The following is a 53811-nucleotide window of genomic DNA, read 5'->3' as shown; positions in this document are numbered from 1 at the left end:
TGTGTCCGCGCCCTCGACGGCGACGACACCCTCGTGGTCGGCACCGGCGACAACACCGCGCCGGGCGTCCTCTCGCTGGTCGAGCGCGGCGGGCAAGCGCTCGACTTCTACGACGCCGTGGGCGCCGACCTCGAAACGTTCGGCAACCACGACTTCGACTACGGGCCGAGCCGGACCCGCGAACTCGTCGCAGCGAGCCGACCGACGTGGGTCACGAGCAACGTCCGCGGCGAGGACGGCGGCCGGTTCGCCGCCGCCGAGGGGAGCGTCCCACGGACGACCCGCGAAGTGGACGGGCTAACGCTCGGCTTCTTCGGCGTCACCGACCCCGCGACCGGCACCATCAATCCCGAGGCGACCGACCTCGACTTCTCGGACCCCTACCCGGCCGCGTCGGCCGCGGCCGACGCGCTCAGAGCCGATGGCGCGGACCTCGTCGTCGCGCTCTCGCACCTCGGAAGCGGCGACGACGAACTGGTCGCCCGGTGCGACGTGGACCTCGTCCTCGGCGGCCACGTCCACGCCGAGCGCGACGACGTGGTCGACGGCGTGCCAATCGTCCGCCCCGGCGCGAACGGCCACGTCGTCTGGGAGGTCCGCGTCGCCGCCGACCGAATCGAGACGGTCCGCCACCGGACCGCCGAGTACCGACCCGACGCGGAACTCGTCGCGGCGCTGGAGGGCCGGGTCGACGCCGCCGGCCTCGACGAGGTGCTCTGTCGAATCGACCGCCCGATGGACCGCGCCGAGGAGACCGTCGCGGCCGGCGAGTGCCGCGTCGGCAACGCCATCGCCGACGCCTACCGCTGGGCGACCGGCGCGGACGTGGGGCTCCAGAACAGCGGCGGCATCCGCTCCGGCCCGCCCGTCGGCCCCGACGTGACCCACGCCGACCTCGTGAGCCTCGTCCCCTTCGAGGAGCACCTCGTCGTCGCCGAGGTGACCGGCACGGAGCTACTGGCGGCGTTCGGGGCCGCTCGCGGAGCCGAGATGGGCTTCGGGGAACCGGACTGGTGGCACGCCCACGTCAGCGGCGCGCGCATCGTCTGGGACGACGACCGCGACGAGGTCATCGAGGCGTTCGTCGGCGGCGAACCAATCGACCCGGAGGCGCGCTACACCGTCGCCACGAGCGACTACCTGCTCCACAGCACGCAGGAGTTCCCGGCCATCACGCAGGCTCACCGCGTCGGCGAGTTCGAGATTCAACACGACGCGCTGGCGCGCTACGCCCGCGAGGTCGGGTTCGACGCCGCGGTCGAGGGCCGCATCGAGCGTCGGTCGGCCACCCGCGCCGACGACTGAGCGCGGACAGGGACCGAGACGGGGGGCGGCCGCCGGCGAACTCGTCCGAGAGGGAAAGGTTCACGCACGCCCGGCGAGTGGCTTCGGAGTATGACACGGGTCGTGGTCCCGGTTCGGTACCCCCTCTCGAAGCACTCCCGGGCGACGCTCGAAGAGGCCGTGCGCGTCGCGAGAGAGCGCGACGCCGAGTTGACGGTCCTCCACGTCGACCTCTACCAGTCGAACCGCGGCGTGACGCGGACCGAACTCAAGCGGGCGGTCGAAGCCGAGTTCGGGCCGCTCGTCCGCGCGCGCTACGTCGTCCGCCGGGGCTTCCTCGTCGAGGAGACGATTCTCGAAGAGGTCGCCGCCGAGGAGGCCGACATCGTCGTCATCGGGTCGAAACAGGCGAGCCGCTGGCGGCGGATGCTCCGCCGGTTCCTCGACGACCCCGACATCGACGTGTTCCTCCGCGAAAAGCTCGACTGCACGGTCATCACCGTCCGCGCGGACGACTGAGCCGGCGGCTCTCGGGTTCAGATTCGGATTCGGATTCGATTTCCCGTTTTCCCGGTTTCGATGCGGTTCCCAGTTCCGACTGTGTTCGCCGTTCTCCGGTCAGTCGTCGCCGTCGGCGGCGTCCGTCGAATTCGGGACGTCGGTCGCGTCGGTCGCGTCGCCCGAGTCAGCCGGGGGTTCGGGACCCTCGCCGTCGGAGACCGGGTGGGTGGGCGTTCCCGGGGCCGGCGACACGGTGGCGTGACGCCGGTTCGCGGCCTCGTCGCCGGTGACGTGGAGGCTCCCGCTGGTCTCGTCGAAGACGAGGTGCGTGTGCGGGTAGGCGAACTCGACGGTGGCCTCGGACTCCTCGACGAGGGTCCAGAGCTTCGTCTGAACCTCCGACTGGATGCGGCCGATTTTGTACGGTTTCAGCGCCCAGTAGCGGAGCCGCAGGAGGACGCCGTTGTCGGCGTAGGAGTTGATGTAGGCGGTCGGTTTCGCCGGGTAGCGGGCGCTTCCGATGCGGATGTCCGGCCCGCCTTCGACCACCGCGTCGCAGTCGCGGGCGGCGCGCTCGACGAGGTCGCGGGCGGCGTCGATGTCGGACTCGTAGGTGACGAGCACGTCGAGCGACAGGCGGGTCCGCTCGTCTTCCGCGGAGTAGTTGATGACGTCGCGGTCGCGGATGTTTGAGTTCGACATCACGAGAAAGGTGTTGTCGAGGGTGAATATCTTCGTGTAGCTCAGGGTTATCTCGTCGATGAAGCCCTTCGTGCCGTCGTCGAGTTCGATCATGTCGCCGATTTCGAACGGCTGGTCCGAGAGGACGAACACCCCGTTGATGATGCTCCCGACGATGGGCGCGAGGACGATACCGAGCACCGCCGAGAACACCGTCACCGAGAGGACGATGTCGCCGAGTTCGAGGCCGAGGACGTTCGCCCCGACGCCGACGCCGACGAGGACGATGGCGAGACGAACGATTCGAAGGACGGTCTGGGCGACGCTCTGACGGCGGAACTGCCGGGCGACCGGCCGACCGAGCAGCCGGACAGCGTACTTCGACAGCGCGACCGACAGGGCGACGATGACGAGGGCGACGGCGATGCGCCACCCCGGAAACAGGAGGTACTCCGGCACGAACGCCGGCGGTTCGATCGCCGTCGACTGGAGCGGGGCGACCGCGACGCGGCCCCCTGCACTCACCGCCCCGCCGACCGCGGCCAACGCACCGGAAACCCCCTCGACTCCGTGCATGGAAACCGCAACGGAGAGCGGCGAAAAAAGGGTTGTTACTCCGGGGGGTTCGGTCGCGGTGAACGGCTAAGTGTCGGGCTGTCGCAGTATCTGCATGGTCAACGCGACGAGCGCCCGCCCCGACTTCCGCATCACCCACGAGACGCCGCCCAGCAGAGCGCTCCTCTGCGGCTTTTCATCGTTCGGGCTCGCCGGACTGACGGCCGTCGACTTCATCGTCGACCACCTCGACCTCGAACAGACCGGCCACCTCACCGTCGAGGGGCTTCCGGCGGTGACGCCCTTCGAGAACGGTCGCCCCCGACACCACACTCGCCTGTTCTCCCGCGAGGACCTCGACGTGACCGTGCTCGTCGGTGAACTGTTCGTCCCGGCGGTCCACGGCACCCAGTTCGGCAACGCCATCCTCGAATGGACCGAGCGCAATCAGGTCGAGGAACTCGCCGTCCTCTCGGGGATTCCGATGGCCCACGGCCCGGACGAACACCGCGTGTTCTACATCGCCACCGACGACTACCGCGAGGCGCGACTCGCCGACAGCGACATCCCACCGATGGGGCGGGGCTTCTTCGACGGTACCAACGCGGCGCTCGTCGAGCGCGGCATCGGGTCGCCCCTCGGCGTCGGCGTCTACGTCACGCCCGTCCACGCGCAGGTCCCCGACGTGGAGGCGGCCATCCGCCTCGTCGACGCCGCCAACGACGTGTACGACCTCGGCGTCGACTCCTCGCCGCTGGAGTCGTTCGCGGCCGAGGTCCAGCAGTACTACGCCGAACTCGCCGAGCGCCTCCGCGACAGCGAGGCGGACCTTCCCGAGGACCGAATGTACATGTGAGCGCCGACCCGGCCGCCGTCCCGCGACGTTCGCCGGTCTCCCTGCTACCGTTTGTGCCACTTGTTTTCGGAATCTTGTGCTACTCGGATTTCAGTAAATGATTTAGGTGATGCCGTACACGTCACGACCATGGCTGACGAACTGCGGCTCACCATGGAGCGAGTCGGTGAGCGCTTCAACCTCGGCGAGTACGAGATAGACGCGTATCTGGCCGTCCTCGAACACGGACAGTTGACGGCGAGCGAAATCGCCGACCGAACCAGCATCCCCCAGCCGCGGGTGTACGACACGGTCCGGAGCCTGTCGGACCGCGGCCTCGTCGAACTCCGCGAGTCGCGCCCGATGAAAATCGTCGCGGTCGACCCCGACGACGCCTTCGCGAACGTCAAGACCTCGCTGGAGGAACTCATCGAGGAACTGGAGGCGCGCTATACCGCCCCCGCCCGCGACACCGAGGCCGTCTCGCTCGTCAAGTCGCGGTCGACCATCCTCCGCTACATCGAGGAGATTATCGAGGCCGCGGAGTACGAACTCGTGCTCTCTTTGACGCCCGACCTGCTCCGTCGCTTCCGCGACGACCTCGCGGCGGCCATCGACAGCGGCGTCAGCATCGACCTGCTCGTCACGCCCGCCTCCCGCGCGCCCGACCCGGACGAGTTCAACTACCTCGACGTGGCGACCATCGCCCGCGCCCGCCGCGGCATCACCTCGCCCGTCCTCGCGGTCGCCGACGGCGAGTACTCCATCTACGCGACCCAAGACGCCCTCCGCGACGACCGCGACCGCTACGGCGTCATCTTCAACCGCTCCGCGCTCGGCTTCCTCGTCAGCGGCTTCTTCGGGACCGTCCTCTGGAGCACCGCCGAGACCATCGTCGCCAACGGTAAGCGCCGGCCGTTCCCGCGCCGCTACGCCTCTATCCGCCGGGCCGTCAAGGACATCCGCGAGATAGAAGGCGACTTCTACGCCTCCGTCTCCGGCCGCGACATCGAGACGGGCGACCCCATCGTGGTCGAGGGGCGCGTCATCGAGACGGCCTTCGAGGACACGGAGGAGGTCGCGTCGCTCCACATCGAGACCGAGGAGGGCGTCGTCGAGGTCGGCGGGCTGGTCGCCGCGCTCGAAGACGTCGAAGGACAGGAGATTCTGCTCGGCCGCGACGAGGTTCCGAACCGCGACGAAATCGTCTGAAGCCGCACCGTCAGTTTTCGCTCGCGTCTTTTCCGCCCGGCCAGTCCCCGCCAGCGACGGCTACTCGTCGGGGAACTCGTAGACGACCGCGCCGCAGTCCGCACAGCCGAGCACCTCGTGTTCCGGCGAGTCGTACAGCCCCGCGGTGCCGCCGCAGCAGTTGCGCGTCGTCGTCTCCTCGACCGGGCCGCCGCAGTCCGGACAGACCTCGGTGAACATCCGCATCGGCTCCGTGGCCGCGAGCGCGACCATCGGATCGACCTCGCGCTCGACGACCGTGTAGAGCGTCGCCACGTCCGCGATGGCTTGCGGCCGGGAAATCCACACGGACATCGAGGGACCGTCGAGCGAGATGCCGTCGAACTCGGCGTCGACCGTCGCCTCGAACGGGACCGCGTTGGCGACCGCCTCGGCCAGTTCCTCGTCGGTGGTCTTCCGGAGCGTCGCCATCGTCGACTCCCACTCCTCGCGGGCGTCGTCGGCGAGGAACAGGCCGTCTTCCTCTTCGACGAGGACGCCCGCGTTCAGGAGCGTCGAGAGCATCACGTCGGGGTCGACGTTGGCGTCGAGCGACTCCGAGCGGCGGTCGGGAGCCGAGTCCTCGTCGCCGTGGTCGAAGACGCCGGCGAGGCCGAGGGCGGCGACCAACTGCGGCGCGAACGAGGGCGTGCCGGGGACGACGTAGCCTCGGAAGTACACCGAGAGCGCGCCGCCGACGAGGACGACGAGGCCGGCGAACGGCGAGAGCACGCTGACCGCGAGACCGACGACGACGACGAGTGCGACGTTGACGGCGGTACACGGCAGACAGCGGTTCTCGCCGGTGTGTTCCGGGCGCTTGAGTGAGTCGATGACGGACATGGTGTGAAAAGTGGGGCTGTGGGGTGTTTGCGTTCGCGGTGGTCAGTTCGCCGGGGGCGTCTCGACCGTGTCGAGGCGGACCGCCTTCCCCGTCTCCGACGAGCGGTAGATGGCGTCGATGACGCGCTGGACGGCGAGGCCCTGTTCGACCGTGTTGCGGCCGGGGTGTTCACCCTCGGCGACGGCCGCGAGGAACGCCTCCTGTTCGGTCTTGTGGGTGTCGTTGTCCTGCGTCTCAACGTCCGCGGTCGAGAGGTGGTTGCCGCCGCCGACGCCGTCCTCGTAGAACTGGAGGTCGTGGCTCGCGCGGTCGAAGCGCACGCCGCCCTCCGTGCCGCGGAGGAAGAACTCGTCGTTGGTCGGGCGGTTCGTCGCCCACGCGACTTCGAGGGAGATGGTCGTTCCCTCCTCGGTGCGGATGAAGGCGCTCGCGGAGTCGTCCACGTCGAAGGCCTCCGGGCCCACGTCCTCGCCCCACATCTCGACGAAGGTGTAGTCGTCGCGGTCGCCGAACTCCGAGCGGGTGACGCCGGAGACCTCGACGACCTCGGGGAAGTCGAGGAAGTAGAGCGCGAGGTCGATGGCGTGGACGCCGATGTCGATGAGCGACCCGCCGCCCGCGACCTTCTTCGAGGTGAACCACGACCCGCGACCGGGGATGCCGCGGCGGCGGACGTAGTTCGCCTCGACGTGGGTGATGTCGCCGAAGCGGCCCTCCTCGTAGTGGTGGCGGACGACCTCGACGGGGTTGGCAAAGCGGTTGTTGAAGCCGACCATACAGAAGCCGTCGGCCTCCTCGGCCGCCTCGGCGATTCGCTCGGCCGATTCGAGCGAGTGCGCGAGCGGCTTTTCGAGCAGGACGTCGAGGCCGGCGTCGAGCGCGGCGACGGCGTACTCCTCGTGGAAGCGGTTCGGCGTGGTGATGACGACCGCGTCGACCTCCGCGAACAGTTCCGACTTCTCTTCGTAGGTGTTCACGTCGTACTTCTCGGCGAAGCGGCGACGGGCGTCCGCCTGGATGTCGAGGCCGCCGACGAGGGTCGCACCGAGGTCGACGAGGCGGTCTGCGTGGTGGTGTCCGATGTTTCCGAGTCCGACGATGCCGACTCGGACCGATGACGCTGTACTCATGATTCGATGATTAACTACAGGTGGTGTTAAGTTTCACGTTCTTTGGCCTGAATTGCCAGAATCGACCGCGAGCGCCCGGTTAGCCAGCGTTCTCTCCGGTGGAGGAACGCGCGACCGAACCGAGACGAGGCGACGGGCACGGGTCGAGACGGGTTCAGTAGAGCTGTTCTTCGCGCTCCTTGCGCTCTTCCTCGCGCCGCTTTTCTTCCTTCAGCCGGCGTCGCCCGCGGAGGTACTGCTTGCCCTTCGGGATGAACTTGTTCTTCAGGTCGAGCAGGAACGAGACGATGCCGTAGGCCCAGAAGAAAAACAGGACGGTCATCCCGCCGAGGTAGAACAGGCCGAGTTCGTTGACCATAGGTGTGTGATGTCGTGTGGGTTCGATAAGCGTTGTGCGGGCTGTGCGAGTCGCAAGCGGGCGAGCGAGGACGAACCGACGCGGGCCGTGTTACGGCCGCGTCAGTCGTCGCTTTCGGCTTCCGTGCCGGGCGCACCGCTCGTCTGGACTGCCGTCTCGATGCCGTGGCTGATTGCCTCGCCCGTCGCCGTGTCGAAGAGGTGAACGCGAGAGCGGTCGAGGACGACCGTCACGTCCTCGTCCTCCTCGATGTCGGTGTCGGGGGCGACGCTCATCAGCAGTTGGTCGTTGGCGACGCCGCTCGTGTCTTCGAGGTCCGTCTCGGCCGACTCCGAGAGCTTCAGGTAGACGAATATCTCGTCGCCCATCGGTTCGAGCACGTCGGTCACGGCGTCGATGCGGCGGCTGGGGTTCGACACGAGCGCCTCGTCGTCGACGAGGTACACGTCTTCGGGGCGGATACCCATCGTGACGTCCGTACCGGCCTCGATGCCGAGGTCCGCGGGGTCGAACTCCACGTCGATGTTGGTCGACGAGAAGCCGTCGGCCGTGACCTCGCCGTCGAGGAAGTTCATCGACGGCGAGCCGATGAAGCCCGCGACGAACAGGTTCGCCGGCTCGTTGTAACAGACGAGCGGCGGGTCGATCTGCTGGAGCTGACCGGAGTCGATGACCGCGATGCGGTCGGACATCGTCATCGCCTCCGCCTGGTCGTGGGTGACGTAGATGATGGTCGTGTCCAGTTCCTTGTGCAGGCGCTGGAGTTCGGTCCGCATGTGGACCCGGAGCTTCGCGTCGAGGTTCGCGAGCGGCTCGTCCATCAGGAAGACGCCGGGGTTGCGGACGATGGCGCGGGCGATGGCGACGCGCTGTCGCTGCCCGCCGGACATCTCGTCGGGCATGCGTTCGAGCATCCCCTGCAACTGGACGATTTCGGCGGCGCGTTCGACGCGGCGCTCGATTTCCTCCTTGTCGTAGTTGCGGAGGCGGAGCCCGAAGGAGATGTTGTCGTAGACGTCCATGTGGGGGAACAGCGCGATGTTCTGGAACACCATCGCCACCCCGCGGTCCTTCGGCGGGAGGTTCGTCACCTCGCGGTCGCCGATGAACACCTTCCCCTCCGAGGGGATGGTGAGGCCCGCTATCATCTCCATGGTCGTCGACTTACCGCACCCCGACGGACCGACGAGGCAGATGAATTCGCCGTCCTCGATGTCGAGGTTCATGTCGTCGACCGCCGTTACGTCGTCGTAGTGCTTGCTTACGTGTTCGAGTGTTACGTCTCCCATGGTTACTCCTTCAGCGCTCCTGCAGTCAGTCCACTCACGATGCGTTCCTGTGCGATGATGACAAGGATGGCCACGGGTAAGACTCCCACGATGGAAGCGGCGGCCATCAGGTTGTACGGGGTGTCGAACTGCCCCTGATACTTCAGGATACCCGCGACGATGGGTGCCCACGAGTCGGCCTCGCCGTTGTTCATCAGGAACGAGAAGAAGAACTCGTTGTAGACGCTGATGAACGTGAGGACGCCCGCAGTCGCCACGCCGGGTGCCGAAAGCGGCACGATGACGCGGAACAGCGCGCCCAGTCGGGTCGTTCCCTCCACCCGCGCCGCGTCCTCCAACCCGTCGGGAATCTGCCCGTAGAAGGTCGTGAGGATGAATATCGACAGCGGCAGGAACAGCGCGCTGAACGGGAACACCATCGGTGCCGGCGTGTTGAACAGGTCCGGCGTCGATATCGTCACCATCCCGATGCTAATCGCCGTGTTCCCGGTGAACAGCTCGAAAAGCGGGATGAGGAACGCCGCCGGCGGGAAGTAGCTGATGGCGAGGATGCCGAGCATCAGCACGCCCTTCCCGGGGAAGCGGAGGCGACCGAAGACGTACCCCGCGAGGCTGGCGATGAGCAACACGAGCACGGTGGTCGTGATGCCCAGCACGAAACTGTTGAACATGTACAGGTGGAACGGCACCCGCTCGAACATGGCGATGAACACCTCGGGGTTGAACCCCTTCGGCACCAGCCCCATGTTGGCGATGAGGTTGTTCGGCGTCAGCGCCAGCACGAGCAGCCAGTAGAACGGGAACAGCGTCGTGACCAGGAAGAACAGCATCGCGACGTAGAACATCGCGCGGTACACCCGGTCGGGGTTCTTGATGGCCGAGTCGACCCAGCGGCCGAGCGGCCCCTGTTCCGTGTCGGGGTCGTCGGAGCCGATACCGGCTCCGGGAGTTTCGCTTGCCATCTCAGATTCCCTCGCTGGCGAAGTTCACGATGTACACCGAGACCACGACGGCGATGATGCCCGCGGTGACGAACGCCACGGTCGCCGAGGTCCCGTACAGCGGCGTGTTGAACGTCGTGACGACGAGACACGACAGCGACGGGACCGTCTGACAGCCGGCCATGGTCTGGATGATGCCGTAGACGCGCATCGCGTCGATGGTGCGGAACAGCATCGCCACGAGCACCGTCGGCAGGATGAGCGGGAAGGTGATGAGCTTGAACTGCTGCCAGCGCGACGCGCCGGCGACCTTCGCCACGTCGTACAGCGACCGGTCGATACTCTGCATCCCCGCGAGGATGAGAAGCGCCATGAACGCCGAGGTCTTCCACACGTCGGCCACGATGATGAGGAACAGCGCGTCCGCGGTGTTCCGAAGCGGCGTCGTGCCGATGAGCCCGAGTTGGTTCAACAGCGCCGGGTTCTCGCTCGTGCCGACGAGAAAGCCGATGTTCGGCTGGAACATCAGGTACCAGATCATCCCCTGGATGACGATGGGCACGGCCCACGGGATGATGATGGCGACGCGGACCCACCGCCGACCGCGGAAGTCCTGGTCGAGGATGAGCGCCTGACCGAAGCCGATGAGCGTTTCGAACAGCACGCTGAACACGGTGAAGATGAGCGTCACCGCGAGCGCGCTGGAGTAGATGTTCGTGACGAAGGGGAACTCCGAGGTGAACGTCGGGAGGAACTGCGACGGGAGCGCGTAGTTGCGCGCGCCGGTGAACAGGTCCACGTAGTTCTGCAGTCCGACGAACTCGCCGAGTCGCGCGGTCCCCGTCAGTCGGTCGGCGAACAGCGACATGCTGAACGTCGAGACCAGCGGGTAGACGGCGATTACCCCCAAGAGGACGAGCGCGGGCGTCAGGAGCAGGTACGCGAACTGCGTCTCGGAAAGCGACTCCATCCAGTTGACGGCCGAGGCGTACGGGCCGCTCCGCTGGGTGTCGGAAAATGTCTCCCCTGATTGTTGTTCGGTAGCCATGTCAAATGATAACGTGTGTGTTTGTTACGTCTCGGTAAAGACGTTGCTCTACGCGTTCTGCTCGATCTGTTCGAGCTGTGATGCGAGGTCGGACATCGCCTGTTCGGGGGATTTCTCCTGGGCGAACGCGGCGTTGACCTCCTGGGAGATGCGGCCCGACTGCTGCGGCCAGACGACGGTGACCGGGCGCGGAATCGCGTTCTCGCCGGCGACCTTCAGGGCGTCGAGGTAGCGCCCGATGATGGGCACCTCGGCGGCCTGGTCGGATTCGAGCAGCGACGGGCGCGGCGGAATCCAGCCGATGATGCGGAACATGTCGAGCTGGAACTGCTCGCTCTGCATCGTCCGAAGCACCTGCACCGCGGCCTGCTTCTGTGCGTCCGAGGAGTTCGGGTTCATCGTCATGTGCCAGCCACCGAGGGCGGCGACGGGGCCGCCCGTACCCTCGTACATGGCCTCGTCTTCGGTGACGCCGTACGGAATCGGCATGACGCCGAGGTCCTCACCGAAGCCGGTCTGGTCGTTCTCCTCCGACGGCTCCGCGCCGTTGATGACGATGGAGTACGGCCAGTTGCGGTGCATGACCGCGTTGCCCGTCGTGAAGGGCTGTCGGGACGGGTCCTCGGTCCACTGGAGGACCGCCTCGGGCGAGATGCCGCCCGTGATGCCGTCGAGGGCGTACTCGTCGTCCTCGCCGTGGATGAGCGTCCGAACCATCCGAATCGCGTTGATGACCGGCTCCTCTTCGACCGTGATGGGGCGGTCGCCGATGGGGCCGAACAGGTTCTCGCGGCCGCCGAAGTACGCGCCGCCGTACGAGGTCATGAACTCGTTGAAGTCACAGCACGACAGGCCCTCGTAGACGTTCGCCTGGAACGTGAACCCGTTCTCGATGTCGGGGTTGGCGTCGAGCGCCTCCTTCGTGACGCGCGAGAAGTCCTCCCACGACATGGACTCGGTCGCCCACGTCGAGAAGTCCTCGTCGGTGTAGCCCGCGTTTCGGAGCAGGTCCTTTCGGTACTGGACCGTCGGGAAGTCGGGGAACAGCGGCTGGCCGTAGAGGTCGCCGTTCGACCCTTTCGCCGTCGAGACGCTGGCCTCGAAGTACTCCTCTTCGATGGTGGACGTGAGTTCCTCGGGGAGCGACTGCGAGAGGTTCTGCAGTTGATTCCGCGCGATGAACGGAATCGTCCACCCGCTGTCCATCATGAGCAGCGTCGGCTCCGAGCGACCGCCGGAGAGCCACTGCTGGTACTGCGCCTGCCGGTTGTCAGTCACCTGCGACCCGGCGAGGATGTCGATGTCGATGTTCTCCGGGAGGCCGGCGTCACGGAGCGCCTGCACGACGTCCTCTTCGGCGTCGGCGACGCGGGTGTCCGCGGCCCACTGGAGCGTGATTTCCTCGGTCGATTCTTCGGTGTTAATCGGCGTGTCGGTGTCGGTGTCGGTGTCGCCGTTCCCGCCGCCGTTGTCGTCTCCGCCGCCTGTGCTAATGCAGCCTGCCAGCCCGACGGCGACGCCCGATGCGCCGGCCGCCTTCACAAAACTGCGTCGAGAGACGCCAGTACGCTTGCCCTTGCGTGAGTCAGCATCAACCATTACAGTCTGTATTCTACAATTAGTGATTATTTATAGTTTTGGTGCTGGCCACTACCGGTGTTGTAGTAAATTACTTGTCAATAGTCTCGGCAGTCCGAAATTCAATCAGTCGAGAATCTGTAACTATTGTTCGTAAGGATTAGGACCGTCGCCGTTTAGTCTTTACCCGGCGCGGGCCATCTCGGCGTCTTCGGGGCCTCGATTCGCTCGATGTCGTCGTCGCTCAGGTCCACGTCGAGCGCGCCGACGTTCTCTTCGAGATGGTCGAGTCGTCGCGGACCGATGATGGGTGCGTCCACGACGGGCTTGTGGAGGAGCCACGCGAGCGACACCTGCGCGGGAGTGGCGTCTTTCTCCTCGGCGAGCGACCGAATCGCGTCGAGGACGGCCCAGTTCTCGTCGGTGAAGCGGTTCGACGTGTACTCGTCCGAGTTCGCGCGCGTGTCCGCGGGCACCTCGGCGTCGCGCTCGTACTTACCCGTGAGGAACCCGCCCGCGAGCGGCGACCACGGGATGACGCCGACGCCCTCCCCCTCGCAGACCGGGAGCAGGTTCGCCTCCTCGTGGCGGTCGACCGCGTTGTACTCCGGTTGCATGGCGGCGAAGCGTTCGAGGTTCTCCACGTCGGCGGTGTACAGCGCCTTCGTGAACTGGTACGAGGACATCGTGCTCGCGCCGACGTAGCGGACGAGTCCCTCCTCGACGAGGTAGTCGAGCGCCGAGAGCGTCTCCTCGATGGGGACGCCGTCGTCCCAGCGGTGAATCTGATAGAGGTCGATGTAGTCGGTGCCGAGGCGGTCGAGGCTCGCGTGCGCCTGGTCGATGATGTGCTTGCGCGAGAGTCCGGATTTGTTCGGCCCGTCGCCCATCGGGAAGTAGACCTTCGTCGCGATGGCGAGTTCTTCTCGGTCGCGCTCGGCGATGGCCTCGCCGACGATTTCCTCCGACTCCCCGCGGGAGTAGGCGTTCGCCGTGTCGAGGAAGTTGATGCCGGCGTCGAGCGCGCTGTCGAGGAGGTCGAGGCTCGCCTGCCTGTCGTTTATCATCCACTCCGCGCTGGAACCGAAGTTCATACAGCCCAAACAGAGCCGCGAGACTTCGAGGCCGGTGTCGCCCAGGTAGGTGTATTCCATGTCGGTCACACCGGTTCATACACGAACGACAATGATAAGCATGCGCACACTACGGTAGTGAGAGAAACGACCACGGACGCGCGGAGACGTAATCGCTTTACCCACGCCTCCGGAACCCGAGGTGTATGGACGGGCGCACTCGCGAGTACCTCGAAGGTCGCTTCGGCGATTACTACCGGAGCACCGACGTTCCGCTCCCGCCCGCCCCGGGCGAACGTGAGTGGGGCGTCATCCCGTGGTCGGCCGGCGGCACGCGGATGCACCGCCACCAGTCGCTTCTCGACCTCGGCGACCTCTCGGACTACCTCGCCCGGAGCGCGCCCCGGCACGTCTACTTCTCGTCGGCCCGGTTTGCCGACCCCGGCGCGGCCTCGATGGACGACAAGGACTGGCGCGAGGCCGACCTCGTCTTCGACATCGACGCGGACCACCTCCCCGGTATCGACCCCGAGACGACGGGCTACGCCGACATGCTCGACGCCGGGAAGGAGGCCCTGTTGGACCTCCTCGACCTCCTCGAAGACGACTTCGACTTCGAGGAGATGCAGGCGGTGTTCTCCGGCGGCCGCGGCTACCACGTCCACGTGCGCGACGAGTCGGTCCGCGGCCTCGACAGCGAGGCCCGCCGCGAGATAGTCGACTACATCCGCGCCATCGACCTCGACTTCGACGCGCTCATCGAGACGCGACAGCACGGGACGACGACCCAGCGCGTCCTCCGGACCGAAGGCGGGTGGGGCCGACGGACTCACCGACGACTCCTCGAATTCGTGGACGCGCTGTTGGAGATGGAAGAAGACGCCGCGCTCTCGCGGCTGAAGGAACTCGACGGCATCGGCGACGGGCGCGCGAAGACGATTCTCGGCGCGTTCCGCAACAACCCCGACGCCGTCCGCGAGGGCAACGTCGAGGCCGGCGGCCCGGGCGTCCGGACGCTGGTCGAGGCGCTCGCCCACGAGACCGTCGAAGACGAGACTTCGCCGATAGACGAACCGGTGACGACCGACACGAAGCGGCTGATTCGGCTCCCCAAGAGCCTCCACGGCGGGTCAGGGCTCGTCGTCGAACCGCTCGACCGCGACGAAATCGACGACTTCGACCCCCTTTCAGACGCGGTCCCGGACCGCTTCCGCGGCCGCGACATCGCCGTGAAAGTGACCGACCCCGGCGAGGTCGAGTTCGACGGCGATAGCTTTACACTCGACTCCGGCGTGCAGTCAGTAGACGAGAGCCTCGGCGTGTTTCTCATGACTCGCGGTCGAGCCGAGAAGGTGACAGAATGAACGTAGACGACCTCAGGAGCGTGCTTCGGACGGAGCGACAGAAAGACAGCCTACAGCACCTCCGCGAGTCGTTTTACGAGGACGTCGCGGAGTTCATCGCCGAGCAGAAGGCGAAACGCGAGGAGAAGGCCGAACAGCTCGGCACCCACTACTCGCCGGAGATTCGGCGGCTCACGGACGAAATCGAGACCGCGGAGGAGGTCGTCACCTCCATCTACGAGCGCCGCGTCGGCAAGGTCGTCAAGGCCGCGAGCTTCGCGGCCGCGGGGATGTCCTCCGAGACGGACGGGCTGACCCACGAGGAAAAGCGGCTGTTCGACGACCTCGTCGACCGCATCGAGGAGAACCGCGGCACGGTGCTCTCCGCGCTCGAAGACGTGTCGGCCGCCGACTCCCCGAAGGACGGCGTTTCGGCGACCGACGTGACGACCGCGGAACCGGACGCCGGCGTTCCCGGTGTCGAATCGACGCCCGCGACGTCGCCCCCGGACGCAGTTGACGATTCCGGGCCGGCGATTCCGCCGGACGAACCCGACCCGGAGACCGCGCCGACCGGCACCGGAACCGACGACGCGGCCGCGGGCGACGTGCTCGCGGACGCGATGGGCGGCGGAACCGGCGACGGCACCTCGAACGCGCAATCGACGCCCCAACCGGACGCCGACCGACCGGCCACCGAGGCCGACGCGGTCTCCGCGGAGTCCGGCCCTGCGGACTCCGGCCCCGCGATTCCGCCGGACGAACCCGACCCGGCCGCGACCCCGTCAGCGGGCGACACCGACACGGTGGAACCGTCCGACGACGACCCGCTCGCCGGCCTCGCCGACGAGCGCGAGACGGTGCGTATCACCGCCGACGTGGGGACCATCCTCGGCGTCGACGAGCGCGAGTACGACCTCGCCACCGAGGACGTGGTGACGCTCCCGGCGGCCAACGCCGACCCGCTGGTCGAACGCGGCGCGGCCGAGAAACTCGACTGAGAAAGACCCTTCTGCCCGCCGCCTGAACTGGTGGCTATGCTCGAACCCGGCGACGACGCCCCCGACTTCGAACTCCCCGACCAGCACGGCGACCTCGTCTCGCTGTCCGACTTCCGCGGCGAACACGTCGTGGTCTACTTCTACCCGCGCGCCGACACGCCGGGGTGTACCACCGAGGCCTGCGGCTTCCGCGACTCGTGGGACGAGTTCGAAGACCGCGACGCGACGGTTCTCGGCATCAGCGACGACCCCGTCTCGGACCTCGACTCGTTCGCCGAGAAGTACGACCTCCCGTTCACGCTCCTGTCGGACGAAGACGGGAGCGTCTCGTCGGCGTACGACTCCTACGGCGAGAAGAACATGTTCGGCAAGACGTTCGACGGCGTCTTCCGCAACTCGTATCTCGTCGGTCCCGACGGGACCATCGAACGGGTCTACGAGGGCGTCTCGCCCGACGGCCACGCCGACGAAATCCTCGCGGACCTCGACGGCTAAGCAGGCGGACGGTCAGACACCCGCCTCTCCTCGCGCCGAATCGATAACTACCGACCGAGTACATTCTTTACAAACGACGAGAGACACACCGCATTTCCGGTGAAATAAACGTAGAACTCGTTGATTATTTCGTATCCCGAGAACCGCGTACCACTACGTAGCAGATGGGAGTGATATGAACGTGACGGTCGCGCTGTCGCGCCGGACGGGTGGCGGGGAGAACAATCGCCGTCGCTCAGTGGCTGGGACGCGTTCGAAAAACGTCTGAAGGGGCGTTACGAGGCGCTTACTGGAAGGTGCGACCGACTTCCGTCTCGCGGTCGCGTTCGACCTCGCTCTTCTGGAAGCGCTCTTCGATTTCCTCGTAGCGGCGGCGCACGTCGTCGGTGACGCTCGCGCCGATTTCGTCGAGGGCGTTCTCGAAGTGCTCCATCGTCACGCGGACGTTCCCGACGCTCTCGCCGATGTCCTCCTTTTCGACGCTGCGGATGAACTCGCGGGAGGCGTTCATCGACGCCTCGCGGGCGAGCGCTTCGAGGTCGGCACCGACGTAGCCGTCGGTCTTCGACGCGATTTTATCGAGGTTCACGTCGTCCGCGAGCGGCTTTTCGCGGGTGTGCACGTCGAGGATGGCGCGGCGGGCGTCCTCGTCGGGGACGGGCACGTGGACGTGGCGGTCGAGGCGGCCGGGGCGCAGGAGCGCCGAGTCGATGAGGTCCGGCCGGTTGGTCGTCGCGATGACGACCACGTCTTCGAGCGCTTCGAGGCCGTCGAGTTCGGTGAGCAGTTGGGAGACGACGCGCTCGGTGACGCCCGAACTCGACGAGTCGCGCCCGCGCTCGGTCGCGATGGAGTCGATTTCGTCGAAGAACACCACCGTCGGGGCGTTCTCGCGGGCCTTCTTGAACACCTCGCGAACGCCCTTTTCGGACTCGCCGACGAACTTGTTCAGGAGTTCGGGGCCCTTGATGGAGATGAAGTTCGACTCCGCCTCGTTGGCGACGGCCTTCGCCAGCAGGGTCTTCCCCGTGCCCGGCGGGCCGTACATCAAGACGCCTTTGGCGGCGTCCATGTCCATCTGCTGGAACACCTCGGGGTATTCGAGGGGCCACTGGATGGTCTCGCGGAGGCGTTCCTTGGTGGGTTCGAGTCCGCCCACGTCCTCCCAGGTCACGTCGGGGACCTCGACGAACACCTCGCGGAGCGCCGAGGGCTCGATGCTCTTGAGCGCCTGTCTGAAGTCGTCTTCCGTGACTTTGAGCCCTTCGAGCACCTCGGCGTCTATCTCCTCGGCGTCGAGATCGAGCTGCGGCCGGATGCGCCGCAGGGCGTGCATCGCCGACTCCTTCGCCAGCGATTCGAGGTCCGCCCCGACGAAGCCGTGAGTGCTGTCGGCGTAGGCGTCGAGGTCCACGTCGTCGGTCAGCGGCATGTTCCGCGTGTGGACCTGCATGATCTCCTTGCGTCCGTCGCGGTCCGGCACGCCGATTTCGATTTCGCGGTCGAAGCGGCCGCCGCGGCGGAGCGCGTTGTCGATGGCGTCCACGCGGTTGGTCGCGCCGATGACGACGACCTCGCCGCGCTCGTCGAGCCCGTCCATGAGCGACAGTAGTTGGGCGACGACGCGGCGTTCCACGTCACCGCCGGCCTCGCTACGCTTGGGCGCGATGGAGTCTATCTCGTCGATGAAGACGATGGCGGGCGAGTTCTCCGTGGCCTCCTCGAAGATTTCGCGGAGCTGTTCTTCGGACTCCCCGTAGTACTTCGACATGATCTCCGGGCCGGAGATGGTGTGGAACGAGGCGTCGATTTCGTTGGCGACGGCCTTCGCGATGAGAGTCTTCCCCGTGCCCGGCGGGCCGTGCAGGAGGACACCCTTCGGCGGCTCGATGCCGAGGCGCTTGAACAGCTCGGGGTGGCGCATCGGGAGTTCGATCATCTCTCGGACCTGTTCGAGCTCCTTGTCGAGGCCGCCGATGTCCTCGTAAGTGACGGAGGGGCCGCCGTCGTCGCCCGGCGCGGAGTCCGCAATCTGCTCGGCGGGCTTCTGGCTCACCTGGAACTCGGTGTTGTCGGTGACGACGACGGTCCCGTCGGGGTCCGTCGAGGCGATTTTGATGGGTACCGACTGGTTCGACGCGCTCATGAAGCCGAAGCCGAGCGGGAGTTGGACGCTCTGGCCCTTCGACACGGGCTGTCCGGAGAGCTTGTCGCGGATGTAGGTCCCGATGTTGCCGCCGATGCGGAGGTTCTGCGGGAGCGCGATGGTGACGCGCTTCGCGGGTTTCACGTCGGCTTTCTCCACGTCCACGCGGTCGTCGATGCCGACGCCGGCCTGCTGTCGGAGGCGACCGTCGATACGGATGATGCCGGTGCCCTGGTCTTCGGGGTAGCCGGGCCAGACGCGAGCGATGGCGGTCCCGTCGTTCGGACCGTCGATGCGGATGAAATCCCCGCCTTCGAGGTCGAGTTCCGCGGCCGCGGCTCGGTCGATGGCTGCGAGTCCGCGCCCGGCGTCCTTCTGCTTGAGGGGTTTGACGATGAGTTTCATTTACTTGGTGAGGGTGATGGTGAGCACGCCGTTTCGAACCGCCACGTCGGCGTCGCCGCCGGCGGGGAGTTCGAACTCCGTCTCGGTCACGCGGTCGCCGGTGTCGGCCACGACGATGGCCGTCGACCCGACGATGTCCACGTCGACCTCGTCTTCCGAGAGGCCCACGTCGGCCGCGATGACCCAGCTGTCTTCGTATTCGTACCGGCGAATGAACCGCTCGTTCCCGCCGGCGAACTGTTGCATGCTCATGATAAGTCTAACCCAAGGTTAGCGTTTTAAGTATATAAATCTTTCTCCGACGAATCGGGTGACGACACCGATATGCCGCATTTCGGTTGAATTGCGGTTCACAGTCGTCACGCCTCACCGTGCTATTCGCGGCGGAGTAACGTCAAACTAGTGGCCACGGCAGTCGCTCGCACGGTCGGCGCGGCGAACCACGGGCGAAAACTCGGTGCCGGCGTGGGGGTTTATTGGCTCGCGGCGACCAGTTTCGAGGCATGGAGACGGCTTCGGTGGACCACCACGGACGGGAGACAGCCTATCGATACCGCGACGCGGGCGGAGAGGGACCGACGGTCCTCTGTGTCCACGGGAGCGGCGGCGCACACGGCGTCTGGCGCGGCCAGTTCCGCCTCGCGGGAGACTACCCGGTCGCCGCGCTCGACTTGAGCGGCCACGGCGACAGCGACGACGTGGACGCCGACATCGGCTACGAGACGCTATCAGCCTACGTCGACGACGTGGTCGCCGTGGCAGAGGAGACCGACGCGAGCGTCCTCGTCGGCAACTCCCTCGGCGGCGCGGTCGTCCTGACGCTCGCGCTCGAACGTGACCTCGACCTCGACGCCCTGGTCCTCGCGGGCACGGGCGCGAAACTCGCCGTGCTCTCGGACCTGCTGAATTGGCTCGACGACGACTTCGACCGCGCCGTCTCCTTCCTCCACGGCGAGGACAAACTGTTCCACACCGACGACGAGCGACTCGCCGAGGGCTCCAAAGCGGCGATGTACGACGCCGGACAGGCCGTCACCCGCCGCGACTTCCGGTCGTGCCACACCTTCGACGTGCGCGACGAAGTCGGGGAGATCTCGGTTCCGACGCTCGCGCTCGTCGGCGAGTACGACCGCCTCACGCCGCTTTCGTACCACGAGTACCTCGCGGAGACGATGCCCGACTGCGAACTCGGGACAATCGAGGACGCCGCGCACCTCGCGATGCTCGAACGACCGGCGGCGTTCAACGAGGCCGTGAAGTCGTTCCTCGACCGCCGCGTCGCGTGAGCTGAAACCGCGCGGATACGGACGCGAACGTCCTCAGTACAGTTCGTCGAGGTCGTCTTCGACGTGGCTGTGTTCGTCGGCCGGGAACTCGCCGGCCTCGACGGCGTCCCGGTACGCGCCGACCGCCTTCTCCATCTCGGATTTTACGTCTCCGAACTGGGCCGCGAAGGGCGGGGTGCGGTCGCTCATCCCGACCACGTCGTCGACGACGAGCACCTGCCCGTCGCAGTCGGGGCCCGCGCCGATGCCGATAGTCGGGATGTCGATGGCCGCCGTGACCTGTTTTGCGAGGTTCGCCGGGACGTGTTCGAGGACGAGCGAGAACGCGCCCGCGTCGGCGTGGGCCTCCGCGAGGGCGAGAATCTCCTGTGCGTCGTCGCGGTCGGTGCCCTGCCTGCCGTAGCCGACCTCCTTGACGCGCTGGGGGGTCAGACCGAGATGGGCCATCACGGGGATGCCGAGGCGGACGAGGTGTTCGGTCAACTCGACGGTATGAGGGCCGCACTCCAGTTTGACCGCGTCGGCGTCGGCCTCCTTGAGCATCCGGCCGCAGTGTTCGACGCTCGACGCCTCGTCCACGCCGACCGAAAGGAACGGCATGTCGGCGACGACGAGGGCGTCGTCGGTCGCGCGCGCCACCGCGGCGGTCCGACTCGCCACGTCCTCGACGGTCACCGGGAGCGTCGAGTCGTAGCCGAGCGCCGTGTTGCCCATGCTGTCGCCGACGAGGATGACGTCGATGCCCGCCTCGTCGACGACGCTCGCGGTCGGCGCGTCGTACGCCGTGAGCATCGTGATGGGCTCGCTACCAGCCTTCGCCCGAATGGACCGTACCGTGACCATGCGTGCCGTTCGCGCGTCCGGGTTATCAGCCTTATCAGCCAGCCCCCGCGCACCGCCGGAGGGTCGGTCGCCGCGCCCGAGTTCCCCGACCTTCCCCCGAAGTAACACTTTACTCCGGGGAACGCGGCTGTGCGAACGACGCATGCCCGCTTTGTCCCCCTCCGGACGCCGCTCGGCCCGCGGCATCTCGCCGGTCGTCGGCGTCTCGCTCCTCGTCGTCATCGTCGTCCTCCTCGCCGCGATGGTCGGCGTGATGGTGATGGGATTCGAGGACGTGCTCTCCGAGCCCCAACCACAGGTGTCGTTCGACGTGGACTACCACCCGTCCGGGCCTGATAACGGCGCGAACGGCGCGTACATCAACATCACCCACGAGTTCGGGAGCATCGAAGACGGCAGTCGGGTGTTCGTCGTCGACGACGCCAACAACCGCATCGCGTGGGAGGACGTGTGGACCGGCGGCGAGACGGTCGGCCCCGCGGGCGAGTACGCCCACATCGACGGTGCCGGCTCCGACAGCGCGCTGAATCCCATCTGTGAGGCGGGCCAGCGCTACCGGGTCGTCATCGAACACGAGGACGGGTCGTCGAGCATTCTCGTCGACTACGAGATTCCGACCGAACCGACCTCGAAGAGCGACGCCTGCTGAGCGCCCGGGGCCGTGCATCGGGCGCAGGCGGCGCGAACGCGAACCGGCACGCATTAGCCGCCGCCGTGATACTGCTACCCGTGCAACCAGTCGAGCGCTCGAATCCGGACGGCGTCGATTACGGGTGGGTCATGCAGATGACCTTCGTCACGACGATTCTCGTCGGGTCGCCCATCGTCGCGGTCCTCTCCGTCAACGCCGGCCTCCAGACGTGGGGCGCGCGCGCCGAGTTCGCGATTCGCGTCGGCGCAGTCATCTGGTTCGTGACCGCCGTCGCCCTGTTCGTCTACGCCAAGCGGACCAACGCGGGCGACGGCGGAACGCCCCCCGAAGCGGAGCTGGACACCGACATCGACCCGGAGGACTGAGGCCGAAGCGACCGAAGCGACCGAAGCGGCTGAACCAACCGAGGCGACGCCGGGGCGAGGTCACAGTCGCCCCCGCGACGGCGCTCGCTCCCGGAAACTCTTTCACACGATACGGCGACGTTCTCGTATGATAGACGAGACCATCGAGGAGATTCGCGAGATGCAGACGCACAGCTCCTCGGTCGTCGCCGTCAAGGCCACGCGGGCGCTCGCGGAACTGACCGAGCGCGACTACGCGACCGTCGAGGAGTTCGAACGCGACCTCGAACGGAACGTCGGCGCGCTCAAGCGGGCGAACCCGTCGCACGCGTCGTTGTACAACGCCCTGCAGGACGTGCTTCACAGCGTCCAAGGCGAGGTCGACGACCTCGACGAGGCGCGGGAACTCACCCTCGCGACCATCGACCGCGTGGTCGAGACCGTCGAGACGGGCAAGCGCCGCGCGGCCCAGGAGGCGGCCGCGACCATCGAGGACGGCCAGACGTTCCTCACCCACGACTACTCCTCGACGGTCATGGAGGCCGTCGAAATCGCCGTCGCAGACGGCGCGGAACTCACCGCCTACGTGACGGAGGCCCGCCCGCGCTTCCTCGGCCGGAAGTTCGCGCGCGAACTCGCCGCCATCGACGAGGTCGAACCGCACCTGATGGTCGACGGCGCGTCGGGGATGTTCCTCCCGAAGTGCGACCGCGTCATCATCGGCATGGACTGCATCGTCGAGGAGACGCTCTACAACCGCATCGGGACGTTCCCGCTCGTCGCCGCCGCCAACGAGGTCGGCGTGCCGGTCACGGTCGTCGGCTCGGGCGCGAAGGTCGTCGACGGCGGCTTCCGCTTCGAAAACGAGATTCGCTCGCCCAGCGAGGTCATGCTCGAACCCGTCGAGGGCATCGAACTGGAGAACCCCGCCTACGACGCCACGCCGGTGGACCTCATCGACGAGGTCATCACCGACGAGGGCGTCATCGAGTTCTGAGCGGGCGGCGAGTCGCCCGCGGTCCGGTTCAATTTCGTTCCGTTCGACCCGTCAGCCGAGGCTCACCCACTCGCCGGTCTCGTCGGAGCGCTCGATGGCGTCGAGCACCTCTTGGACCTCGTAGGCGTCCTCGAACGAGGGCGAGAAGTCGCCGCCCTCGGCGACCGCCGACAGGAACTCGTAGTTCTCGTGGACGAACGTGTGCTCCCAGCCGAGGACGTGGCCCGGCGGCCACCAGTGGTCGAGGTAGGGGTCGTCCTCGTCGGTGACGAGCACCGTCTCGTAGCCGCGGGCGTCGCCGGTCTTTACCTCCAGTTCGTTGAGGCGTTCGAGCGAGAACTGCAGGCTCCCCTCGGAGCCGTGAATCTCGATGGTGTGGTCGTTCTTGTGGCCGTCGGCGAAGCGCGAGGCCTCGAAGTTCCCGACCGCGCCGTTTCCGAACTCGGCCTGCGCGGTGTAGGCGTCGTCGACGGTCACGGGCTTGTACTCGTCCCCACCGGGGACGGGCCGCTCGTCGACGAACGTCTGGAGGTGGCCGGAGATGCGTTCGATGTCGCCCGCGGCGTCGCAGACGAGGAAGCGCGCGAGGTCGACCGTGTGCGCGCCGAGGTCTCCGAGCGCACCGGAGCCGGCGAGTTCCGCATCGTTCCGCCACGACCACGGCGCTTCGGGGTCGACGAGCCAGTCCTGCAGGTAGCGCCCGCGGACGTGTCGAATCTCGCCGAGTTCACCGTCCTCGATGAGTCCCTTCGCGTACCGGATGGCGGGGACGAAACGGTAGTTGAACGCACAGCCGGCGACGCCGTCGGCCGCGCGGGCGGCGTCGCGCATCGTTTCGGCCTCGTCGAGCGTGGGCGCGAGCGGCTTCTCGCAGAAGACGCTGGCACCGGCTTCGAGCGCGGCGATAGAGGGCTCGGCGTGGAGGTGGTTCGGGCCGAGGTTGTAGAACACGTCCACGTCGTCGACCACGTCGCGCCAGTCGGTGGCGGTCGATTCGAAGCCGAAGCGGTCGGCGGCGTCGGCGAGCGCCTCCTCGTCGCGGCCGACGATGACCGAGCGCTCCACGTCGGGCGCGTCGGGGAAGAACATCGGCAGGCGAGCGAGCGCGTTGGAGTGCGCCTTGCCCATGAAGCGGTAGCCGAGGACGCCGACGGAAAGTTTGTCAGTCATGAATTACTCCGCCCAGTAGGCTTCGCCGGGTTGCGTCTCGAAGACAGCGCGCGAGAGCACGTCGACGGCCTTTTCCAGACCCTCCTTGGACGACGTGAGCGCGTCCTCGTGTTCGATGGAGAGCGCGCCCTCGTAGCCGACCATCCGGAGCGTCGAGACCACGTCCTTCCAGTGGCCCTCGTCGTGGCCGTAGCCGATAGAGCGGAACAGCCACGAGCGGTCGGCGGTGTCCGCGTAGGAGGCCGTGTCGAGGACGCCCTTGATGCGCGACTCGGACTCGTACACCTTCGTGTCCTTCGCGTGGAAGTGGTGGATGGCGTCCTCCTCGCCGAGGAACCGAATCGCGTCGGTGATGGAGATGTCCTGCCAGTAGAGGTGCGAGGGGTCGAAGTTCGCGCCGATGCGCTCGTTGGTCGCCTCGCGGAGCTTCAGCATGCCCGTCGGCTCGTAGACGAGCATGTTCGGGTGCATCTCGATGGCGATGTCCACGCCGTGGTCGTCGGCGAACGCGGCGAGGTCGGACCAGTAGTCGACGGCGACCTCCCACTGGTAGTCGTGGGCGTCGGCGTGCTCGGTCGGCCACGGCGCAGTAATCCAGTTCGGTACCTCGTCGTTCGGGCCGCCGGCGGGGAGCCCAGAGAAACAGGTGACGGTGTTCACGTCGAGGGCGTCCGCGAGTTCGATGGCCTCGCGGAGTTCGGTGTCGGCCTCGGCGGCCGTCTCCTCGACGGGGTGCAGCGGGTTGTTGTGCGTCGCGAGCGCGCTGATTTGCAGGTCTCGGCTCTCGACCGAATCGAGCAGGTCGGCCTGCGCGTCCTCGTCCGCGAGGACGGCGCTTCGGTCGACGTGGTCTTCGCCGGGCCAGCCGCCGACGGCGAGTTCGACGCCGTCGACGCCGACGCCGGACAGATAATCGAGCGCGTCGTCGAGGGGTTCGTCTCCGAGCGGGACAGTGAGCACTCCGATGTACATATCAACCACATATACTAGGAAGTGAATAAAAATTAAGGATACGCGCAACCGGACGGGACGCGGCGCGACGGCTCTCGAATCGGTGTCGCATGCGGTGCAGTCGGTCAGTTACCGGCGGAGGAACTCCGAGAGCTTCTCTCGGAGGCCGGCTTCCTCGCCGAGTCGGAGGTAGAACGCGGCCCCGCCGTCCTCGTAGTAGTTGTCGATGCGGCGGCGGACCTCGAAGCCCATCTTCTCGTAGAAGTCGAGCGCGTTCGTGTTCGTCGTCCGGGCGTGACAGGTCACGACCGGGTGTTCCTTGGCGACCTCGGCGACGAGTCGCTTGCCGTAGCCCTCGCCGCGGGCGTCGGGCGAGACCGCGAGAAAGAGGATGTAGCCGTCGCGCCGCGTGGAGGCGAACGCGACGAGCGCGTCGTTCTCGTAGAGGAGATACGTGTTCGACCGGCGGTAGGCGTCCATGAAGAAGCCCCGTCGCTGTTTCAGGAGCCCCTCATCGACCCGAATCCGCTCTTTCAGGTCCCACGCCTCCTCGGCGTACTCGCGCTGGCCGGGGGCGTCGACCCGCATCTCCACGTTGACGCTCACGTCCCGTCGTAGCCGGAGCGAGAATATAACTCCACCGTCCGTCAGGACGCCAAGTCGAGGCCGCCGCCATTCGATTGGATAGCTCACCGACACGAATAGTGCGAGAACGCGGAGACCCGAGGCGCGCGGCCGACCGAAAGGACGAGGGTCGGCGGCGTCTCTCCCTCCAGTATGGGATTCACGCTCCGCGACCACACCGCCGACGTGGCAGTCGAGGCCGACGGCGAGAGCCTCGGAGCCGTCTTCGCCGCCGTCGCCGACGGACTCACCGCCGCGATGTGCGACGACCCCGCCGAGACGGGCGACCGCTTTTCGTTCGCCGTCCGCGCGGAGGGCCGCGAGGCGCTGTTGTTCGATTACCTCGACCAACTCATCTACGAGCGCGACGTGCGCGGCGTCCTCCCCGCGGCCCACGAGGCGACCGTCAGGCGAGCGGGCGACGAGTGGGTCGTCGAGGCGTCCGCGCGGGGCGTCCCCTTCGCCGACGTGGACGCCCGCGACGTGAAGGCCGTCACCTACTCGGAGATGCGACTGGCGGAAACCGACGCCGGCTGGGAGGCGTACGTCGTCTTCGACGTGTGAGCCGTCGTCACCGACGGTCGCGCGGCGCGCCGCGGACGCTCGCGGCGTGACGGAATCCTATTGAGTCGGCGCGTCGATTGTCCCGGTATGGAAACGCGCGAGTTCGGCGACATCGAACTGCGACGAGTTCGCGAGCACGTCTGGGAGATTCCGCAGGAGGGCGAGATGAACGCCCCCGCGCGGGTGTTGGCCTCCGAGGCGCTGCTCGACCACATCGGCGACGACAAGACGCTCGAACAGCTGCGGAACGCGACGCACCTGCCGGGTATCACCAAACACGCCATCTGCATGCCCGACGGCCACCAGGGCTACGGCTTCCCCGTCGGCGGCGTCGGCGCGACCGACACCACGGACGGCTGTATCTCGCCCGGCGCGGTCGGCTACGACATCAACTGCGGCGTCCGCATGATGACGACGAACCTCACCTACGAGGACCTCCAGGGCCACGAGGAGGAACTCGTCGACGCCCTGTTCGAGGCCGTCCCCTCGGGCCTCGGCGGCGGCGGCGTCGTCAAGGGCGACGCCGAGACCATCGAGGACATCCTCGCCCGCGGGATGCAGTGGGCGGTCGACGCCGGCTACGCCACGGACGACGACCTCGCCCACTGCGAGGACGAGGGCTTCCGCGACGACGCCCGCCCCGAGTTCGTCTCGCAGAAGGCGAAAGACCGCGGCCGCAACCAAATCGGCAGTCTCGGCTCCGGGAACCACTTCCTCGAAGTCCAGCGCGTCACCGACATCTACCGCGAGGACGTGGCCGAGTCGTTCGGTCTCGAAGCCGACCAAATCGTCGTCCTCATCCACTGCGGCTCCCGCGGCCTCGGCCACCAGACCTGCACCGACTACCTCCGGCGCATCGAGAAGGAACACAAGGACCTGCTCGACGGCTTGCCGGACAAGGAACTCGCGGCCGCACCCGCCGGCTCCGAACTCGCCGAGGAGTACTACGGCGCGATGTGCGCTGCCATCAACTTCGCGTGGGTGAACCGACAGCTCATCATGCACCGCACGCGCGAGGTGTTCGCCGACGTGTTCGACCGCGACTGGCGCGACATGGAGATGCGCCTCTTGTACGACGTGGCGCACAACATCGCCAAGAAGGAGGTTCACGAGGTCGGGGTCGACCCGGAGGGGCGACCTGTGCGAGACGGCGACGCCGTCGAGCGCGAGGAGCGCGAACTCTACGTCCACCGGAAGGGCGCGACGCGGGCGTTCCCCGCGGGCCGACCCGAACTGCCGCCCGCCTACGCCGACGTGGGCCAGCCGGTCATCATCCCCGGCAGCATGGGCGCGGGGAGCTACGTCCTCCGCGGCGGCGACCAGTCGCTCGACCTCACCTTCGGCTCGACGGCCCACGGCGCGGGCCGGCTCATGAGCCGAACCAAGGCGAAACAGGAGTACTGGGGCGAGACGGTGCAGGACGAACTCCGCGAGCAGGAGAAGATATACGTGAAGGCCCAGTCGGGCGCGACGGTCGCCGAGGAAGCGCCGGGCGTCTACAAGGACGTCGACGAGGTCGTCCGCGTCTCCGACGAACTGGGCATCGGCGACAAGGTCGCGCGGACGTTCCCCGTCTGCAACATCAAGGGCTGAGTTCCCGACCGCTTTTCGCGGCTCAGGCGGCGGTCGTTCCGACCGCGCGGCGCTTGTAGAAGTAGTACGCGAGCGCCGCGAGACCGACGAACACCGCGGTCACGCCGTCGCCGACCGCGCCGCCGGAGAGGAGCGCCGAGACGACGCTCCCGAGGCCGAGCGCGAGGACGAGCAGGCCGCCGCCGAGAATCCACGCCCGCGAGTCGCGGCTGACCTCGTCGTACTGGCCGCGCTCGATGAGCGCCATCTCCTTTCTGTGTTCGAGATAGACCACCGCGCCGGCGAACGCGAGGACGACGACGAGGATGAAGACGAACGGCACGAAGAACAGCGCGTCGCCGAGGCCGAACGTGGACTGAATGGGAACCATGGTGGATAGTCGCCGCGTGAGCTATTGAATACGTGCTGACGCGTGCTCGCACGACGTGAGCGGTGTCGCCGTCGAACGGCCGGATGATCGAATGACCGGACGGCCGGGCGACCGAACAACCGGGCGACCGAGTGTGCGTGCGAGTCGCGGACGCGGGCTCAGAATCCGCCGGGACCGCGCGGTCCCGCGTCCGGTCCGCCGGGGCCGGTCGGCCCCGAGGGACCTCGACCGCCGATGACGACGTAGTCGCTCTCGGGAACCGCCTCGACCTCGCGGCCGTCCTCGTATCTGACGAACGAGAGGTAGAACTCGCGACCGCACGGCGACGACAGTCCGGGCTGTTCCACGTCGTCGGCGTCGACCACGTCATCGGTCCACGACAGGCCGGGCGCGTCGCTCTCGCCGCAGGAGAACCGGACGCCCTCGGCGTCTTCGAAGCCGTCGGTCGGGTCGGCGTACGACCAGCCTTCGAGCGGGTACGGCGTCACCGACTTGTCGGCCAGATAGCCGTCGCGTTCGAGTTCGACGACCGCGCCGCAGTGCGGACAGTAGTACGAGACGGGGAATCCCATGGGTGAGCGTAGGACTCGGCGGGCTTAACGCCCGCGCCGGGGCGGAGGTTTATCACGCATTCCGCGGCCAGCGCCCCCGTGCGTTGAGCATCGCCGCCGGGCGAGACGCGGGAGCGCGGCACGACGCCCGGCGGAGCGGACGTGCCGCCTGTTCGCCCCTATCCTGTCCCTGCCTCCCCTGGTCCGTCCCTGTTCGTTCGGACTCGCTCAGACCCCGGAGGGACCGCCATCGACGTATCTGAAGGCGACGCCGGCGCGGTCGGCCGTCACCTCGTCGCGGGCCGAGTCGCCGACGAACACGGCCGAGTCGGGGTCGACCGCCATGCGTTCGAGCGTCGTGAGCAACGGCTCCGGGTCGGGCTTCTGCGTCGCCACGGTGTCGCGGCCGACGACGGCGTCGACGTGGGTCGCGAGGTCGTGCACGTCGAGCGCGACCCGGCAGGCGTCCTCGGCGTTGAGCGAGCAGACGCCGGAGGGGACGCCGTCGTCGGCGAGGTGGTCCGCGAGCGGGAGGCGGTCTGAGACCCACGCGCCCTCCCGCTCGTGGGCCGCGAGCTCCCGCTCCAATTCGTCGCGGACGCCGGCCTCGTCGGCCGCGTCGAGCATCTTCCAGAGGTCCAGCGAGTCGGCGTCGACGCCGGCGTCCCGCAGGACGGTCGCGGCGTCGCGAGCGGCGTCGTTCCAGTCGACGCGGAGGTGCACGAGCGTGCCGTCGAGGTCGTAGACGACCGCGTCGAACGCCGAGAGGTCGGGGAGCGTCATTGCCCGCAGTAGGGCACCGCGGGGAAAAGACGCTTCGGGAGAAGGCCTATACCGAAAACCGGCGTCGCCTCCGGTATGGAATTCCCGCTCCGCGAACGTCTCGCCCCCGTCCTCCCGTCGCTCGTCGTCGCGGTCGGCGTCTTCCTCCCGTGGATACAGGTCGACCCGGCCCACGAGGGTCCGGTCATCTCCGTCTACTACGGCGGGATGGGAAACGGGCTGGAACTCGCCCACGGCGTCGTCCTCCTCCCGACGGTGGTCCTGCTCTCCGTGGCCGCGCTCGCCGGACGGCGCTCCCGGCGCGCGGAACTCGTCGTCGGCGTCGTCGGGACCGTCGCAGTCCTGCGGTTCATCCAGTTGTGGGACGAGACGTTCGTCTCTGCGGTCGGCGCGTGGGTGACGCTCGTCGGGTGTCTCCTCCTCGCGGGCGTCGCCGGCGTCGACGTGGTCCGCGAGCGAGGGCTGCCGACGCTCGCCCGGAGTCCGTAAGCGACTCGACTGGCTGAAAAAAGAGGCCGGTTCGCCCGTTCAGTCGAGGAGCGACCGCGCGATAATCTCCTTTTGAATCTCGCTGGTCCCCTCGTAGATGGTCGTAATCTTCGAGTCGCGGTAGTAGCGCTCCACGTCGAAGTCGGTGGTGTAGCCGTAGCCGCCGTGGACCTGCACGGCCTCGTTGGTCACGTCGACCGCGGCCTCGCTGGCGAAGTACTTCGCGATGGACGCCGCGGTCCGCGGGTCGTCGCCGGCGTCGGCGACGCGGGCGGCCTCGCGGACGAGCATCCGCGAGGCGTGGACCTGCGTGCCCATGTCGGCGATTTTGTGGCGAATCGCCTGAATCTTCGAGATGGGCTTGTCGAACTGCTCGCGCTCGTTCGCGTAGTCGATGGCGTCGTCGAGTGCGGCCTGCGCGAGTCCCACGGCCTGCGAGGCGATGCCGATGCGGCCGCCGGTCAGGATTCGGAAGGCCGCTGAGAGGCCCTTACCCTCCTCGGTGAGTCGGTTTTCGGCCGGGATACGCACGTCGTCGAAGATGAGCGCTGTCGTGTCGGACGCGCGGAGGCCGAGTTTCTCCTCTTTCTTCCCGACCTCGTAGCCGGCCTCCTTCGGGACGAGGAACTGCGTGACCGACGACGGGTCGTCCGGGTCGGTCTTGGCGAAGAGGATGCAGACGCCGCCGCGCTGGCCGTTCGTTATCCACTGCTTTTTCCCGTTGATGACGTACTCGTCGCCCTCTCGTCGGGCAACCGTCGACATCTCCGCGGGGTTCGACCCGGCGTCCGGCTCGGAGAGGCCGAACATACCGACCGGCCGGCCGCGGGCCATCTCCGGGAGCCACGTCTCTTTCTGCTCTTCGGTGGCGAACTCGGCGATGCACTCGGTGGCGAGACAGTGCACGGAGAGCGCGGTGGCGACGGCGAGTTGGCCGTAGGCGACCTCCTCGTTGACGACGGCGTAGGTGGCGCGGTCGGCACCGAACCCGCCGTACTCCTCGGGGACGGTCAGCCCGGTCAGGTCGAGTTCGGCGAGGCCGTCCCACACGTCCTCGGGGAACGTCTCCGTCTCGTCGGCCTCGCGCGCGGTCGGGCGAATCTCCTCGACGGCGAACTCGTGGACCACGTCGCGGATGGCCCGTTGCTCGTCGGTCAGACCCGTGGCAGACCCTACGGTTTCCATGGTGATGAGTACGGACCATCATTGAAAAAGATGATTGAACTGCCGGTCGTCCGTCGGGCGTCAGCACGCCACAGTCTCGCCCGCTCTGCGGGACTCCACTCAGTCGCGTAAGTACGCCAGCACCTCGTCGGCCGGTGCGCCGAGGCCGCCGCCCTGCGCGAACGTCGGTCCCCCGCCGCCGCCCCCACCGAACTCGTCTGTCACCTCGGCGACGACGTCGCCGGCGGCCGCGTCGCCGGCGCTGGCGACGACGACGAACGGCGCGTCGGACTCGCCGACGGCGACGAGCACGTCCGCACCGTCGCGGGCCTCCTTGGCCGCGTCGCCGACCTCGTTCGCGTCGAAGCCCGAGACTGCACCGACTTTCCACGTCAGCCCGTCGCGTTCGACCGTCTCGAAGTCCGCGAGTCGGGAGCGCAGTACCTCGGACTTGAGGTCGGCGAGTTCGGACTCCAGTTCTTCGCGCGCGGCCGCGGCGGTGGCGGCTGACTCTCCGAGGCCGTCGAGGTTCGTCCCGAGCGCTCGGGCGGCCTCGTAGGCGGACCCGCGGACTGCGGCGCGGCGGTCGATGGCCGAGGCGCCGACCGCGAACTCGACGCGGGTGAGTCCCTCGCCGGGGTTCGACCGGTCGAGCACCTCGACCGGCCCGATTTCGACGGTGTTCGAAACGTGCGTCCCGCCGCAGGCCGCCCAGTCCCAACCGTCGATTGAGACGACCCGCACCGACTCGGAGTCGGCGAAGACGCCCTCCTCGGTCTTGACGTTGAACGCGATCTCCTCGCGCTCGCGGGCGTCCGCGACGGGTATCTCCTCCCACGACACCTCGCGGCTGTTCCACACCGCTCGATTGACGAGGCGCTCCAGTTCGACGAGCGCGTCGTCGTCGACCTCGGTCGAGGTTTCGAAGTCGACGCGGACCTTCTCCGCGGAGATGTCGAAGCCGCCGTAGCCGAGGTCGTCGAAGATGCGGCGACCCGCGCCGTAGAGAACGTGACTCGCGGTGTGCGCCCGCATGCAGTACGTCCGGAAGTCGTCGTCGACGACGCCGGTCACCTCGTCGCCAGCGGCGAAGTCGGGGTCGGCCGCGAGGTCGTGGACGACCGCGCCGTCGGCGTCCGTGCGGACGTGTTCGACGTCGACGCCGCCGAGAACGCCCCGGTCCGCGGGCTGACCGCCGCCTTCGGGGTAGAAGTACGTCTCGTCGAGAACGACCGACCGACCGTCGACGCGCGTCACCGTCGCGTCGAACGCCCGGACCGTCGGGGACTCGGGTGCGAGTGAGTCGGACATATGCGCGTCGAGACGCCCGACCGAGAAAAATCGTGCTACTCGTCGACGAGGGTCACGTCGAGTCGCTCTTCGAGGGCGCGGATGGCCGAGCCGCCGACGTTCGCCCGGGTGGCGCGGCCCTGCTCGATGGCGAGCAGTTGCTTCTCGTCGAGGTCGAGTTCGTCGGCGAGGTCGGCGAGTTGGAGGCCGGCGTCCTGCCGGGCGGACTCGACGACGCCGCCGTAGCCGGAGACGAGGTAGGGAAGCCGGTCTTTCTCGTAGTTCGTTCCCTTCTCCTCCCAGTGTTTGGAGTCCCCTTTCGCGCTGTCGTACATCTTGGCCGTCCGCTGGGCGGCGCGTTTCTTGCGGTTCCGCTCGGAACCGTCGCGCGAGGCGTCGGTCGACTCGCTCTTTCGGTCCGCGTGGCGGTTCTCGCCGTGCGGCGCGCAGTCCGGGCAGACGAGCAGGTCCGCGCCGGCCACGTTCGCACGCCGGAGCTTCGCGGTGCTGCGACCGCAGAGTTCGCAACTGTCGCCGTCGCCGCCACCACCGCCCCGGTTGGTCGAGTACTTGGCCATGCCCCGTGTTACTCGTTCGACCCTTTTAAACTCGCGGCACGGCGCTGACGCCGGTGCTCGAATCCGGAGTCGGCACGGCCGCTGACCGGTAAATAACGAGGCGCTCAGAGCGGTGAATCGCGAGCGAGACGCATCTCACCGGCAAGCGGGTCAGAGAAATCCAGAGAGGTGTTCCTCTCTGGGGTGTAGTTTCGTGGAAGGATTGTGCGTGGGTGATGTCCGTGTAGGGACGTCACCTGCATCTTGCGATGCGTGGGACCGGATTTGAACCGGCGGACCTCTACAGGACAGCGCCCTCAACGCTGCGCCGTTGGCCTGGCTTGGCTACCCACGCTCGCTGTGTCTTACTGCACTCTCGTTTACCCCGTGGTAATTTAAATGACTTTCCTTTCGACTCGGCAATGTCGGGCGTTTGCAGGCGCCGTACCGCGGGCGGGCGACCGAACGATTTTGGCCTCGCGGCACCGGGGTACGCCTATGGAGTTCCGAGCACGCGACCACGTCCGCGGACTGACCGCTCTCCTCTCGGTGCTGTCGCTCGCGCTCGTCTTCGGCGCGGCGCTCGGCGCGATTCCCCGCGCCGCGATTCCGACCGCGTCGGAGGCCCTGCTGAACGCGATTCCGCACGTGAACGCGGTCATCAGCACCGTCGCCATCGTCACCATCCTCGCCGGCGTCCGGTTCGTCCGCCGCGGCGAACTCGAGCGCCACCGGCGTATGATGCTCACGTCGTTCCTCCTCTTCGCGACGTTCCTCGTCCTCTATCTCTACAAGGTCGTCGTCCAGGGGACCGCCGAGTTCCCCGGCCCCGACGCAGTCTACCAGTTCGTCTACCTCCCGACGCTGGCGATTCACATCCTCCTCGCCGTCGTCTGCGTCCCCGTCGTCTACTACGTCCTGCTGTTGGCGCTGACGCGACCGATAACCGAAGTCTTCGGCACCGAACACGCGCGGTTCGGCCGGGTCGCCGCGTCGCTATGGCTCGTCTCGTTCGTCCTCGGAAACGTCGTCTACGTCCTCCTCTACGTCGTCTACTGAGCCGGGAGTCGGCGAGCGCCGCCGCTCCGGCGTTCAAAGGGAGTACCCGTCCGACGCCCGCGGCGGGGCGCGGCCCGAGGGCCGTTGGTTCGGACGGGCGGTAGTACGTGGTGCGACCGGCAGGTCACAGAGACGGGGCGTGCGGGCCCTCCCGCGGCGTTCCACCGCCCCGTCGATTCGCACTCCGTACTCCGCTCGCAACCCGGTCCTCGGCGAGTCGGAGTACAGTTCGAACCACGGGCGCGAGAGAAAAGAAAGGCCGCGTTGACTATGCTATCGAGGCTCACGGTGACTGTCAGACGAAGCGATAGGTCGGGGGGACGAAACGGGTGAGACTCAGTCGCTCAGCGGCGCTTCGGCACCGACCACGGGACGACTCACGTCGCGGTCGGTCTCCTCGCCGTCGATGTCGTAGGGGTACTCGCCGGTGACGCAACCGAGACAGAGGTCGGCGCGGGACTTTTCGAGCACCTCGGCGACGGCGTCGATAGAGAGGTAGCCGAGGCTGTCGGCGTCGATGGTGTCGCGGACCTCCTCGACGGACTTGTCCGAGGCGATGAGTTCCTCGCGGGTGGCCATGTTGATACCCATGTAGCAGGGCGCGACGATGGGCGGCGCGCCGATGCGCATGTGCACCTCGGTCGCGCCGGCGTCGTACAGCAGTTGCACGAGCTGATTCGAGGTCGTCCCGCGGACGATGCTGTCGTCGATGAGCGTCACGGACTTGCCCTCGACGGTGCTCTTGATGGGGTTGAGCTTCAGGCGGACGGCGCGCTCGCGCTCGTCTTGGGTCGGCATGATGAACGTCCGGCCGACGTAGCGGTTCTTCATCAGCCCCTCGGCGAACTCGACGGTCGCGTCGTCTTCCTGTGCGGCCTCGGCGTAGCCGGAGGCGAACGCGCGGCCCGAGTCGGGGACGGGCATGACAACGTCGGTGTCGACGCCGTTTTCCTCCCAGAGTTTCCGGCCGAGTCCGCGGCGGACCTCGTAGACGAGCGTGTCGTTCATCACGGAGTCCGGGCGGGCGAAGTAGATGTGTTCGAAAAAGCAGTGGGCCGTGTTGTCGCGTTCGACCAGTTGATACGAGTCGAAGCCGCTTCCGTCGGGGTCGAGGACGACGAGTTCGCCCGGTTTCACGTCGCGGACGAGTTCGCCGTCGAGCGTGTCGATGGCGGCCGACTCGGAGGCGAGCACGTAGCCGTCGTCGAGTTTCCCGATGCAGAGCGGACGATTTCCTTCGGGGTCGCGCACGCCGAGGACCGTCTCGTCGTGCATGATGGTGAGCGCGTACGAGCCGTGGATGCGCTCCATGGTCCGCTTGACAGCGCGGACGAGGTCCTCTTCGAGGAGGTTGCGCGCGAGGTCGTGGGCGATGACCTCGGTGTCGCCCGTGGAGGTGAACGCGTGACCGAAGTTCTCCAGTTCGTCGCGGAGTTCGTCGGCGTTGACGAGGTTGCCGTTGTGCGCGAGGCCGAGCGACCCCGACTTGAAGGAGACGGCGAACGGCTGGGCGCACGACTTCGACACGTCGCCCGCGGTGGGGTAGCGGACGTGACCGATGCCGGCCTCGCCCTTCAGGCCGTCGAGGTCGTCGGCGTCGAACGCGTCGCCGACGAGACCCATCTGGACGTGACTGTGCTGTTGGAACCCGTCGTGGGTGACGATGCCTGCGGACTCTTGGCCCCGATGCTGGAGGGCGTACAGCGAGTAGTACAGGGGTCGTGCGGCGTCTCGACCGCCGAGTGCGACGCCGACGACACCGCACTTCTCGGTCGGTCCGCCGATGTGGTGGTGGGAGTCGTCCCGCCCAGTTACCATGGAAGATGGTAGAGAGTCGAGGGGGTAAAAAACCCGTCCTTATGCAGTAACGACGGGTTCCGAAACCGGGAAATATGCACATGAGTGCATAACTCGGTTCGAGTCGGCGACTGCGAGATGGCGCGCGACCAGACGAGAACAGAACCGACTCATCCGTGGCTGGCCTCGTCGCCCGCGAGGACAGCGACGGCTCAGCGGGTAGGAATGGTCAGCGAAACTGGTGACAGAATCTGAACGCGAGTCAAGGGTGCCGAGGCGACGCCGTACTCGGTGCTAGCGAGTGTCACGGGGTCGAAAACGAACCGGGAGTCAGGAACGCGGGTTCGTTCTCGCCGTCTGCGGCGAGAGAGAAGACAGAGACGGTCAGAGACCGTCGAGAGTCGTTAGTTGTCGCCGGACTTCGACTGCCAGGCGTAGCTCCGACGCTTCTTCGACTTACCGAAGCCGCAAGACGAGCAGACCTTCTTCTTCACGTGGTAGGACTTCTCGCCGCAGCGACGGCACTTGACGTGCGTCGTCTTGTTCTTCTTTCCTTGGCTGGGGGTTCCTGCACCCGTCATGCTTTGATGGTGACGACGTTATCGCCGCGTATAATGGTTGTGTCTTGGACTTGCTCGAGTTCGATATCCCCGGGCACGGTGTCTTCGTCCAGCGCTTCTTCAAGTACGACGTTCATGTGCTGGTCGTAACCAGCGAGGACGCCGAAGTACGCGTTTCCGTCCTTGAGGAGAACCGTCACCGGCTCGTCGAGTGACGCTTCGAGGACGTCGAGAGGTCGGCCGCTCATGCATCAAATCCGTCTCGTAGTTGTCTTAAATGTGCCGGACCGACAGTACGCGATGGCCGTCGGCCCCGGTCGTTCCGGGGCAAACTCGTCGCCGAACCGGGTGACACCGCACCTCACGCGAGATGTTCTCTCACGGGCCCGAGCGTGCGGGCGCGGTGAACCCACGTAGTTTTTAGTACCCCCGTGAGTAGAACTCAGTACCAGAAACCCGCGGGTAAGTGCGGGCGCGCCCAAATCGACCGGTTCGGGCCGTCTCGTACGCGGGGTCATTCGACCGACGAGCTGCAAGACGCCGGGGCCGGTGGCCCCCAGACACCCGTCTTTCCGTGAGCACCTTCGCCACATCGTGGCTTTCGATGCTCGGAATATCGAGACACACAAACCATGGAAATCGAAATCGCAACCATAGGCGGATACGAAGAAGTCGGCCGTCAGATGACGGCCGTCCGTGCCGGAGACGACGTCGTCGTCTTCGACATGGGTCTCAACCTGTCGCAGGTCCTCATCCACGACAACGTCGAGACCGAGAAGATGCACAGCCTCGACCTCATCGACATGGGCGCTATCCCGGACGACCGGGTCATGAGCGACCTCGAAGGAGACGTGCAGGCCATCGTCCCCACGCACGGTCACCTCGACCACATCGGTGCCATCTCCAAGCTCGCCCACCGCTACGACGCCCCCGTCGTCGCCACGCCCTTCACCATCGAACTGGTGAAACAGCAGATCGAGGGCGAGAACAAGTTCAACGTCAACAACGACCTCGTCAAGATGGAAGCCGGCGAGACGATGTCCATCGGCGACTCCGGTAACGTGGAACTCGAGTTCGTCCACGTCACTCACTCCATCATCGACGCCATCAACCCGGTCGTCCACACGCCCGAGGGCGCTGTCGTCTACGGTCTCGACAAGCGCATGGACCACTCGCCGGTCCTCGAAGACCCCATCGACATGAAGCGCTTCCGCGAGATCGGTCGCGAGGGCAACGGCGTGCTCGCGTACATCGAAGACTGTACGAACGCCGGCCGGAAGGGCCGCACGCCCTCCGAGTCCGTCGCGCGCCGCCACCTCAAAGACGTGATGACCTCCGTCGAGGACTACGACGGCGGCATCGTGGCGACGACGTTCTCGTCGCACATCTCCCGGGTCTCCTCGCTCGTCGAGTTCGCCAAGGACATCGGCCGCCAGCCGGTCCTCCTCGGCCGCTCGATGGAGAAGTACTCCGGCACCGCCGAGCGCCTCGGCTTCGTCGACCTCCCCGACGACCTCGGGATGTACGGCCACCGCAAGTCCGTCGACCGCACCTTCAAGCGAATCATGAAGGAGGGCAAGGAGAACTACCTGCCCATCGTCACGGGCCACCAGGGCGAGCCGCGCGCGATGCTCACCCGCATGGGCCGCGGCGAGACGCCGTACGAGATTGACGACGGCGACAAGGTCATCTTCTCGGCGCGGGTCATCCCGGAGCCGACGAACGAGGGCCAGCGCTACCAGTCCGAGCGCCTCCTGCGCATGCAGGGCGCGCGCATCTACGACGAGATTCACGTCTCGGGCCACCTCCGCGAGGAGGGGCACTACGAGATGCTGCAGGCGCTCCAGCCCCAGCACGTCATCCCGGCTCACCAGAACCTGAAAGGCTTCGCTCCGTACGTGGACCTCGCGGAGAGTCAGGGCTACGCCCTCGGTCGCGACGTCCACGTCACGCGGAACGGCAACATGATTCAGCTGGTGGAGTGATGACTCCCGACGCGACGGAAAAGCGGGTGCTCGAGGCGATTCGCGAGCGACGCGAACTCGTCAACGACGCGCTCGACGAGGACGTACCGATGGCCGAGCCCGAGCGGCTCTACGAGGCCTCACGGTACCTCCTGAAAGCCGGCGGCAAGCGCCTTCGGCCGACCGTCTCACTCCTGACCGCGGAGTCGCTCGCGGACGTCGAACCGATGTCGGAGGACTACCGGGCGTTCCCGACGCTCGCGGGCGACCCCATCGACGTGATGGTCGCGGCCGTGAGCATCGAGGTCATCCAGTCGTTCACGCTCATCCACGACGACATCATGGACGACGACGACCTCCGTCGCGGCGTTCCGGCGGTCCACAAGGAGTACGACAACTCGACCGCCATCCTCGCCGGCGACACGCTGTACGCCAAGGCGTTCGAACTCCTGACGAAGACCGGCGCTGACCCCGCCGACGGCCTCGAGGCCGTCCGCCGACTCGCGACCACCTGCACGCAGATCTGCGAGGGGCAGGCGCTCGACATCGAGTTCGAGCGCCGCACCGAGGTGCTCCCCGACGAGTACCTCCAGATGGTCGAACTGAAGACGGCCGTCCTCTACGGGACCGCGGCCGCCGTCCCCGCCGTCATCATGGGCGCCGACGACGAGGTCGTCGAGGCGCTCTACCAGTACGGCATCGAGTCCGGAAGCGCGTTCCAGATTCAGGACGACGTGCTCGACCTGACCGTGCCGTCGGAACAGCTCGGCAAACAGCGCGGTTCCGACCTCGTGGAGAACAAAGAGACCATCATCTCCCTCCACGCGCGCCAGCAGGGCATCGACGTGGACGACCTCGTCGACGTCGAGACGGCCGAGGAACTCACCGAGGAAGCCGTCGAGGCCGCCGTCGCCGAACTGAACGAGGCGGGCAGCATCGACTACGCCCGCGAGATGGCCGAAGACCTCACCGAACAGGCCAAGTCGCGACTCGACGTCCTCCCGGAAAACGAGGCCCGCGACCTGCTCCGCGACATCGCGGACTACCTCATCACCCGCGGCTACTGAGCGCGCGGCGTCGCCGCGAACCGCGGCCGCGAGAATCTCTTCTTCGGTCGTTCCGTCCCCGAGTTCCGCCGTAACTCATATTTACTCTGAAGTGCTAACATTTCACGTACCCCTGCCCGCGCGAGGACCCTTCCCCGCAATCCGGGCCTGTTTTTAGGCGCGCCGCGGAAGCGAACGGTAATGGACGACGAGCTTCGAGAGCGCATCGAGCGAGAGGCCGAGAAGCACGCGCTTCTCAACGCGGTCAAACACGACAGCGACGCCGACGTGGGCGCGATTATGGGCCCGCTGATGGGCGAGAACCCCGACTTCCGCCAGCACGGCGGCGAGATTCCGGGACTCATCGGCCCCGTCGTCGCCGAGGTCAACCAACAGTCCGCCGACGAAAAGCGCGAGCGACTCGAAGACCTCGCGCCCGAGGAACTCGCCGAGATGGAAGCCGAGGAGGAAGCGGACGACTCGCTGCTCCCCGACCTCCCGAACGCCGAGGCGTACGACGAGGTCCGCATGCGCGCCGCCCCGAACCCCAACGGCCCGTGGCACCTTGGCCACGCCCGCATGCCCGCGGTTATCGGGACGTACAAGGAGATGTACGACGGCTCCTTCCTCGTCCGGTTCGACGACACCGACCCGGAGACGAAGCGGCCGGACCTGACCGCCTACGACGCCATCCTCGACGACATCGACTACCTCGGGTTCGAGCCCGACGACGTGATTCGGGCCTCCGACCGGGTGGAGACGTACTACGACTACGCCCGCGAACTCATCGAGATGGGCGGCGCGTACACCTGTTCGTGTTCGGGCGAGGCGTTCTCGAACCTGAAGAACGACGGGAAGCCGTGTCCGCACCGCGACAAGGACCCCGAGACGACCCGCGAGGAGTTCGAGGACATGGTCGCAGGCGAGTACAGTTCGGGCGAGATGGTCCTCCGCGTCAAGACCGACATCGAACACAAGAACCCCGCGCTGCGCGACTGGGTCGCCTTCCGCATGATAGACACGCCGCACCCCCGCGAGGAGGCGGCCGACTACCGCGCGTGGCCGATGCTCGACTTCCAGTCCGGCGTCGACGACCACCTCACGGGCGTCACCCACATCATCCGCGGCATCGACCTGCAGGACTCCGCGAAGCGCCAGCAGTTCGTCTACGACTACTTCGGCTGGGACTACCCCGAGGTCGTCCACTGGGGTCACGTGCAGGTCGACGCCTACGACGTGAAGATGTCCACGTCGAGCATCAAGGAACTCATCGACGCGGGCGAGGTCGAGGGCTGGGACGACCCGCGCGTGCCGACCATCAAGAGCCTCCGTCGCCGCGGCATCCGCGGACAGGCCATCGTGGACGCGATGGTCGGCCTCGGCACCTCCACGTCGAACGTCGACCTCTCGATGTCCACGGTCTACGCGAACAACCGCGACCTCGTCGACGACGAGACGGACCGCTACTTCCTCGTACGGGACGGGGAAGAGTTCGCCGTCGAGGGCGGCCCCGACAGCGCCCACCCGCCGCTCCACCCGAGTTTCGAGGAGCGCGGCACCCGCGACATCCCGGTCGGCGACAGCGTTCTCCTCGAGTCGGGCGACGTGCCCGCCGAGGGCGAGCGCGTCTGGCTGAAGGGCTTCGGCGCGGTCCTCCGCGAGGGCGACTCGCTCGTCGCCACCGGCGACGACCTCGACGTGGTCCGCGAGGGCGACGTGGCCGTGATTCACTGGGCCCCGACCGACGGCGTCTCGGTCCGCATGCGCACCATGGACGGCGACGTGACGGGCGTCGCTGAACCCGACTTCGGCGACGTGCCCGAGGACGAACTCGTCCAGTTCGAGCGCGTCGGCTTCGTCCGCGTGGACGACCGCGGCGACGACGAGACGGTCGTCTACTTCGCGCACAAGTAAGTCGAGCGACGGACAGTCGCTCTCGACACAAACACTCGTTTTACCCACCCCCACGTACGGAGTGGTATGACCCTCCTCGACCTCACCCGTCGCGTCGAAAGCGGGATGCCGACGTACCCCGGCGACCCGCCCGTCGCAGTCGAGTCGCACGCCGACTTCGAGGCCGACGGCTACCGCGTTTCCCGGCTCGAACTCGGGACCCACGCGGGCACGCACGTCGATGCGCCCGCGCACACCGAACCGGACGGCGCGACGCTCGACGACTTCCCGGTCGAGGACCTCCGGTTCACCGCCCGCGCCATCGACTGCCGAGACGCGGGCCCTCGCGGGCGAATCGGACCGGACGCGATTCCGGAACACCTCGAACCGCGCGTGGATTTCCTCGTGTTCCGAACCGGCTGGGAGGACGAGTGGGGGACGGAGCGCATGACCGACCATCCGGCGCTCGCGCCCGAGACGGCACGGGCCTGCGCGGACCGGGGGCTCTCGGTCGGCATCGACGCGCTCAGCCCCGACCCGACCGGCGGCGACGACGTGCCCGCCCACCACGCGATTCTCGGGGCGGGACTCCTCGTCGTCGAGAACCTCTGCGGGTTGGACGCGCTCCCGACCGACCGGACGTTCGACCTGTACGTCATGCCGCTTCGGGTGGACGCCGACGGCGCGCCCGCCCGGGTCGTCGCCGACGCGGAGACGGGGCTGATTCGGCGGCGCGACGAGCAATAAGCCGGTAGCGGAGCGAAGTCAGGCGAACCTCAGACCACCACGGTGAGGACGAACCCGACGAGCATCGAGAACGTCAACAGCGCCTGCACCGCCGCGGTGGCGAGGACGCCGACAGTGGCGACGAGGGCGCGCCGCCCGCTCTCTTCCGCGTCTTGGTGTTCGAGGTATTCGAGGGCGAAGACGGTGCCCGCGACGCCGACGAAGATGCCGAGCGGGCCGATGAGGAACATGAGCAGGAAGCCGGCGACCCCGGCGACAATCGACGTTCGGGTCGACGCGCCGCCGAACCGCGCGGCGACCATCCCGCCGGCGTAGTCGGTGACGAGCGCGACGAGGCCGACGAGGGAGAGCCCGACGAACGCGATGGGACCGGGCTCGGAGAAGCCGGACGCCACCCAGTAGACGACCACGCCGAGCACGGACAGGAGCGCGCCGGGAAGCAGCGGGAGTACGCTCCCGACGACGCCGAGGACCAAGAGGGCGAGCGCGACCCAGAGGAACACGTCCATACCGGGGTGGTTCGAGCCGAGGGCTATTCACCCCACCGAGTGGACGCGTGGCGGCCCCGACGCGGCCGCGCACGGGTCGAGGCACCGATTCGGGCCACGAGTCGACCGCTTTCTGCCCGTTCGGGGGATAGTTTATTGCCTCTACCGGAATATGTCACTAAGAGTCATGGCTATCGACCCGCAGTTCGAGGCAAACAGGGAGAAGGTCGGAGAGGAAAACGGCGTGGCCGTCTGGGGACCGGTCGACCCGCCGGAGAAACACGGCATCCACGGGACGCACGTCGCGGTGGACTTCGACATCTGTCTCGCCGACGGGGCGTGTCTGGAGGACTGCCCCGTGGACGTGTTCACGTGGGTCGACACGCCGGGGCACCCGGAGTCCGACATCAAGGCCGAGCCGACCCACGAAGACCAGTGTATCGACTGCATGCTCTGTGTCGACGTCTGCCCGGTCGACGCCATCGACGTCGACCCCGGGCGAGCGGGACGCATCTGAGGGAAGAAACCCCGATTTTTTGCGGGCGAGGACGCCGACAGCGACCCCCGTGAGCGGCGCGGACATTCCGGCCACCTAGCACAAAAGATTATTATGAATATGAGCTAGCATTAACTGGAGAGTGTTCTCAATGCACATGGTGGTACTTACCAAAGGTGTGCCCGACTTCCGGGAGGGCCAGGTATCGTTTGACGAGGACGGGCACCTCGAACGGGGGAAGACGCCCACAGTAATGAATCCGAACGACCGCTTCGCGCTGGAGGCGGCGCTCCAGACACGAGTTCGACACGGCGGGCGAGTGAGCGTGATGAGCATGGGGCCGCCGGGGTACAAGGAGGTGTTACAGGAGGCGATGGAGACGGTGTACGCCGACGACCTGCACCTCGTCTCGGACCGCGAGATGGCGGCCGCCGACACGTGGGCGACGGCCATCACGCTCAGCGCGGGCATCGAGACGCTCGGCGAACCGGACGTGGTGTTCGCCGGGTTCAAGACCGCAGACGGGGAGACGGGCCACACCGGCCCGCAGACGAACTGGTGTCTCGACATGCCGCTCGTCACGCACGTCATCTCCCTCGACATCGACGAGGAGGCGGGGACCCTGCGCGCCAAGCGACTGGTCGAAGGCGACATCGAGGAGATAGAGACCGTCGAGACGGAGCTTCCGGCGTTCGTCGTCGCGGACCCCGAGTTCGAGCCGTCGTATCGGACGGCGGGCGAGCGACTGACGCTGAAGGACCTGCGCGAGGAGACCCGAGCGCGCGCCCAGAACTACGAGGAGCACCTGACGGTGCGGGACCACGCCGACATCAACGTCGACCCGGACTACATCGGCCTCGACGGCTCGCCGACTATCGTCTCGTCGGTCGACCCGATTCCGAAGGCCCCGGCGGAGCGGGAGGCGACGATGGTCGACCCGGACGACACGGGAGCCATGCAGGACGTGCTGACCGCGATGCAGTCGGCGGTGGGCGACGGCGACGCCGGCGACGCCGCGGCCGCGGGGGGTGACTGAGCGTGACCGATTTCGAACCCGGCGACTACGAGATTTCGGAGCTCGGTCCGGCCATCAAGGACATCGAGGACCTCGGCGAGTTAGAGGAGATTCTACAGGCTGAACACCGCGGGCAGAACCGCGCGCCGGCCGTCGCGCTCATCGAGAGCCGCATCGAGAAGTTCTCCGAGGACGACGAGGAGCCGGCCGACGCCGACGGGATGGACCTCGCGTCGATGAGCACCGCAGAGGTCGGGAACACCCTCCAGAACGTCGAGGAGGTCTCGGAGCTCGAATCGCTCCTCGAACGCGAGGAGGCGGGCGAGAACCGCGACCCGGTGAAGCGACTCATCAGAAACCGCATCGACTCCGTGAAGGGAAGCGACGAGGAAGACACGGAAATCGAGGTGGACGAACGGCCGCCCGAGGAGCGTCACCCGGACCTCGACCACCCGACTCGGGACAAGCGACACGTCCGGTCGCTCCACGGGGGGACCTACCGCGACATGTGGGTCTACTGCGAGACGCAGGCGGGCGAACTCGTGGACGTGTCCAAGGAGATGCTGGGCAAGGCCCGCGAACTGATGGACACCTACAACGACGACTACACGGCCGACGAGCGGGTCGTCGCAGTCCTCATCGGCTCCGACGTGTCGAAGCACGTCGAGGACGTCATCGCCTACGGCGCGGACGTGGTCGTCGTCCGCGAGGACGCCCGGCTCGAACGCTTCCAGCACAAGCCGTACACCGAGATATTCTGCGACATGGCCCGCGCGGGGGCGACCCACCAGAACTTCGAGGTCACGGACGGCCGCGACGAGCCGTGGCGCGACTACGACAAGCCGCGGTACGTGCTGTTCCCGGCGACGAACAACGGCCGGGACCTCTCGGCGCTCGTGCAGGCCGAACTCGACTCCGGCCTCGCCAGCGACTGCTCGGGGCTCTACATCACGGAGGAAGTCATTTCGAATCCGGTCAAGACCGGCGTCGCCGGCGAGAAAAAGGAGTTCCAGCGCGTCCTGCACATGAAGCGTCCGGACTTCTCCGGCTTCGAGTACTCGACCATCCTCTGTATCGACAACCCGACGCGGGAGTTCCACCCGCAGGGCGCGTCGGTCATCCCGGGGAGCTTCGACCTGCCCGAACCGGACCACGACCGCGAGGGACTCGTCGTCGAACACGACGCCCCGCTCGACGACGACTGGTTCCGCGTCACCGTCACCGATTTCGACCAGCTGGACGAGGGTATCGACCTGACCGGCCACGACGTCATCGTCGCGGTCGGACGCGGCATCGGCGACGACCCGACCAAGGGTATCGAACTCGCCTTGGACCTCGCCGACCAGTTCGAGGACGCCGAGGTCGGCGTCACCCGCGGCATCGTCACGGGGTCGTTCAACTTCGACGGCCACGTCGAGCAGTACACCCACGAGGACAGACAGATAGGCGAGACGGGGCAGGTCGTCGCGCCGAAACTCTACATCGCGGCGGGCATCTCCGGCGCGGTCCAGCACAAGGTCGGCATGGACGAGTCGGACACCATCGTCGCGGTCAACACCGACCCCGACGCCCGCATTCGCGACTTCTCGGACTACTTCATCGAGGGCGACCTGTTCGATGTGCTGCCGAGGCTGACGACGGCGCTCAAGGAGGGCCGGTTCGAGGCGGCGGTCGCCAGCGACGGGGGGACCGCGCCGACCGGAACGCCCGACGATGGCGCGGCCGCGGACGACCGGGGTGAGTCGCAATGAGCGACTACGAACACTACGAGGCGCTCGTCGTCGGGGCGGGTCCCGGCGGCGCGGCGGCGGCCGCGACGTTCGCCAACTACGGCATCGAGACGCTCGTCCTCGAACGCGGCGTCGAGGCCGGGTCGAAGAACGTCTCGGGCGGCCTCATCTACGCCGAGGAGTCCGCGCCGTACACCATCGACGACCTCTTTCCGGGGTTCCGCGAGGCGGCCGCCGAGCGGCCCATCACGAAGTACCGCATCCACAACATCGCCGGCGACAAGGTCGAGTCGTTCGACCTCACCGACCTCCACGAACACGACACCGAGTGGTCCGACTCGGTCCTCCGGCGGAAGATGGACTCGTGGCTCGAAGACCGCGTCCACGAGCGGACCCGCGAGACAGGCGGCGGCCTCCTCACGGGCGTCCACGTCAACGGCCTGCTCCGCGAGGAGGGCCGCATCGTCGGCGTCACGCTGGACGAACTCGACCCGATAACCGCCGATATCATCGTCGCGGCCGACGGGGTGAACTCGGAACTCGCCCGCGACGCGGGCCTGATGGACTGGGACGAGCCCGACGAGTGGTTCCAGGGCGTCAAGGCCGTCGTCGATATGCCGGAAGACACCATCGCCGACCGGTTCGACGTGGCGGAAGACGAGGGGGCGGCGCACCTGTTCTCGGGCGACCTGTTCGAGGGCGTCCGCGGCGGCGGCTTCCTCTACACGAACCGCGACACGCTATCGCTCGGAACGGTGTTCCACCTCGACAGCCTCGTCGCGGAGCAGGCGGAGCCACACGAGCTACTGGACGGGCTTTTGACCCACCCGTTGCTCGCGCAGTGGCTCGGCGACGACTACACCGAACTGGAGTACAGCGCGAAACTCGTGCCCGACTCGAAGAAGGTCGCCCTGCGCGAACCGCACTTCGGCCGCCTGCTCCTCGTCGGCGACGCGGCCGGCCAGATGCAGGCGCAGGGGCCGATCATCAAGGGCATGAACCACGCCGTCACCGCCGGCGCGCTCGCCGCAGAGTCGTACGCGCAGGCCAAGTCGCGCAACGAACCGGAGAAGGCAGGGACTCGTTACGCCCGCAAACTCCGGAACGAGGGCGTGATGAAGAAGCTCCGGCCCCGCGGCTACGAACTGCTCCGCGGCGTCGCCGAGGACGACGGCGTGACCAACGTGGTCGATACCGTGCTCACCTCGGCGGTCGGGCGCGCCGGCGTCCGCGCGCTCTCGGGTCGGCTCGAACGCCTCTACAACGTCCCGACGCTGTCGGCGCTGATGCCGGACACGCGGACGCCCTACGTCACGCTCCCGACGGTCATCGCCGAGGAGTTGGGGACGCGGGTCCGCGACGAGAGTTCGGTGACGCCGCCGGACCTCGAAGCCCGCATCGGCGGGCTGACCTACGACACCGACATCGGCAGCCCGCACATCACGCTCCGCGACGAGTCCTACGAGGCGAGCGGGGCCGCGGTGGCGGCCTGCCCCGTCTCGGCGGTCGATTTCGGCGGCGGCTGTTACCGCGAGGAGGTCGTCCGGACCAACGGCTCGGAGGAGCGCGTCGTCAGCCTCGACACCCAACCCTGCGTCGAGTGCGGCACCTGCGCCGTCGTCGCCGACACCGACTGGAGCCACCCGCGCGGCGACAAGGGCGTCGAGTTCAAGTGGGGATGACGGGGGTGCAAAGATGAGCGGCGACGCGACCCAGTCGGCCTCTCGCCCCGTCGCCGACGGTCGAGGAACTGAGGAGCGCCATCCCGAAGACGTTCGGTTCGGGGAGCGCGCCAGAGCCCTCGCCGACGAGGCCCGAGAGGCCCGGAAGTCGTTCGACCCGCCGCCGCCGTCGGCCGCGGACCAGCGCGCGCTCGAATGCGCCCGCGACGGCGTCGGCCCGGCGGTGTCGCTCTACGTCAGCGCGCGGACGGGCGACCGGCAGGTCTCGTTTACCGGCGAGGAGTTCGAACTGCTCCACCGGGCGATGAACGACTGGCTCGCCATGTACGCCCGGTGTTACGGCGTCGACCTCGACGCGGACTTCACGGTCCGCGAGGCCGCCGAAGTTCTGCTGCGGACCCACGACGTGCTCGACACCGCCCAACTGCTGACCTGCGTCCCCGAAAGACGCTGAGGGCGGCGCACGGGCCCTCGTCTCACTCGTCGGTGGGGCCGACTGTCGTCGGGTCCGGCACGAACAACAATTATAAATCCTGAGTGTGATTGTGTACCATGGAAGTAACTGACAGTCTCAACTTCGGACACAAAGACCGCAAGGACATCTACGAGTACATCGAGCGCCACGGGACCGTCCGCGAGGACGAGGTACGGAGAGCGCTCAACTTCGAACCGGCGGCGCTGGGGGCGCACCTGACCGTCCTGCGGCGGGACGGCTACATCCGAAAGGTCGGCAACCACGTGGAGGTGGCCTACGCGCCCGGCGAGGAGGAGACGGTGGAACTCGGCGACCTCGACGTGACGATTCGGATGGCCCAGAACGTCGACTTGGAGAGCCTCGTCGACGCCATCCACGAGGTCGCGGACGAGGGCCGGTACATCGAGGCCGAGACGGTCGCCGACCTGCTCGACCACGAGGAGGTCGTCCTCCGGCACAACGAGGTCAGTTCCCGAATGGTGTTCGTCGCCACCGTCGGCGACGAACTCGCCGGCTGGGTCCACCTCGACCTGCCCGAGGCGGAGAAACTGAGCCACACCGCCGTCCTGACCGTCGGCACGCGACCGGAGTTCCGCGGCCACGGCATCGGGAGCAAGCTCCTCGACCGCGGCGTCGAGTGGGCGCGCGAGCGCGGCTTCGAGAAGCTCTACAACAGCGTTCCGGCGACCAACGAGGAGGCAATCGCGTTCCTCGAAGGACACGGCTGGGAGACCGAAGCCGTCCGCGACGGCCACTACAAGATAGACGGTGACTACGTCGACGAAGTGATGATGGCCGTCTCGCTCCGGTGAGCGCGGACTCGCCTCACTCCTAATCCCGAATTTCTGCGCGGCGTCTCCCCCGACCAGCGGCGCGTGGGTTCGCGGCTCCCCATCCGCGACGGGTCGCTCCGGCCGGCCGACTTACGACCAGTCGTCTTCGGCCCCGTCGAGGGGTTCGGCGACGACGCCGTCCTGCTGAACGAGCGCTCTCGCGTGGGCCGTACAGACGTTCCTGTCGGCGTCCCACGGCACGTAGAGCCTGACCGCCGCGACGTTCTCGCAGTCGGGTTCGCTACACTCGGCCATACGGAGAGCGTCGGCTCCGACGACTATCGGTGTGTCGGCGGGCGAGCGACTGCGACTCGGCCGCTCCTCGGGCGGGTGTCACCGGAATCGATCGCGTTCCTCGCGGGCCGCGTCGGTGCCGTACTCGTCCACGAGCGGTTCGTAGGCGTCGCCGAGCGCGCGCATGGCCCCCGCGGTCGAGTGGAAGTCGAGTTCGTCGGCGACGGCGTCCCACGGCCGCGTCTGGAGGACCTTGCGGACGAGCAATCGTTCCTCTCTGGGCGTGAGCGAGGCCCGGCCCGGATTCGTGAGGTGCGCGAGTCCGAGTCGCCGGAACGCGCCGGGCGCGGTCGTGTAGAGCCCCGGGCCGTAGGACGCGCCGACGACGACGCGCCACTCGTACTCGGAGAGGTCCGGTTCGGCGGCGGTATCGACGGCGGCGAGGGCGGCCCGCGCCACGTCGGCGTCGAGGTCCAAGAGGGCGTCGCCGAGCACGTCGCCGACGCGGCCGCGGAACCACGCCGCGTGGCGGTCGCGGAGGTCGCGGCCGGCGGGCGACAGGGGGCGCATCATGAGCGCCGAGTACTCGCCGCTGGTGTCGTTTCTGGTGGTCGAGAGGTGGACCGTGCCGTAGCCGTTGTCGCGCCAAAACGAGAGGAGTTCGGGCGTCGCGCCGAAGCCGACGCCGAGGTAGTCCGCGTCGCCCGCGAACTCGTCGCGTATCTCCGAGAGGAGCCGCGAGCCGAGGCCCGACGACCGGACCGCGTGGTGAGTGGCGATACGCATCACGCGGTAGCCGACGGGGACGCCCGCGTCCTCGTCGCGGAGTTGACTCGTGAACACGTCGGGGAGCATGTTCCCGCGGATGCGGCCGCCGTCGTACATGTGCCGGCGGGTGTCGGCGTCGAGGCCGCCCTCGCGCGCGAGGAGCGCGACCGAGACGACGCGCCCATCGTGGGTGAGCGCCCGGAGCGTCAGGTTCGGGGCGTCGAGGAGGCGAGCGAGGTCGTCCGGCTCGGTCCGGTAGTGCGCGAGGACGAGCAGACCGAACGCTTCGCGCAACAGGTGCTCGTCCGCCAGTAGGTCGTCGGGCGAAAGCGCCCGGTAGGACGCGGACTCCGGCGTCGCGTCCGCGACGAGTTGGTCCACCGGGGGCCGGGCGTCGAGGAGGAGCGCGCGGAACGTCCACGACTCGACGGGGTCGCCGGCGGCGTAGCGAATCGGGTCGTCGAGGCGCGCGTCGGTCACCTCGCGGTCCGCGTCGTCGAGGCGGTCGCGGAAGCGGACGGCGAAGCCGCGACCCGCGCCCTCGTAGCCGCGGACGGTCGTACAGAAGGCGACCGCGGGCGCGGCGAGGAACGATTCGAGGAGCCTGACGGGCAGGGCGGCCGCCTCGTCCACGACGAGCGCGTCGGCGTCGGCCGCCACGTCGCCAGCCTCGGTCGGCGGGACGTAGCGGACCCGACCGCCGCGTTCGGACACGATATCGAAGTCGTCCGCGCCGCCCTCACGGAGCGCGTCGAGTTCGGAGAGGAGTCGCTCGGCGCGGGCGAACACCTCGGCGGCGTTTCGCTTTCCGGGCGCGGTCACGACCACGTCCGCGCCCTCGGCCGCGAGGCTTCCGGCGGCGAGGCCCGCGGCGCTCGACTTCCCGCGGCCGCGGTCGGCCTCCACGACGACGGCGGTTCCCGGTTCGGACAGGGCTTCGAGGGCAGCGAGCGCGTCGGACTGGTCGGCGGTGAGGCAGTTCTCGTAGGCGCGCCGCGGGAACCGGCGGTCTTTCTCTCTCGGCACCCGCGGTGGGGCGGCGTCGAAACTGATTCCCTGTCGGTACGCGCCGTCGCGCTCGACGGTCCCCGAATCGAGGTCCACGAGAGCGACGCCGGGGTGGTCCCGGAGCGTCGAGACGAGTCGGCCGCGGAAGCGGCCGGTCACGTCGCCGACGGAAAAGGGCGGGACGGCCAATCGCTCGTCGAAGGAGTCGCGGCGGACCGCCCACTCGTCGAGAGAGGGGGTGAGCAAAACGAGCAGGCCGCCGCCGTCGACCGCGCCGGCGACGCGGCCGAGCGCGTTCGCCGAGAACTCCTCGTGGGCGTCGAGGACGACGAGCGTCCGGGTCGTCCCGAGGAGCGACGAGGCGCGCTTCGGTTCGACGCGGTGGAAGCGAAAACCCTCCCGGGCGGTGACGAACGTCACCTCGTCGTCGGGCACGTCGGCCCCGCGGACCGCGTCGAAGGCGGCGTCGATGCCGGCGTCCCGGTCGCCGGCGAGGACGAGGAGGCGTCGCTGGTTCGTCGCCAGCGCCTCCTCGCGGCGGGCGGCGGCGAGCGCCTCGACGTCGGGGTCGTCGCCGAGTCTGGTCATGGGATGGATACGCCGGCGCGGCTATTCACTTCCTTCGGTCGGGTGCGAGCGACCAGCAACCCGGTCGGCACAGCGGTGGTTTTGGTGGGGCGTCACACCCCGCTGAAAGTGAGTTATGTGAGCAATCGACACGGTGATTCGGGGCGCTGTAGTCGGCGAGAAATCGGGCGATTCGCGGGTCGTGCGGACGCGTCGCACGGCGCTACGATTTTGAAAGCGCTTTTATGGGGGCCGGAGCAAAGAGTGGTTACAGCCTGTCCGGGGTTGATGAACCTCCTCGCCGTAGGGAAATCGTTGACCGGTCGCGACCGACCGACCGGTGTGATACCGGCGAGGGAGTCGAGCCCGCGAGCAGGATATAGGTGAACAACAATGGCTGTTTACGTAGACTTCGACGTACCGGCCGACCTCGCTGACAGCGCCGTCGAGGCGCTCGAGGTCGCCCGAGATACTGGTATCGTGAAGAAAGGAACCAACGAAACGACCAAGTCCATCGAGCGGGGCAACGCCCAGCTCGTCCTCATCGCGGAAGACGTCTCCCCCGAGGAGATCGTCATGCACCTGCCCGAACTCGCCGACGAGAAGGGCATTCCGTTCATCTTCGTCGAGACGCAGGACGACATCGGTCACGCCGCCGGCCTCGAAGTCGGTAGTGCCGCGGCCGCCATCGTCGACGCCGGCGACGCGTCCGACGATGTCGAGGACATCGCGACTAAGGTCGAGGACCTTCGATAACCGACCATGAGCGCGGACGAACAAGCCAGCGACTCGACGCCTGCCGAAGTCATCGAAGTCGTTGGAAAGACTGGGATGCACGGCGAGGCCATGCAGGTCAAGTGCCGCATCCGCGAAGGCTCCAACCAGGGCCGTATCATCACGCGAAACGTGCTGGGTCCCGTCCGCGAGGGCGACATCCTCCAGCTCCGCGAGACCCAGCGTGACGCCGACTCCATCGGAGGGCAGTAACAATGGTCGAGAAGCGCACGTGCGACTACAGCGGTGAAGAGATCGAGCCCGGCACGGGCACGATGTACGTCAAGACCGACGGTACCATCCTCCACTTCAAGGACTCGAAGGCCGAGAAGAACTACTTCCTCGGCCGCGAGGCCCGCGACCTCGAGTGGACGGAGGCCGGCCGCCGCGCGAGCGGCAAGGCGGAGGACAACTGATGTCCGACGCAGAGCGCACCTTCGTGATGGTCAAGCCCGACGGCGTCCAGCGCGGCCTCATCGGAGACATCGTCTCCCGCTTCGAGGACCGCGGTCTGAAGATGGTCGGCGGCAAGTTCATGCAGATCGACGAGGAGCTCGCCCACGACCACTACGGCGAGCACGAGGGCAAGCCCTTCTTCGAGGGTCTCGTCGACTTCATCACGTCCGGTCCCGTCTTCGCGATGGTCTGGGAAGGTCAGGACGCGACGCGACAGGTCCGCCGCATGATGGGCGAGACGGACCCCGCAGAGTCCGCACCCGGCACCATCCGCGGTGACTACGGTCTCGACCTCGGTCGGAACGTCATCCACGGCTCCGACCACGAGGACGAGGGCGCGAACGAGCGCGAAATCGCGCTCTTCTTCGACGAGGACGAACTCGTCGACTACGAGCGCGTCGACGAGACCTGGCTCTACGAGTAAGTCTCGTCTCGCGGTTCTCACGCTTTCTTCCGAGAGGAGCGACGGCCACGTCCCCCTCTCGTCCGCGCTCCAGCCGCCGAGAGGGCGTTCTCGTCGGTTCGGTGTGCGGGGTTCTACCACCGGTCATCCGCGGCCGGTGACGACCGTCACCGCGACCTGACCGTCCACCGCGCGGCGAACAACGGTTTTCTCGTCGCCCGGCGAAACGTGTCACATGGTCGAAGTGGAACTCGTACTCCTCGCGCTCGCGACGCTGTTCGTCGTCGGCGCGGTGGCGATGCTCGGCGCGACCGCGGTGGCGGCGTGGACGGCCGCGCGACTGGCGGCGACGCTCTCGACGCTCGTGCGACCGGTCGTTCTCGGCCCGACCGACATCCGCGACGTGGAACTCCGCGTGGCCGGCCTGCGCGCGCTCGACCACGTCGATTCGGGCGTCGTCACGAACGTCGTCCCCGAGCGGCGGCGCGGCGCGAGCGGGCTCGCCCGGTTCTCCCGACGAGACGGCGTGCGACTCGACCTCGCGCTCGCGACGCCCGACGACCGGACCGCGACCGTCTGGGTGCCGGTTCCCGAGGCACTGACCGGCGGCTCGCGATTCGAGCGCATCGCCGCGGTGTGCGACGTGGCCCCCGAAGAGATTTCGGACGCCGTGGGCGCGGAGCTTCCGCTAGTGCGCGGTTCCGACGGCGGATGGCGCGTCGGAGGCGGGGGCAACCGTGGACTCGGTGGTTCCGACGTTGGAGACGACGCGACTCGGGAACGCTCGTTCGAGACCGAGCGCGTCTAACCTACTTCGGGCCGTCGGCCCGGGCGCGTCGCCGACCGCCGCC

General features: G+C 67.5%; 58 protein-coding genes and 1 tRNA gene (2 of these 59 running past the window's edge). 30 read left to right on the top strand and 29 right to left on the bottom strand.

The window, feature by feature from the left end; translation table 11 throughout:
• Nucleotides 1-1305, top strand: the 3' portion of a protein-coding gene (locus AUR65_RS05560) for a bifunctional metallophosphatase/5'-nucleotidase (protein ID WP_058569068.1). Its footprint begins 75 nt before the window's first position; the window shows 1305 of its 1380 coding nt (coding positions 76-1380); its start codon lies off the left edge, out of view; its stop codon occupies nucleotides 1303-1305.
• A 90-nt stretch (nucleotides 1306-1395) separates the two neighbouring features.
• Nucleotides 1396-1803, top strand: a complete 408-nt coding sequence (locus AUR65_RS05555) for a universal stress protein (RefSeq protein WP_004974696.1) — start codon at nucleotides 1396-1398, stop codon at nucleotides 1801-1803.
• A gap of 99 nt (nucleotides 1804-1902) precedes the next feature.
• Here the strand turns inward: AUR65_RS05555 and AUR65_RS05550 are convergent, their stop codons facing one another.
• Nucleotides 1903-3042 carry a mechanosensitive ion channel family protein gene (locus AUR65_RS05550; protein WP_058569067.1) on the bottom strand — a complete coding sequence of 380 codons (1140 nt, stop codon included), beginning with the start codon at nucleotides 3040-3042 and terminating at the stop codon, nucleotides 1903-1905.
• A gap of 94 nt (nucleotides 3043-3136) precedes the next feature.
• Between AUR65_RS05550 and AUR65_RS05545 the strand changes: the two genes are divergently transcribed.
• Both AUR65_RS05545 and trmB read left to right on the top strand, forming a co-directional pair.
• Nucleotides 3137-3877, top strand: coding sequence for a proteasome assembly chaperone family protein (locus AUR65_RS05545; protein WP_058569066.1), 741 nt, complete (start codon nucleotides 3137-3139; stop codon nucleotides 3875-3877).
• Nucleotides 3878-4006: 129 nt separating this feature from the next.
• Entirely contained in the window at nucleotides 4007-5068 is a 1062-nt protein-coding gene (gene trmB / locus AUR65_RS05540) for an HTH-type sugar sensing transcriptional regulator TrmB (protein WP_004974690.1), read from the top strand.
• A 60-nt stretch (nucleotides 5069-5128) separates the two neighbouring features.
• On the opposite strand, the gene AUR65_RS05535 is transcribed toward trmB, so the two are convergent.
• From AUR65_RS05535 to AUR65_RS05500, 8 genes are all read right to left on the bottom strand, one after another.
• Nucleotides 5129-5929 (bottom strand): hypothetical protein, encoded by an 801-nt coding sequence (locus AUR65_RS05535; protein WP_058569065.1) that lies wholly within the window; start codon nucleotides 5927-5929, stop codon nucleotides 5129-5131.
• A 42-nt stretch (nucleotides 5930-5971) separates the two neighbouring features.
• Nucleotides 5972-7060, bottom strand: a complete 1089-nt coding sequence (locus AUR65_RS05530) for a Gfo/Idh/MocA family protein (protein ID WP_058569064.1) — start codon at nucleotides 7058-7060, stop codon at nucleotides 5972-5974.
• Nucleotides 7061-7214: 154 nt separating this feature from the next.
• On the bottom strand, nucleotides 7215-7418 hold the full coding sequence (locus AUR65_RS05525) for a hypothetical protein (protein WP_004042869.1): 204 nt from the start codon (nucleotides 7416-7418) through the stop codon (nucleotides 7215-7217).
• Between the two features lie 101 nt (nucleotides 7419-7519).
• Complete coding sequence (locus AUR65_RS05520; RefSeq protein WP_058569063.1) at nucleotides 7520-8707, bottom strand: ABC transporter ATP-binding protein; 1188 nt, start codon at nucleotides 8705-8707, stop codon at nucleotides 7520-7522.
• A 2-nt stretch (nucleotides 8708-8709) separates the two neighbouring features.
• Nucleotides 8710-9669, bottom strand: a complete 960-nt coding sequence (locus AUR65_RS05515; protein WP_058569062.1) for a carbohydrate ABC transporter permease — start codon at nucleotides 9667-9669, stop codon at nucleotides 8710-8712.
• A gap of 1 nt (nucleotide 9670) precedes the next feature.
• Entirely contained in the window at nucleotides 9671-10618 is a 948-nt protein-coding gene (locus tag AUR65_RS05510; RefSeq protein WP_058569139.1) for a carbohydrate ABC transporter permease, read from the bottom strand.
• Between the two features lie 126 nt (nucleotides 10619-10744).
• On the bottom strand, nucleotides 10745-12295 hold the full coding sequence (locus AUR65_RS05505; RefSeq protein ID WP_146047386.1) for a substrate-binding domain-containing protein: 1551 nt from the start codon (nucleotides 12293-12295) through the stop codon (nucleotides 10745-10747).
• 155 nt (nucleotides 12296-12450) lie between these two features.
• Nucleotides 12451-13428, bottom strand: coding sequence for an aldo/keto reductase (locus AUR65_RS05500; protein ID WP_084816548.1), 978 nt, complete (start codon nucleotides 13426-13428; stop codon nucleotides 12451-12453).
• A gap of 125 nt (nucleotides 13429-13553) precedes the next feature.
• On the opposite strand from AUR65_RS05500, the gene priS reads away from it, so the two are divergent.
• Genes priS through bcp form a run of 3 tightly spaced genes read left to right on the top strand, consistent with a single transcriptional unit; the run spans nucleotide 13554 to nucleotide 16186 of the window.
• The gene (gene priS, locus AUR65_RS05495) at nucleotides 13554-14711 is read left to right on the top strand and encodes a DNA primase small subunit PriS (RefSeq protein ID WP_058569059.1); all 1158 of its coding nucleotides are present in this window, start codon (nucleotides 13554-13556) and stop codon (nucleotides 14709-14711) included.
• Nucleotides 14708-15691 (top strand): DNA replication complex subunit Gins51, encoded by a 984-nt coding sequence (locus AUR65_RS05490; RefSeq protein WP_058569058.1) that lies wholly within the window; start codon nucleotides 14708-14710, stop codon nucleotides 15689-15691. Before priS ends, AUR65_RS05490 begins: the two co-directional genes overlap by 4 nt.
• Nucleotides 15692-15727: 36 nt before the next feature.
• Nucleotides 15728-16186 carry a thioredoxin-dependent thiol peroxidase gene (bcp, locus tag AUR65_RS05485; RefSeq protein ID WP_058569057.1) on the top strand — a complete coding sequence of 153 codons (459 nt, stop codon included), beginning with the start codon at nucleotides 15728-15730 and terminating at the stop codon, nucleotides 16184-16186.
• 286 nt (nucleotides 16187-16472) lie between these two features.
• Here the strand turns inward: bcp and AUR65_RS05480 are convergent, their stop codons facing one another.
• Entirely contained in the window at nucleotides 16473-18737 is a 2265-nt protein-coding gene (locus AUR65_RS05480; RefSeq protein ID WP_058569056.1) for a CDC48 family AAA ATPase, read from the bottom strand.
• Entirely contained in the window at nucleotides 18738-18989 is a 252-nt protein-coding gene (locus tag AUR65_RS05475) for an Hsp20/alpha crystallin family protein (protein WP_004042888.1), read from the bottom strand.
• A gap of 251 nt (nucleotides 18990-19240) precedes the next feature.
• Here AUR65_RS05475 and AUR65_RS05470 point away from each other — a divergent pair, with 251 nt between their 5' ends.
• On the top strand, nucleotides 19241-20023 hold the full coding sequence (locus AUR65_RS05470) for an alpha/beta fold hydrolase (RefSeq protein ID WP_058569055.1): 783 nt from the start codon (nucleotides 19241-19243) through the stop codon (nucleotides 20021-20023).
• Nucleotides 20024-20056: 33 nt separating this feature from the next.
• On the opposite strand, the gene panB is transcribed toward AUR65_RS05470, so the two are convergent.
• The gene (gene panB, locus AUR65_RS05465) at nucleotides 20057-20866 is read right to left on the bottom strand and encodes a 3-methyl-2-oxobutanoate hydroxymethyltransferase (protein ID WP_058569054.1); all 810 of its coding nucleotides are present in this window, start codon (nucleotides 20864-20866) and stop codon (nucleotides 20057-20059) included.
• 142 nt (nucleotides 20867-21008) lie between these two features.
• Between panB and AUR65_RS05460 the strand changes: the two genes are divergently transcribed.
• From AUR65_RS05460 to AUR65_RS05450, 3 genes are all read left to right on the top strand, one after another.
• Nucleotides 21009-21515, top strand: a complete 507-nt coding sequence (locus tag AUR65_RS05460) for a type IV pilin (protein WP_058569053.1) — start codon at nucleotides 21009-21011, stop codon at nucleotides 21513-21515.
• A 131-nt stretch (nucleotides 21516-21646) separates the two neighbouring features.
• Complete coding sequence (locus tag AUR65_RS05455; protein ID WP_058569138.1) at nucleotides 21647-21883, top strand: DUF5822 domain-containing protein; 237 nt, start codon at nucleotides 21647-21649, stop codon at nucleotides 21881-21883.
• A 127-nt stretch (nucleotides 21884-22010) separates the two neighbouring features.
• Nucleotides 22011-22859, top strand: a complete 849-nt coding sequence (locus tag AUR65_RS05450) for a translation initiation factor eIF-2B (protein ID WP_058569052.1) — start codon at nucleotides 22011-22013, stop codon at nucleotides 22857-22859.
• A gap of 51 nt (nucleotides 22860-22910) precedes the next feature.
• On the opposite strand, the gene AUR65_RS05445 is transcribed toward AUR65_RS05450, so the two are convergent.
• The 3 genes from AUR65_RS05445 to AUR65_RS05435 form a co-directional block, all read right to left on the bottom strand.
• Nucleotides 22911-24029, bottom strand: coding sequence for a Gfo/Idh/MocA family protein (locus AUR65_RS05445; protein ID WP_058569051.1), 1119 nt, complete (start codon nucleotides 24027-24029; stop codon nucleotides 22911-22913).
• A 3-nt stretch (nucleotides 24030-24032) separates the two neighbouring features.
• On the bottom strand, nucleotides 24033-25001 hold the full coding sequence (locus AUR65_RS05440; protein WP_058569050.1) for a sugar phosphate isomerase/epimerase family protein: 969 nt from the start codon (nucleotides 24999-25001) through the stop codon (nucleotides 24033-24035).
• A gap of 108 nt (nucleotides 25002-25109) precedes the next feature.
• Nucleotides 25110-25586 (bottom strand): GNAT family N-acetyltransferase, encoded by a 477-nt coding sequence (locus tag AUR65_RS05435; protein ID WP_058569049.1) that lies wholly within the window; start codon nucleotides 25584-25586, stop codon nucleotides 25110-25112.
• A gap of 171 nt (nucleotides 25587-25757) precedes the next feature.
• On the opposite strand from AUR65_RS05435, the gene AUR65_RS05430 reads away from it, so the two are divergent.
• Complete coding sequence (locus tag AUR65_RS05430) at nucleotides 25758-26168, top strand: archease (protein WP_058569048.1); 411 nt, start codon at nucleotides 25758-25760, stop codon at nucleotides 26166-26168.
• 87 nt (nucleotides 26169-26255) lie between these two features.
• A complete protein-coding gene (locus AUR65_RS05425; protein WP_058569047.1) occupies nucleotides 26256-27761 on the top strand; it encodes an RtcB family protein in 1506 nt (501 codons plus the stop codon).
• 22 nt (nucleotides 27762-27783) lie between these two features.
• Here the strand turns inward: AUR65_RS05425 and AUR65_RS05420 are convergent, their stop codons facing one another.
• From AUR65_RS05420 to AUR65_RS05410, 3 genes are all read right to left on the bottom strand, one after another.
• Nucleotides 27784-28131, bottom strand: coding sequence for a DUF6249 domain-containing protein (locus AUR65_RS05420; RefSeq protein WP_058569046.1), 348 nt, complete (start codon nucleotides 28129-28131; stop codon nucleotides 27784-27786).
• 158 nt (nucleotides 28132-28289) lie between these two features.
• Complete coding sequence (locus AUR65_RS05415) at nucleotides 28290-28703, bottom strand: hypothetical protein (RefSeq protein ID WP_058569045.1); 414 nt, start codon at nucleotides 28701-28703, stop codon at nucleotides 28290-28292.
• A 207-nt stretch (nucleotides 28704-28910) separates the two neighbouring features.
• Complete coding sequence (locus AUR65_RS05410) at nucleotides 28911-29465, bottom strand: HAD family hydrolase (RefSeq protein WP_058569044.1); 555 nt, start codon at nucleotides 29463-29465, stop codon at nucleotides 28911-28913.
• 75 nt (nucleotides 29466-29540) lie between these two features.
• On the opposite strand from AUR65_RS05410, the gene AUR65_RS05405 reads away from it, so the two are divergent.
• A complete protein-coding gene (locus tag AUR65_RS05405; RefSeq protein ID WP_058569043.1) occupies nucleotides 29541-29954 on the top strand; it encodes a hypothetical protein in 414 nt (137 codons plus the stop codon).
• A 39-nt stretch (nucleotides 29955-29993) separates the two neighbouring features.
• On the opposite strand, the gene AUR65_RS05400 is transcribed toward AUR65_RS05405, so the two are convergent.
• The 4 genes from AUR65_RS05400 to AUR65_RS05385 form a co-directional block, all read right to left on the bottom strand.
• Entirely contained in the window at nucleotides 29994-31139 is a 1146-nt protein-coding gene (locus AUR65_RS05400; protein WP_058569042.1) for an acyl-CoA dehydrogenase family protein, read from the bottom strand.
• Nucleotides 31140-31238: 99 nt separating this feature from the next.
• Nucleotides 31239-32429: an alanyl-tRNA editing protein gene (locus tag AUR65_RS05395; protein ID WP_058569041.1), complete on the bottom strand. Its 1191-nt coding sequence runs from the start codon at nucleotides 32427-32429 to the stop codon at nucleotides 31239-31241.
• Nucleotides 32430-32464: 35 nt separating this feature from the next.
• Entirely contained in the window at nucleotides 32465-32986 is a 522-nt protein-coding gene (locus AUR65_RS05390; protein WP_058569040.1) for a helix-turn-helix domain-containing protein, read from the bottom strand.
• A 249-nt stretch (nucleotides 32987-33235) separates the two neighbouring features.
• Nucleotides 33236-33320, bottom strand: a tRNA-Leu gene (locus AUR65_RS05385).
• Between the two features lie 143 nt (nucleotides 33321-33463).
• Between AUR65_RS05385 and AUR65_RS05380 the strand changes: the two genes are divergently transcribed.
• Nucleotides 33464-34024 (top strand): DUF420 domain-containing protein, encoded by a 561-nt coding sequence (locus tag AUR65_RS05380; RefSeq protein ID WP_058569039.1) that lies wholly within the window; start codon nucleotides 33464-33466, stop codon nucleotides 34022-34024.
• 336 nt (nucleotides 34025-34360) lie between these two features.
• Here the strand turns inward: AUR65_RS05380 and purF are convergent, their stop codons facing one another.
• The 3 genes from purF to AUR65_RS05365 all read right to left on the bottom strand — a co-directional run bounded on the left by purF (nucleotide 34361) and on the right by AUR65_RS05365 (nucleotide 36629).
• Complete coding sequence (purF, locus tag AUR65_RS05375) at nucleotides 34361-35842, bottom strand: amidophosphoribosyltransferase (RefSeq protein WP_058569038.1); 1482 nt, start codon at nucleotides 35840-35842, stop codon at nucleotides 34361-34363.
• Nucleotides 35843-36225: 383 nt separating this feature from the next.
• On the bottom strand, nucleotides 36226-36402 hold the full coding sequence (locus tag AUR65_RS05370; protein WP_004042936.1) for a 50S ribosomal protein L37e: 177 nt from the start codon (nucleotides 36400-36402) through the stop codon (nucleotides 36226-36228).
• A complete protein-coding gene (locus AUR65_RS05365; protein WP_004042938.1) occupies nucleotides 36399-36629 on the bottom strand; it encodes an LSM domain-containing protein in 231 nt (76 codons plus the stop codon). Before AUR65_RS05365 ends, AUR65_RS05370 begins: the two co-directional genes overlap by 4 nt.
• A 384-nt stretch (nucleotides 36630-37013) precedes the next feature.
• Between AUR65_RS05365 and AUR65_RS05360 the strand changes: the two genes are divergently transcribed.
• The 4 genes from AUR65_RS05360 (at nucleotide 37014) to AUR65_RS05345 (ending at nucleotide 42031) form a co-directional block, all read left to right on the top strand.
• Nucleotides 37014-38366 (top strand): ribonuclease J, encoded by a 1353-nt coding sequence (locus AUR65_RS05360; RefSeq protein WP_004974618.1) that lies wholly within the window; start codon nucleotides 37014-37016, stop codon nucleotides 38364-38366.
• Nucleotides 38366-39412: a geranylfarnesyl diphosphate synthase gene (gene idsA3, locus AUR65_RS05355; protein ID WP_058569037.1), complete on the top strand. Its 1047-nt coding sequence runs from the start codon at nucleotides 38366-38368 to the stop codon at nucleotides 39410-39412. Before AUR65_RS05360 ends, idsA3 begins: the two co-directional genes overlap by 1 nt.
• Before the next feature lie 180 nt (nucleotides 39413-39592).
• Nucleotides 39593-41305: a glutamate--tRNA ligase gene (locus tag AUR65_RS05350; protein WP_058569036.1), complete on the top strand. Its 1713-nt coding sequence runs from the start codon at nucleotides 39593-39595 to the stop codon at nucleotides 41303-41305.
• 66 nt (nucleotides 41306-41371) lie between these two features.
• Entirely contained in the window at nucleotides 41372-42031 is a 660-nt protein-coding gene (locus tag AUR65_RS05345; RefSeq protein ID WP_058569035.1) for a cyclase family protein, read from the top strand.
• Between the two features lie 29 nt (nucleotides 42032-42060).
• Here the strand turns inward: AUR65_RS05345 and AUR65_RS05340 are convergent, their stop codons facing one another.
• Nucleotides 42061-42540 carry a DUF456 domain-containing protein gene (locus AUR65_RS05340; protein WP_058569034.1) on the bottom strand — a complete coding sequence of 160 codons (480 nt, stop codon included), beginning with the start codon at nucleotides 42538-42540 and terminating at the stop codon, nucleotides 42061-42063.
• A 166-nt stretch (nucleotides 42541-42706) separates the two neighbouring features.
• Between AUR65_RS05340 and AUR65_RS05335 the strand changes: the two genes are divergently transcribed.
• From AUR65_RS05335 to AUR65_RS05310, 6 genes are all read left to right on the top strand, one after another.
• The gene (locus AUR65_RS05335; protein WP_004042948.1) at nucleotides 42707-43036 is read left to right on the top strand and encodes a 4Fe-4S dicluster domain-containing protein; all 330 of its coding nucleotides are present in this window, start codon (nucleotides 42707-42709) and stop codon (nucleotides 43034-43036) included.
• Nucleotides 43037-43166: 130 nt separating this feature from the next.
• Entirely contained in the window at nucleotides 43167-44051 is an 885-nt protein-coding gene (locus AUR65_RS05330) for an electron transfer flavoprotein subunit beta/FixA family protein (RefSeq protein ID WP_058569137.1), read from the top strand.
• 2 nt (nucleotides 44052-44053) lie between these two features.
• Nucleotides 44054-45781: an electron transfer flavoprotein subunit alpha/FixB family protein gene (locus AUR65_RS05325; protein WP_058569033.1), complete on the top strand. Its 1728-nt coding sequence runs from the start codon at nucleotides 44054-44056 to the stop codon at nucleotides 45779-45781.
• Complete coding sequence (locus AUR65_RS05320) at nucleotides 45778-47442, top strand: FAD-dependent monooxygenase (RefSeq protein ID WP_058569032.1); 1665 nt, start codon at nucleotides 45778-45780, stop codon at nucleotides 47440-47442. Before AUR65_RS05325 ends, AUR65_RS05320 begins: the two co-directional genes overlap by 4 nt.
• Before the next feature lie 13 nt (nucleotides 47443-47455).
• Nucleotides 47456-47896, top strand: coding sequence for a hypothetical protein (locus AUR65_RS05315; RefSeq protein ID WP_058569031.1), 441 nt, complete (start codon nucleotides 47456-47458; stop codon nucleotides 47894-47896).
• 98 nt (nucleotides 47897-47994) lie between these two features.
• Nucleotides 47995-48729, top strand: a complete 735-nt coding sequence (locus AUR65_RS05310; protein WP_058569030.1) for a GNAT family N-acetyltransferase — start codon at nucleotides 47995-47997, stop codon at nucleotides 48727-48729.
• 111 nt (nucleotides 48730-48840) lie between these two features.
• On the opposite strand, the gene AUR65_RS19880 is transcribed toward AUR65_RS05310, so the two are convergent.
• Nucleotides 48841-49005 (bottom strand): hypothetical protein, encoded by a 165-nt coding sequence (locus tag AUR65_RS19880; RefSeq protein ID WP_172795821.1) that lies wholly within the window; start codon nucleotides 49003-49005, stop codon nucleotides 48841-48843.
• A 78-nt stretch (nucleotides 49006-49083) separates the two neighbouring features.
• Nucleotides 49084-51348: a tRNA(Met) cytidine acetyltransferase TmcA gene (gene tmcA / locus AUR65_RS05305; protein ID WP_058569029.1), complete on the bottom strand. Its 2265-nt coding sequence runs from the start codon at nucleotides 51346-51348 to the stop codon at nucleotides 49084-49086.
• A 372-nt stretch (nucleotides 51349-51720) separates the two neighbouring features.
• On the opposite strand from tmcA, the gene rpl7ae reads away from it, so the two are divergent.
• From rpl7ae to AUR65_RS05280, 5 genes are all read left to right on the top strand, one after another.
• Nucleotides 51721-52083 (top strand): 50S ribosomal protein L7Ae, encoded by a 363-nt coding sequence (gene rpl7ae, locus AUR65_RS05300; RefSeq protein ID WP_004042964.1) that lies wholly within the window; start codon nucleotides 51721-51723, stop codon nucleotides 52081-52083.
• Nucleotides 52084-52089: 6 nt separating this feature from the next.
• Complete coding sequence (locus AUR65_RS05295) at nucleotides 52090-52314, top strand: 30S ribosomal protein S28e (RefSeq protein WP_004042966.1); 225 nt, start codon at nucleotides 52090-52092, stop codon at nucleotides 52312-52314.
• A 2-nt stretch (nucleotides 52315-52316) separates the two neighbouring features.
• Nucleotides 52317-52517, top strand: a complete 201-nt coding sequence (locus tag AUR65_RS05290; RefSeq protein ID WP_004061377.1) for a 50S ribosomal protein L24e — start codon at nucleotides 52317-52319, stop codon at nucleotides 52515-52517.
• On the top strand, nucleotides 52517-52981 hold the full coding sequence (gene ndk, locus AUR65_RS05285) for a nucleoside-diphosphate kinase (protein WP_004969390.1): 465 nt from the start codon (nucleotides 52517-52519) through the stop codon (nucleotides 52979-52981). Before AUR65_RS05290 ends, ndk begins: the two co-directional genes overlap by 1 nt.
• Nucleotides 52982-53195: 214 nt before the next feature.
• Nucleotides 53196-53768 (top strand): hypothetical protein, encoded by a 573-nt coding sequence (locus AUR65_RS05280; protein ID WP_058569028.1) that lies wholly within the window; start codon nucleotides 53196-53198, stop codon nucleotides 53766-53768.
• Between the two features lies 1 nt (nucleotide 53769).
• Here AUR65_RS05280 and AUR65_RS05275 read toward each other — a convergent pair whose 3' ends face one another.
• Nucleotides 53770-53811: the 3' end of an ester cyclase gene (locus AUR65_RS05275; protein ID WP_058569027.1), read on the bottom strand. The gene runs 486 nt beyond the window's last position; the window shows 42 of its 528 coding nt (coding positions 487-528); the start codon falls outside the window, past its right edge; it ends in the stop codon at nucleotides 53770-53772.

The sequence above is a fragment of the Haloferax marisrubri genome, assembly GCF_001469875.2.
Taxonomy (GTDB): domain Archaea; phylum Halobacteriota; class Halobacteria; order Halobacteriales; family Haloferacaceae; genus Haloferax; species Haloferax marisrubri.
Note: the sequence above shows the minus strand (reverse complement) of the source record. Positions and strands in the feature narration are given on the sequence as shown.

Excerpts from the sequence above, each read along its gene's own strand:
- AUR65_RS05555 (WP_004974696.1), top strand. The coding sequence starts at position 1,396 with ATGACACGGGTCGTGGTCCCGGTTCGGTACCCCCTCTCGAAGCACTCC.
- AUR65_RS05550 (WP_058569067.1), bottom strand. The coding sequence starts at position 3,042 with ATGCACGGAGTCGAGGGGGTTTCCGGTGCGTTGGCCGCGGTCGGCGGG.
- AUR65_RS05545 (WP_058569066.1), top strand. The coding sequence starts at position 3,137 with ATGGTCAACGCGACGAGCGCCCGCCCCGACTTCCGCATCACCCACGAG.
- trmB (WP_004974690.1), top strand. The coding sequence starts at position 4,007 with ATGGCTGACGAACTGCGGCTCACCATGGAGCGAGTCGGTGAGCGCTTC.
- AUR65_RS05535 (WP_058569065.1), bottom strand. The coding sequence starts at position 5,929 with ATGTCCGTCATCGACTCACTCAAGCGCCCGGAACACACCGGCGAGAAC.
- AUR65_RS05530 (WP_058569064.1), bottom strand. The coding sequence starts at position 7,060 with ATGAGTACAGCGTCATCGGTCCGAGTCGGCATCGTCGGACTCGGAAAC.
- AUR65_RS05525 (WP_004042869.1), bottom strand. The coding sequence starts at position 7,418 with ATGGTCAACGAACTCGGCCTGTTCTACCTCGGCGGGATGACCGTCCTG.
- AUR65_RS05520 (WP_058569063.1), bottom strand. The coding sequence starts at position 8,707 with ATGGGAGACGTAACACTCGAACACGTAAGCAAGCACTACGACGACGTA.
- AUR65_RS05515 (WP_058569062.1), bottom strand. The coding sequence starts at position 9,669 with ATGGCAAGCGAAACTCCCGGAGCCGGTATCGGCTCCGACGACCCCGAC.
- AUR65_RS05510 (WP_058569139.1), bottom strand. The coding sequence starts at position 10,618 with ATGGAGTCGCTTTCCGAGACGCAGTTCGCGTACCTGCTCCTGACGCCC.
- AUR65_RS05505 (WP_146047386.1), bottom strand. The coding sequence starts at position 12,295 with ATGGTTGATGCTGACTCACGCAAGGGCAAGCGTACTGGCGTCTCTCGA.
- AUR65_RS05500 (WP_084816548.1), bottom strand. The coding sequence starts at position 13,428 with ATGGAATACACCTACCTGGGCGACACCGGCCTCGAAGTCTCGCGGCTC.
- priS (WP_058569059.1), top strand. The coding sequence starts at position 13,554 with ATGGACGGGCGCACTCGCGAGTACCTCGAAGGTCGCTTCGGCGATTAC.
- AUR65_RS05490 (WP_058569058.1), top strand. The coding sequence starts at position 14,708 with ATGAACGTAGACGACCTCAGGAGCGTGCTTCGGACGGAGCGACAGAAA.
- bcp (WP_058569057.1), top strand. The coding sequence starts at position 15,728 with ATGCTCGAACCCGGCGACGACGCCCCCGACTTCGAACTCCCCGACCAG.
- AUR65_RS05480 (WP_058569056.1), bottom strand. The coding sequence starts at position 18,737 with ATGAAACTCATCGTCAAACCCCTCAAGCAGAAGGACGCCGGGCGCGGA.
- AUR65_RS05475 (WP_004042888.1), bottom strand. The coding sequence starts at position 18,989 with ATGAGCATGCAACAGTTCGCCGGCGGGAACGAGCGGTTCATTCGCCGG.
- AUR65_RS05470 (WP_058569055.1), top strand. The coding sequence starts at position 19,241 with ATGGAGACGGCTTCGGTGGACCACCACGGACGGGAGACAGCCTATCGA.
- panB (WP_058569054.1), bottom strand. The coding sequence starts at position 20,866 with ATGGTCACGGTACGGTCCATTCGGGCGAAGGCTGGTAGCGAGCCCATC.
- AUR65_RS05460 (WP_058569053.1), top strand. The coding sequence starts at position 21,009 with ATGCCCGCTTTGTCCCCCTCCGGACGCCGCTCGGCCCGCGGCATCTCG.
- AUR65_RS05455 (WP_058569138.1), top strand. The coding sequence starts at position 21,647 with ATGCAGATGACCTTCGTCACGACGATTCTCGTCGGGTCGCCCATCGTC.
- AUR65_RS05450 (WP_058569052.1), top strand. The coding sequence starts at position 22,011 with ATGATAGACGAGACCATCGAGGAGATTCGCGAGATGCAGACGCACAGC.
- AUR65_RS05445 (WP_058569051.1), bottom strand. The coding sequence starts at position 24,029 with ATGACTGACAAACTTTCCGTCGGCGTCCTCGGCTACCGCTTCATGGGC.
- AUR65_RS05440 (WP_058569050.1), bottom strand. The coding sequence starts at position 25,001 with ATGTACATCGGAGTGCTCACTGTCCCGCTCGGAGACGAACCCCTCGAC.
- AUR65_RS05430 (WP_058569048.1), top strand. The coding sequence starts at position 25,758 with ATGGGATTCACGCTCCGCGACCACACCGCCGACGTGGCAGTCGAGGCC.
- AUR65_RS05425 (WP_058569047.1), top strand. The coding sequence starts at position 26,256 with ATGGAAACGCGCGAGTTCGGCGACATCGAACTGCGACGAGTTCGCGAG.
- AUR65_RS05420 (WP_058569046.1), bottom strand. The coding sequence starts at position 28,131 with ATGGTTCCCATTCAGTCCACGTTCGGCCTCGGCGACGCGCTGTTCTTC.
- AUR65_RS05415 (WP_058569045.1), bottom strand. The coding sequence starts at position 28,703 with ATGGGATTCCCCGTCTCGTACTACTGTCCGCACTGCGGCGCGGTCGTC.
- AUR65_RS05410 (WP_058569044.1), bottom strand. The coding sequence starts at position 29,465 with ATGACGCTCCCCGACCTCTCGGCGTTCGACGCGGTCGTCTACGACCTC.
- AUR65_RS05405 (WP_058569043.1), top strand. The coding sequence starts at position 29,541 with ATGGAATTCCCGCTCCGCGAACGTCTCGCCCCCGTCCTCCCGTCGCTC.
- AUR65_RS05400 (WP_058569042.1), bottom strand. The coding sequence starts at position 31,139 with ATGGAAACCGTAGGGTCTGCCACGGGTCTGACCGACGAGCAACGGGCC.
- AUR65_RS05395 (WP_058569041.1), bottom strand. The coding sequence starts at position 32,429 with ATGTCCGACTCACTCGCACCCGAGTCCCCGACGGTCCGGGCGTTCGAC.
- AUR65_RS05390 (WP_058569040.1), bottom strand. The coding sequence starts at position 32,986 with ATGGCCAAGTACTCGACCAACCGGGGCGGTGGTGGCGGCGACGGCGAC.
- AUR65_RS05380 (WP_058569039.1), top strand. The coding sequence starts at position 33,464 with ATGGAGTTCCGAGCACGCGACCACGTCCGCGGACTGACCGCTCTCCTC.
- purF (WP_058569038.1), bottom strand. The coding sequence starts at position 35,842 with ATGGTAACTGGGCGGGACGACTCCCACCACCACATCGGCGGACCGACC.
- AUR65_RS05370 (WP_004042936.1), bottom strand. The coding sequence starts at position 36,402 with ATGACGGGTGCAGGAACCCCCAGCCAAGGAAAGAAGAACAAGACGACG.
- AUR65_RS05365 (WP_004042938.1), bottom strand. The coding sequence starts at position 36,629 with ATGAGCGGCCGACCTCTCGACGTCCTCGAAGCGTCACTCGACGAGCCG.
- AUR65_RS05360 (WP_004974618.1), top strand. The coding sequence starts at position 37,014 with ATGGAAATCGAAATCGCAACCATAGGCGGATACGAAGAAGTCGGCCGT.
- idsA3 (WP_058569037.1), top strand. The coding sequence starts at position 38,366 with ATGACTCCCGACGCGACGGAAAAGCGGGTGCTCGAGGCGATTCGCGAG.
- AUR65_RS05350 (WP_058569036.1), top strand. The coding sequence starts at position 39,593 with ATGGACGACGAGCTTCGAGAGCGCATCGAGCGAGAGGCCGAGAAGCAC.
- AUR65_RS05345 (WP_058569035.1), top strand. The coding sequence starts at position 41,372 with ATGACCCTCCTCGACCTCACCCGTCGCGTCGAAAGCGGGATGCCGACG.
- AUR65_RS05340 (WP_058569034.1), bottom strand. The coding sequence starts at position 42,540 with ATGGACGTGTTCCTCTGGGTCGCGCTCGCCCTCTTGGTCCTCGGCGTC.
- AUR65_RS05335 (WP_004042948.1), top strand. The coding sequence starts at position 42,707 with ATGGCTATCGACCCGCAGTTCGAGGCAAACAGGGAGAAGGTCGGAGAG.
- AUR65_RS05330 (WP_058569137.1), top strand. The coding sequence starts at position 43,167 with ATGCACATGGTGGTACTTACCAAAGGTGTGCCCGACTTCCGGGAGGGC.
- AUR65_RS05320 (WP_058569032.1), top strand. The coding sequence starts at position 45,778 with ATGAGCGACTACGAACACTACGAGGCGCTCGTCGTCGGGGCGGGTCCC.
- AUR65_RS05315 (WP_058569031.1), top strand. The coding sequence starts at position 47,456 with ATGAGCGGCGACGCGACCCAGTCGGCCTCTCGCCCCGTCGCCGACGGT.
- AUR65_RS05310 (WP_058569030.1), top strand. The coding sequence starts at position 47,995 with ATGGAAGTAACTGACAGTCTCAACTTCGGACACAAAGACCGCAAGGAC.
- AUR65_RS19880 (WP_172795821.1), bottom strand. The coding sequence starts at position 49,005 with ATGGCCGAGTGTAGCGAACCCGACTGCGAGAACGTCGCGGCGGTCAGG.
- tmcA (WP_058569029.1), bottom strand. The coding sequence starts at position 51,348 with ATGACCAGACTCGGCGACGACCCCGACGTCGAGGCGCTCGCCGCCGCC.
- rpl7ae (WP_004042964.1), top strand. The coding sequence starts at position 51,721 with ATGGCTGTTTACGTAGACTTCGACGTACCGGCCGACCTCGCTGACAGC.
- AUR65_RS05295 (WP_004042966.1), top strand. The coding sequence starts at position 52,090 with ATGAGCGCGGACGAACAAGCCAGCGACTCGACGCCTGCCGAAGTCATC.
- AUR65_RS05290 (WP_004061377.1), top strand. The coding sequence starts at position 52,317 with ATGGTCGAGAAGCGCACGTGCGACTACAGCGGTGAAGAGATCGAGCCC.
- ndk (WP_004969390.1), top strand. The coding sequence starts at position 52,517 with ATGTCCGACGCAGAGCGCACCTTCGTGATGGTCAAGCCCGACGGCGTC.
- AUR65_RS05280 (WP_058569028.1), top strand. The coding sequence starts at position 53,196 with ATGGTCGAAGTGGAACTCGTACTCCTCGCGCTCGCGACGCTGTTCGTC.